We start from the raw sequence: 57,671 nt of genomic DNA on the forward strand, positions 1-57,671 counted from the left end.
GCTTCTTTCACCGATAAATACGGCACCCGCAAGCGCACCAATCAGTGCATGGGATGAAGAAGACGGGAGCCCGAACCACCAGGTGATCAGGTTCCAGGCAATCGCTGCAATAAGCGTCGCAATCACGATATTGATCCCGTTATCCAGCTTCGTGGGGTCAGCGACACTGCCCCCGATCGTTTTCGCAACCCCTGTAAACATCAGTGCACCCAGAAAATTCATGCTGGCTGCAAGAATAATAGCCCGGCGCGGTGTCAGGGCTCTCGTCGATACCGATGTTGCAATGGCATTCGCCGTATCGTGGAACCCGTTAATGAAATCGAAGGCCAGCGCCAGGAAGATGACAATCCCTAATACCCATATAGTAGTTTCCATTTCCATAATCGATGTGCTCCTTACGAGTTCCGCATGATGATCGATTCAAGACGGTTTGCAACATGCTCGCAAGCATCGGTTGTCGTCTCAAGACGCTCGTAGGTTTCTTTGCGTTTAATCAGCTCAATGGGATCCGTTACTGTGTCGAACAGGTTCTTGATGCAAATACGAAGAAGCTCGTCCCCTTGATTCTCTAGATCGTTCAAACGAATCGTGTACTCGCGGATGGCAAGCAGCTTTTTCTGGGAGAGCAAATGTACAGCTTTTTGAATTTCATAGGCAGACTCGCGGATAATTTCAGCAAACTGTACAATATATTCATCCGGATCTGTCAGATTGTACATGTAGAAACGGGATGCGGTTGCTTCAATACCGTCCAGTACATCATCAAGCGTCGTAGCGAGCGCCATGATATCGTCACGTTCGATAGGTGTAATAAACGTCTTGTTCAGCTCTTTGATAATTGTATGTGTGTAGTTATCGCACTCGGTCTCATACTTCTTCATTTGATTCGTAAATTCGACCATGTTGTTCAGGCTTCCGGCATGCTGGGCAAAATAATCCGCAGCTTGTACAACCGTGTCCGCCATGCTTTCCAGTGACTCAAAAAATATATCCTTCTTCTTCTTCAAAGCCATTCTTATATCCCCTTCACAGAAAAATTGCGTGAAATGTAATGTAATGAAATGAAATGACAACATTTGATATCTTATCATACTTTACACCGCGTTTACACAAAAAACGAACACTTTTCATCATTATCAATTTCCATCTTTATGTAGAGTGACCTGGTAGAGCCTCTATTATCCAGATCACTCACAGAACTTCCATGCTTATCCTCGATATTCCTAGATATAACCATTACATCTGTAAAGAGAAACATAGCCAGATGATCATCGATATGCTCTAACTCTGCCATATGCACAAAAAAAAGCCTTTGCTTAAATTCGGCGGTGACTACGCCATGAACTCAAGCCAAAGGCTGCATATATGCCAAAATTAATTTTACTTGTAATGAAGCTGCGTCATGAATTCGCGTCTTGAATTCGCATCTTCAAGCTGCGTCTTGAAACCGAAGCTTTCTTGCGAATCAATCTCGCCGAATTCATCACTACAAATAACGACGCAACATTATGGATCGCTGCTCCCATAACCGGATCGATCCACCCCGAGGCTGCCAGGAGAATACCAATGACATTAAATGCCACAGCAAAGATCCAGATGTTCTGCCTTACGATGAACATCGTTGAACGGCTAATTTGCATGACCTCCGGCAGCTTCTCAAGCCGGTCACCCATCAAGGCCACCTGTGAGGACTGGATCGCCAGATCTGTCCCTGCCGCTCCCATGGCAATGCCTACATCGGCTGCCGCAAGGGCAGGTGCATCATTAATGCCTTCACCGACCATGGCTACAACAAAACCCTCGCGCTGATAGCGGCGAATGACAGCCAGCTTGTCGTGAGGAAGCAGTCTGGCGTGAACATCGTCCAGCTTCAGCTCCCGCTGAAGTGATGCGGCTGCTCCTTCACTATCACCGGTTAGAAGCACGATCCGCGAAATACCGAGCTGTCGAATTCGGGCAAGTGCCTGATCCGCCTCATCCCGGACTTTATCCCCGATAATGAGACCTCCCGCCAGTTCTTCTTCTACTATAATGAGCAGGACGGTTTCGTGCGGATGCTGTGCCAGAAACTGCACAGCCGCCTCTGCGTCGGCACCATTGGCCCACTGCTCCATGAGACGCTCATTCCCCACTCGAACCCGCTTCCCGGACACGATTGCGCTGACACCCATGCCGACTTCCTGCTTGAAGTCCCTCGGCTCCTCTGCAAGCGTTAATCCGCTCTCAGCAGCGTATTCCCTTATCGCGAGCCCAATCGGATGCTCGGAATATCGTTCTGCCCCTTCCGCATAACATAGCAGCTCTGCTTCCGTGATCTTTCCAAATGATAAAATTTGCTTCAGCACCGGCTTGCCTTGGGTTAGCGTGCCGGTCTTGTCGAAGCAGACCAGATCAACCCGGGACAATGCCTCCATGGCGCGTCCGCCCTTTACGAGCACACCACGCTTGGCAACGTTGCCTACACTGGCAACGACGGCGGTAGGCGTAGCGAGCACAAGCGCACAGGGACAGGCGATAACCAGCACGGTCATCGTACGTACCAGATCGTCCGTGAACAGCCAGGTTATTGCGGCCGTTCCTAGAATAATCGGTGTAAAATAGCCGGCAATCCGGTCTGCGAGCCTTTGCATGGGGCCCTTCGTTTCCTGTGCATCCAGCACTGAGGCAATAATTCGGCCCATCGTTGTTTCTTCTCCGGTTTTTGCCACCTTGATCTCAATCGAGCCAAACTCGGCAACCGTGCCTTGGTATACCTGGCTGCCAGCGGCTTTGTCCTGCGGCATCGGCTCTCCCGTCAGTGCGGCTTCACTGATGGAAGCAGAGCCTCTCGTAACGGTTCCATCGGCAGGTATGCGTTCTCCCGGCCTCACTAACACCCGGTCATCAGGGACAAGCTCCGAGGTAGACACCCGGATCCATGCTCCGCCTCGCCACACAGAGGCTTCCTCTGGCACAAGAGCTAGCAGCTCCTCAAACGACTGCCGGGTCCGGTGCAGCGTAATTTCCTCAAGCAGCTCGCCAATGAGCATCATCAGCGCCACAAGCGCGGCAGCTTTGTAAAATCCGAGGTAGGCACAGCCGGCCATCGTAATCACGACCAGGGTGCCTGCGGTCAGCCTGTGGGTATCCAGCACAGCCAGAAGTGCGCGGTAAGCAATAACGCCGCCTCCAAGCAGCATTGCATAGAATGCGGGCGGAAAGCCCGCGACATCGTCCAGCATCGGGATATACGAGACGAGCAAAGCGAGCCCAACAGACAGCGGCAGAAACCATATGTACGCATTTCTCAGCTGCACTGTGTTCATAGCTGACTGAACTCCCAAATGACATAGGCCGTTAAACCGGCGATAACCACGAATGCCGAAATGAGCTTATGACGCGTATTTGCACGTTCTTTTCTCTGCTGCCGCTGCTCCGAGTCCCGGGAATCATAGCTGTCGTCCTCATCCGGGTCTGGGCCTCCTAACGGTATGTATCTCCCGCCGTTTTGTTTCCGGTTATGATGGTGGCGGGTCAGTATCCCGTGATAGCCTTCATGCATAACGACTTCCATCGTATAGACACGCTCCTCTATTAATCACTTGGAAGGCCTCAAGCGGAATGTCAGCCTCCATAGGCTAAGCCATAAAGTTCTGCTGGTCCTTCCCTTCTACTGTTTCTGCAATTTCAGCCTGTGCGGCGTTTCCCTGAATTGCTTCGGATTCATCCGGCTTCACCGTTTGACCCGGACGCGGCTTGATGTCTTCACAGGATGTATGTCCGGCCAGAAGGGTGTAAGCTGCGGCAATTGCTGCTGCTCTCATCCATTTCTTCATCTCAGCTCACCGCCGATTCTTATTTTTGATAGGTTGTAAAATCGATCACCCTTGTACAGATTCGATTCAAGAGATGATGGTCATGGCTGACAATCACAAGCCCCATCTCCCGCTTCTCTGCCAAGTCAAGCACCGCCTTCCATATTCGGGCCTGTGTAATGGCATCGAGCATCGTTGTCATCTCATCTGCTATGAAAAACCTGGTCTCTGGCGCCAAAGCGCGGGCAATGCAGATTCGTTGCAGCTCTCCGCCCGAGAGCTCAGCCGGCCACCTCTCCAGCCAATCTGGATGAATATCGAGGGCTGCAAGCAGCTCCTCGTCCGGCTCCCAGCCCTCGTTCAATATCTGGCGCACCTTCCATCGTGGATTTACAGCCCGTTCAGGATGCTGGAATATCAGCTGGATCGGTCTGTAACCAATGCTGGGCAGCGGTTGACCGTCCAACAGCACCTTGCCCTCAAATTCCTTGTCATAGCCTGACATAATCCGGCATAAGGTGGATTTCCCACAGCCGCTCGGTCCTAACAATCCTACGGCCTCCCCTTGTTTTACCTGCATATTTGCTTCACGGAACAGCCACTGCTCCCTGCCATACCGCTTGCTTACGTTGTGAGCTTCAAGCTCCATAAGGGCTTCTCACCTTCCCTTGGGTAATGTTCGCCCTCATCTGACTTGCCTCGGCAGTTGTCATATCGGCTTCTCTTCTTCTCTTGCCGCGGCTGCCATGGCATGATCAACCACATCAGGCACCGCAAAATCATTCTGAGGCAGTGCCTGCCATAATGCCTGTGAATACGGATGACGGAGACGCTCGCCCTTCCCTGTAAAATCAGCAGCCTCTGCCATTTCCAGTATCGTCCCGGAATAGAAGACAGCTACCCGGTCTGCGATGGACATAGCCGCTTCCAAATCATGCGTGATAAAAATAACAGCCGTTCCCGTATCCGCGAACTGCCTGAACATATTCAGCGTCTCCTGTACGACCGCCTCATCCAGCCCCGGCGTGGGCTCATCGGCAATGAGCAGTCTGGCGCCGCTGACCGATGCAATGGATACAAGCACACGCCGGGCCATCCCACCAGACAGCTGAAATGGGTACCGCTTCGCAGCCTTCGGACCGAGCCTCATTTTTTGAAAGGCTTTAATCTGCTCTTCGACAGGGTCTCCGACCCGTACGGCTTGCCTGACCTGCATGCCAACTCTCATTAACGGATCAAGAAAGTCAACGGATTGTGGGACAAGTGCGATTTCTCTGCCTCTCAGCTTCTTCATCAATTTCGGAGTTAGGGGCTGACCATCGAAGATCAGATTCCCACTCCATTTTGCATTGCTCGGCAGAATGCCAAGTATGGCGTGAGCCAGCAGGCTTTTGCCTGAACCGCTTGCTCCAACGACGGCAACAATCTCGCCGGGATGTACGGTCAAGGATAAGCTGCGGATTACCGATCTATCCATCTGCCTCAGACCCTTGTCATACCGGGTAAATGAAATATTCAAATCATCGATTTCCAATAAAGATGTTGTCATGGGTTCTCCCTTCTACTCCTGCGAACGATGCGGACTGATCAGCGCATGCAGGTTCTCAGCCAGCACATCAAAAGCACGCACGACAATGAGCAGGCATAGTCCCGGGAAAAACGCCAGCCACCACATGCCTGTGGACAAGTACCTCATCGATTCCGACAAAATGATACCGATTGCCGGCTGATGTGGTGAGAGGCCCATGCCGAGGAAAGTAATAGATGCCTCATGCAGAATGGCGTGCGGGAATAGCAGCAGCGTCCCAACAATAAACTGGGGCAGTAGATGCGGCAGCAGATGCCTTGTCGCAATCCACCATTTGGATCTGCCCATCTGCTCGGATACAAGCACGAACTCGCTTGTTTGCAAATACATCATTTCCGCACGAATTAGACGGGCAAGGCTCGGCCAATGAGTCAGGCCCACGGCAATAATGACTCCCTTGACGCCGCCGCCCATGACAAACGCGAGCAGTATAAGCAGAACCAGATGAGGTACACTCAGGAACAGGTCAATCAGCCACGTAATGATCCGGTCGACGGTTCTGCCAAGGGAAGCGGCCATTAGTCCAAGCACAGCGGCAATCATTCCGCTTGCCAGTGCCGCCGTTAAGCCGACGCCAAGACTTAGGACAAGCCCTTTCATCGTTCTAGCGAGCATATCGCGCCCGAGCCAGTCTGTTCCGAACGGATGTGCAAGAGATGGAGCCTGATTCCGCTCGGTCAAATGAGTCTCCAGCAGCGAGCTGCTCTGCAAGAGAGCAAGCAGTATCGGAATAACCAGCAGAACAAACGCAATGGCCGAATAGATCAGCGTTCTCGTTCTGCGATTCAGTATGGTCATCATATCGATTGTCCCTCCCTGATCCGCGGGTCAATCCAGCGGTAAACGAGCTCGGATATGAGATTGCCTGTGAAGACGAACAGCGTGCTGAATAGCACAATGCCCATCAATAACGGAACATCGCCGCGCGTGCTCGCTTCCACCGTCGCTTGTCCCAGTCCGGGGTAGGAAAATACCTGCTCGACCAATACCGCGCCGCCAAACAGCTCGCTGAAGGAGGCGAACTGCAGCGTTACCGCGGGCAGGAGAATGTTGCGAAGGCCATGCCGGCGGAACAAGACGAAGCCTTCCTCTCCTCTTGCCTTCGCAAACAGTACATATTCACTTTCCAGCACCTCGACCAGCTTCTCTCGGGTATGCAGAGCAATATTCGATATCCCGACAATGCTGAGTGTGATTGCGGGCAGGATCATATGGCGCACCCGGTCCAGCCAGGTAACCTCTGCCGCTTCAACACCTGCAGGAACACCAAGACCAACTGGAAAGACTGGAATCCATACCGTAAACAAAATGAGCAGCAGCAGACCCGCCCAGAACGTCGGTGTAGAGGAGAGGCCATAGCAATACCACTTGATGATGCGGTCAATCCAGGTTCCCTGCTTCATCGCTGCCAGAGCCCCCGCTGCAAACCCGATAATTCCGGACAGCACCCAAGCTGCAAGCATAAGCGCCAGAGAGCTCTTAAACCGGTCAGCGATGACATCCATTACGGGTTCACGGTGAATCATTGAAGTCCCCAAGTCGCCTTGTACAAGCGCATGGCCCCATGCTAGAAACCGCTCTACAGGAGGGTCATTCAGCCCCCAGTATTCAGCAATCGCTGCACGCTGCTCGCTACTAACACGGAGCATATCTGCTCCAATATAAGCCTGCGTCGGATCAATGGGGGAATGGCTGATTAATATGAAAGTAATGACGCTTACGGCTGCAAGCAAGAGGATAAGCTTAAAGAACTGCCGTACCACAAATTTAACGGTCACCGTCGCCATCTGCTATTCCTTCCATTCCCATTCTTCAATATTGGCCGTAATCGGCCAGCCATGACCATGCGGGTGAATTTGCTGCTCCCCAATATCCAGCTTGTCGTTCACAAGGTACAAGTGATTCAGGTTCACGAGCCAGGCCCACGGCGCGTCACCTGATATACTTAGGCCTGTTGTGCCATCCCACTGTGCTTTCTTCCACAGCTCCATTGCTTCATCTTCGTCCACAGCTGCAAGCGCTGCTTCCATATAGTCATCGACTTGCGGGTTATTGTAATAACCCGGGTTGTAATATTCCATTCCTGCAAATTTGCTGCTGTACACATTGTACATTTCCAGCGGATCATTGCTTCCGAACCCGAGTAGAACAGCGTTTGAGAACATCAGCTTGTCAATCTCGTCCCAGCTTTTTCCTTCTACTATAATGCCAATCCCTAATGGCTTGGCCATGTCAACGGCCGCGATGGCAAGAGACTGTCTCGTAGAATCCCCGGAGGAGTAGATCAGCGTAAATTCCGCTTCAAGGCCATTCTTGTCCACTGTCCCATCTCCATTGGAATCTGTCCATCCGCCTTCGGCCAAAATGTCCTTCGCCTGCTCTATGCTGCCATCTTCGAATACAGTATCTGAATTCCACCACGGCAGGTTATCGCTGATCGAATAGGCCGGTGTTCCTTCTCCTTCCAAAATGCCTTCTACAAGTGCATCACGGTCAATGCCGACATTTATCGCCTTTCGAATAGAAATATCCGCAGTGACATCGTTGCCGATCGGGTAGCCTTCTTCGGTTGTGCGGCCTTCTTCAGGCACATACGGGAACATAATGCCCCGGTTGTCCACGGACTGCAAAGATTCCAGCCTCATCCCTGCCACTTGCTGCGTGCTGAATGCGGGTGTTACAAATGCAACATCAACCGTACCTGCTTTCGCTGCGGCGAAGGCAGCATCCTCCTCCAGGAAGAGGAAGGTCAGCTTAGAGAAACTGGACTTCTCTCCATAATAAAGATCGTTCCGCTCGACGATCAGCTGCTGCCCTTTATCCCACTGGACAAACTTGAACGGACCCGAGCCAACGGGGTTCTGTGCGTAATTATCCCCGTATGCATGTTTAGGGACGATGCCGAGTGTCGCCAGGACATAGACAAATGTCGATTGCGGCTGCTTGAGTGTGAGCTCCACCGTATAGTCATCCAGGGCTGTTATAGAAGCCAGATTAGTCAGATCAACAACCGAGCTGCTGTCCTTCGCCGTTTCATATGTAAACACAACATCATCCGCTGTAAGCACTTCTCCGTCGCTGAACTGGGCATCCTCTCTCAGCTTGACGGTCCAAATCAGCCCGTCCGCGCTTGTCTCATAGCTTGCAGCCAAATCGCTTACGATCTCCATCTCACTGTTACGTTTGAGCAGTGTGCTCTGGAACAAGGGTGAACCATACCGTCCCCAGCCTGTTACCGGGTCAAATCCTGTATCCGGCTCACCACCGACGGCCAGTATTAGCTCTTCCTTCGCTGCTGTCTTGACCCCTGTCGATGCAGAGGCCTGAAGCTCACTTCCTGTCTCCTTGACCGGCTGTGCAGAACAGCCTGCTGAAGCTATTACAGCAAAAGCCAAGGCCGCCACTTGAATTGAACGGCCTTTCATCCTCATACTTCTCGCTTCCTCTCTGTCATCACATGAAATGAACTTCGACAATTTTACCATTGCTGTGCGATCTGTCTGTTACCTCACGGTAAAGAAAATGTAAAATTCTTCATTTTTCAATAAAATCATTCAATTTTCTTCTCTCTTTGACATTGTCATCATTAATATGGAGTATATATCTGGACTCGATATTTCCGTGGATTCACAAAAAATAGCCAGATGATCATGGCTTGTAAAAGCGATGTTCATCTGGCTATGTGTTTAATGAAATGTAATATGCTCTTCAAGTGCTGGAGATTCCGGCACGATGCTGAAGAAGTTTTTTCCCGGAACAAGCGGCAGCTCCTTCTCATCTTTATAGAACCGAATGATGTCTCCTGAGGATTTCCTCCACTCTGCGCGGATAAGCTGACCTTGCTGGAACAGCATCGCCTCACCGCCCGATGACAGATCAAGTGCGAGTCTGCCCACATCGTCAAGCACCTGATGCGAGGTCGACAGCACAATAATATTGGAAGCGGCTAGACGCGTTCCATCATTCGCATCCAGATCCGGAGTAGCATTCACACTTCTTAAATACTGCTGCACTGTACTGTCATACTCGTAGCTTACCGTATAGCTGTCGCTCAGATAATAAATATCAAATGAGCTGGCCTCTTCTCCGCTCACCTCAGCTCCTTGCTCCATATATGAATATTCAGGTGCACTGTTCTCCGCTGAATATCCTCGGTTCTCGGCACCCTCTCTAAGCTGATCTACAGAGGAATACAGATTGTGCGGTGCTTTACGGTCACTGCTGCGGAAATAATAAGGTCCGCCATTAGAGATTTCGTCAAGATACGGCTTCCCTTCATTTTGCAGTATCGAGTAGGCAGCAGGGCTCCCTCCCGCATGCGCCAATATACCTCCATAGCTCTCGCCAAGCTCGATGAGGTAAGGGCGAATACTGCGGATCGGACCTAAGGTTTCTGCAGCTCCTTCGCTTTGGAAGATCGCAATCAGCCGGGTAATTCCTCCCTCAGCCAGCACTTCATATATATGATCTGCTTGACTAAGCCCGGATTGGGGTCTTGCTGCCGGGGCATTATTGATCATTACGGCAAGAGGTCTTTGATCAACCGGTACAGCAGATCGGATACCCGTTAAAGGCGCGACATAGGCAAGCTCAGACTCAGACTCGACCCCAGGCTCTTCTGTCATTTCCTCATAGGGGCTCGGTATCTCAACTACCGGCTCTGACGGCCCGGCTTCTGGTGTGGAATTGGCTGAGCAAGCGGTCGTAAGCAGGACGAGTATGAATAGAATGTATAACAAGGGCTTCCATTTTTCTGCTATTTTCACGTAAGTGTGTACCTCCTTCATCGTCAGGGAATTGTAGCATCTTGAGTTCTTTTCTATCATTTAATCATAAATATAGGCCGAATGTCTTTGATTTCCTGCCAGAAATGTATAGTTGATATGCATAAATCCCAAAAGAACAATCAATCGGCTATATCCAGATTGGAACGGTTCAATTCAGCTGGATATATACCTCTTAACTAAAGAAAGCCGAATTATGCAAAATCCTAAGATAGAATGAGCAAAAGAGGTGTACAAAGATAAAGGCTTCAACTTCTCTCGCTCAATCTATCTTGATAATTCACTAATTATCTTCAGGCAAGGGGAATCATACAGATTCCTCACAAAAAATCAGGATGGAGTGGTTTATATGTTTACAACATGGCTGAGAGAGAACAAGGTTGCAATGTGGCTGCTGACCGTGCTCCGGGTGTATCTCGGATATGACTGGATGACTCACGGCTGGCAGAAGCTGACTGGCGGGGGTTTTGACGCTACAGGATTCCTGACAGGAGCAATCGAAAAATCGACAGGTGAAAATGCCGTAGTCCAAGGCTGGTGGGGTGCTTTTTTTCTATATCCATTCATCCCGAAGTGCTTCCATGGTATACTCTCATCACAGCCCACTTCTAGGGGCATTTAATCCAAGAGGATGGAGGTGTGACAACCCCTTGGCTACGACTCGCCGTTTAACAACCAACCTTGACTTTGAAGAAGCCATGACTCGAAAGAGACGCATTCGCGTTTTTAGAGATAACCAGCAAATCGACTCCGGCGGCGTTATTATTCGCTATGATGATATGACGATTGTCATTCAATCCAGCGTCAGCGATATTGCCTATCATCAAAGGCAGGACTGTGAGTTCTTCGAACTTAAATCTTAAGATCTGCGAGAAGCTCGTATACAATAAAAGGCATCCCCTGTAGAAGATCCACTCTTCCGATAGGGATGCCTTTAACTTCGTTATAAGTTAACCGAACTGCCAGCAATTCAGACTAAGACTGCCGTACTGATAGGCTTGAAACAACTTCTGTGCACTGCGTTCCTTGTCTGCTGCTCCCATTGCATAGAATAAGGGTGCAAAATGCTCTGAAGCATACGATGGCACCGCATCTTGGGCATTCGGGGCTTTTTTCTCGTAATCATAGAGATCTCTAAGATTCCACTCCTGCAGCTTCGAAGTGAGCCATTCATCGAACTCGGCAGCCCAGGCTGCGGGTTCTGAACCCGGACTAAGCTTTCTCAAATTATGTACCAGCCCGCCGCTGCCAATCACTAATATATCCTCGTGCCTTAAAGGCTCCAGCATACAGCCGATGCGATACTGCTCCTGCTCCGATCGCATGGAATCGACAGACAAGCTGACTACCGGAATATTCGCTTCCGGATACATATGCCGCAGAATGACCCAGGCGCCGTGATCAAGCCCTCTTCCTGTAACGAGCTTGTACGAAAGATTGTGCTCTGACATCAATTGGCCAATCCGCATGGACAGCTCGGGATCTCCCGGGGCAGGATACTCGATCTTGTACATCTCTTCAGGAAATCCATAAAAATCATGCATCGTCGTATGAAATTCATCCGCAGACAGTGACTGCACCGGCTCATCATAATGAGCGGAAAATAAGGCAATACCTTTCGGAACCGGTAAGCTGGCACCAAGCTCTCTCAAGAACGCTGTATAATTGTTGTCCTCTATTACGAGGGTAGGTGAACCGTGCGCAATAAACAATGCAGGTAAAGTCATCGCTGCCAAGCCTCCAGACACAGGTAGAATGGGTGTATGTGTTTATTTTACATCTAGAGGTGAATGAAATAAAGTTACTGAAACATTTATTTCTCCCATCAGATCATCCAGTGCTGCCAGTCCTGATTAGCAGTACGCTGCTCTGTTAACCACGCACGGGTACGTTTGATTAGCTGCTCACGTTCCGGTCCTGATGAAAAGGTATGGTCACCTTGAAAAATAATATCCTTATCGCAGCGTCCCTCGCTGCGCATCCAGAATACCTTCTGATATAAAAAGGCGTAGTCCACCGGGATTGTATCATCGCTCGTTCCGTGGATGACCAGCACATCGCCTGAGAACTTGAGCGCCTCCTGAAACGGCTGAAAATCTGCGAGCGATTCGAAGTATGTTGGAGTAAAGCGATAGCCTAAATAATCTGCAGCACCCTCTTTGACAGAGGTATCGTATTTGTCACGACCTGTAATTTTTATTATGTCATTAAAGGGATACCCTACAGCAGACCACAGGACAAGCTTGGTTACTCGTTTGTCTCTTACCGCAGTATGCAGTGCCGTAGCTCCTCCCAGGCTGTGACCGAGCAGCGTCACCTGCTGAGGATCAACATCACAGCAGTCAATAGCATAGTCGAGCACACTCTTCGTCTGATTAATCATCGACTGCAGTCCCTCGGCGCCATATTCACCTGTACTCTCTCCGCAGCCGATATAGTCAAACCGGAGTACCAGATTCCCATCCTCCGCTAATTCTCTCGCCGTTTTGACAAACAAACGGTCAACACCAATGCGATTACCTACAAACCCATGGCAAATAATGATCAGCGGTACTCGAGCTGGCTTCTTGCCTTCTGATATCTCGCTTACAACCGGATAGTGGATCGTTGCTGCTATTTCCTCTTTCCCATGCTTGATCGCAATTTGTCGTTCCATATGACTGCCTCCCAGTAAAAAATAACACCTGAATGGATATTCAAATTATATTTCAATTAATTCCGATAAGTTTAATATGAATTAGATGAAATTAGTGTAGCACCATTCTTTACTGAAAGTCAATCGAATCTATTCCCTATTCATAACTGCGTCGAAACATCGCATGGGTTTCTGATTTGCCCTTCCATTCCACAGGCTCCGCATCTGCCTCACCACGAGGTATCGCTCCCTCATCTTCCGTTCCAAATTCTGTATCAGCTATTGTCCGATAGACGGGCGCCACATTCGCAATCTCGGCACTGATCTGTGCTGCTCCCTTCACCCGCTGGTTCTCTGCAGAACGGCTCACCTCATGAGCCCACGCAAATTCCTCATTGTAACTGGTTGTTTCTTCAATATGTTCTGCCTTCACAACCTCATCCTTGACTCCCCTTGACTGGCTGTTTAACAGATACTGTCTTGTTGCATCATTCTGCGTCATAATCGAAATCCTCCCTTATATGCGTACTGCTCTTAGTTTAAGCACACGACATAGTGTGCGACAGGAGATAACCGGCTATACACTCCCTCTCGGACCTACGGATTTGCATCACAAACTTCATGGAATGGATTAATCCAGGCAATAATAAAGAATAATAACAAGCAGCAATTGAAGAATATAGGAAAGGAAGATATCACATGAATCTCATGTTTCACTGGCTTCAGCATCACCTGGGAAGTGTATTCCTATGCCTTGCCGTTCTCGCAGCCATTATATATGTAGCCGTTCATCATACTCAGCTGTTTTATAAAGAATAAGCTTACGGCTAACTTTGCTAATTCCACCTTACTCCCGTATACTTTATTCATATTATGCACGGACATAGGGCAGAGGAGTGGACAATACAGTAATGAATCGCAGCAAACAAATCATGCTGATCAAGAATCGGCAAACCACGGTCATTGGCCAGATGAAATCCCCTTCCAGGGAGTTCTACGCATTGATTGAGAATCAGGCCAGGAATTCACGCATTCCTGAGTTTGAGCTGGAGGAGCTGCTGCTTCGCATGGGACAGGAAATCCTAGAAGCACAGCGTAAGGGTACAGATCTGAATCAATTATTCGGCGGGAAACCGAATTCCTATATTAAAGAAGCAGAGAAGAAATATGCGTTAACATCGACTAAGAATTCGAAAAATTCTTCCAATGTCTCAACTAATGATTCGAATCAGAATAAAAATGCAAATACAGATAACACCAAAGGAATCAAATTCAATCTCATGATTGCGTGGGCTGCTGTATCCATGGTATTTCTGCTAATGGGCCTCATCGGGCAGGTTACGTCGTGGGCGGGCCAAGATCCATCACCGTATACGAGCATCAGCCTGTTTACATTAGCCCTCATCGCCGGTGGAGCGATTGTGTTGATTCAAATTCTCCTATCCTTCAATAATGCACCTGAGGATGAAGAGACCCCTCGGTCTCCGAAACGCGCTGGATTTAATCTCAAGTCCGTCGTTAATTACCTCATCGTCGTTGTGATCATCTTGCTGCTCGGCTACGTATTCGGCAATATGCTTCCCGCCATCCAGCTGTCTGCGATCGCCCTCATCATCATCGGCGCCGTCGGACTTGTGCTGGTTAAACCGATCTTTGGAAGAAAAAAACAATCCTAATCCATACAATATAGACCCTGGAGTATCCTCAGCCATTTCGGACACTTCAGGGTCTACTATTCTCATGCAAAAAAGAAGCTCGGGATCGCTGTATTAGCAACCCAAGCTTCTTGTTCTTTCTATATTCGTTCATACCTTAAGACGATTTTAGTGGACATTAGTTGTCCTCAGCATGCGGTTCTTCTCATTGATTTCCTGAAGGGCTCTGCGTTTGCGGTGCAGAGGCAGCAGGCAATTCCTCCATTACAATCGTGTCACTTGCCCTCGACAGGCTGTTCACCGTGGCTGACTCTCCATCCGCTACAGATAATACAAATATCCGGTAGGCAACCCCGGCTTTTAAAGTACTGCCATCCGCATCAAGGGCATAGGTATCCAGCAACGCGCTCAGGCTGTTTCCTGTTTTGGATACCGTAGTATATTGATTCCTAGGCAAGGCACTTGCCTGTTCCAAGGTAAACTGTTCTGCATTAGCTGCCTTCACCGCAATGACTGCATAGAAGGACAATCCAGCCTCATTGCCAGCTCGGTTGAAATCCACTTGTATGGCTGGATTCTCGGCCTGCTTGATCTCCACCTTGGTTATGACGGCAGCATCTACTGCGACAGGCGCCTTGTTGATCACAAATGAGTTAGAGGCCTGTGACAATGCATTTACAGAGCGGACCTTACCATCTGCGAGCGACAATACAAACACCTTATAATTTGTTCCTGGAACAATCCGGTCTCCTCTGACGTCCTTGGTGTTCTCGTTCAGCACCTGAGACAGATCCGATCCTTTCTTCGCCACTGCTGTATAATTTCCTGAATCCACCCGATTCGCCCATGACAGATCAAACCTGCTCGCTTCATCAGCCCGCACAACCATGACAAGATAACGGGACAGCCCTGTTTCATCCGCAGCCTTCTTGAATTTCACGGTGACATCGCGTCCATCTCCGTGATTCCCGTTCACTACCGCCTCTACCGTGGAAGCTGGCTGAGCACTGCTGGCCGACAGCTGAATAACAGATGAAGCACCAGATAGAGAGTTCAGCCTGCTGTCGCCTCTGTTGCTTACCGTAAGAACAAATACGCGGTAGCTTACACCGCTCCGAATTGCAGATCCATCGGTATCTCTAATATCGGCAGACAGTGTGACGGACAAATTCCCTCCTGATTTGTTCACACGCGTGTATCTTGAGCTGTTCATGCTGTTCGCTTTTGATACATCAAAGCCCCCTGCATTCCCCGATTTCACGACAAATACGCGATAATGATCCACATTTGCTTCATTCGATGATGGATTGAACGTCACTCTGAGGTCACGGCCATCCCCATAGTCCTGAATATCACTCACTACAAGTCCGCTGATCGGCTTTGTTACGGAGGTGTTCACAAGAGTAAATTGGGCCGAGGCACTAGAGAGAAGATTGGAGTATCCTCCCTGCTGATTGCCCATGGATGCGACAAAGACACGATAAGCCTCTCCTTCACGGATTGTGTTGCCGCTGGTATCCTTCAGTTTTTCAGGCAAGGTGGTGGTGATATTTTTACCTGTTTTGGAGATATCGTAGTAACGGTCTGAGCCCAGCTTATTCGCTTCAGTCATATTAAAAGAGGATGCCTGGGCATTTCTGACGACGTATATTCTGTAAAAACCGACCTTGGCTTCATTGCCTGCTTTATTGAAGGAGACTTGAACATCCCGGCCATTTCCATAATCATTAACATCCTGAACAGCCGTAATGGATGGAGCTGTCAGTGTAGCACTGTCGAGTGTAATCGCAGAAGATGCACTAGACAGCTTGTGCTGCTTATTGTTGGTATTGGAGCTGGTCGAATAGATGAAAACGACATACGGTATTCCGTTCTTGATAACTTCACCTGAAGAATCACGCGAGCCTGACGACAACATCGTCGTTATCGTTGAGGAGCTCGACTTATTCACGGGTGTAGAGTAGCTGTTCGCTGCTCTGCTGGCTGCGGTCACATCAAAGGATGAAGCATCCTTTTGCTTAACGACAAAGATACGGTAATTTGTAATATCGGATGTCGTACCCGGCTGCTTGAAGCTGACTTCCATATCTCTTCCGTCCCCATTATTCGCAATATCTCGAATCTTAACTTCAGAGGCTGCAGCCACTGCCGGCTTGGCATTCATCGTAATCGGATCTTTCGCCGAGGACAACACATAAGCAAAATCCGACGCATCGTTCCCCACAGTCAGTACATATACCTTGTAAGCTGTACCGGACTGTATTTTCTGACCCGCTGCATCCAGTGCGTTCTCTTTCAGTGTCGTGCTGAGCTTGCCATTCGTTCTGGATACCGGAGTATAGCTCGTGTAAGATACATTTTTGGCTGCATTCAGATTAAAGCTTCCTGCATTTGAGGCTTTGACCAGCATGACCCGATATTCATGCACGCCTCCTTCATTCTGCGAAGGGGTAAACTCCACCCTGATATCTCTAGCATCTCCATACTGAGTACCTACCTTGGTTGTTACAGTGGAAGAAGTCAGATCATTGCTGCTCGTTATAATATCTACACGTTTGGCACTGGAGCTCCACAGCACTTCCTCACCAAGCGCCTCCGTCACGAACCGGATCGGCACCATCGTGCTGCCTTTGATGATTGACGCTGGAACATCGAGCGTGACCCTGCTTCCACTTATCGTGGCATAGCTTGATCCGATCGTCATGGAGACTGTCTGGTCACCTTTTGTAGCTGTAACCGTCTTCGTTTTATTGTTCCATAATACATTCGCATCGAGCCCTTCAAAGATCGAGCGCAGCGGAACAAGAACCCGATTGCCCTTCATCACAGGAGCTTGGGGAGAAGGGAGTCTTTCATTATCAATATAAATTTGGATGGTGGTCGCTGCGTTTAACATACCAGGAGCATGACCAGCGCCCGCGAATACCAGGGCAGCAATCACAACCGAGGATACCCATTTTTTCATCAATATTTCCTCCAGCATCAAATTGAATTACCTAAAACTTCAGATCCATTTGCAACTTAAGCAGCTCATTTCACGTCAGCAATCTTATAACGCAGAAGGGTGGGATAATGTTCCATATTTACAAGACAAAAGAAAATTATTTTTTTTAGAAAACAGGATGCCGGCTTGCTCACTGCACCGAATGAACCGAATTGGCAGATCCACATCGAATTAACTAGGGTAGATAGGATACAGATAATTAGGGTAAATAGTTTAGATAAGTCTTGCTGAGAAAAATTATTCATGAATCTTAGGAGGGTATATGATGAAGAACACGATACTTCGGCTTAAGAACAACCGGAAATCCACCGTAAGATGGATGGCTGTGTTAAGCAGTGCTGCACTGCTGCTTCCTGCGGGATGGAGCCCCGCCTTCGCCCAGAATTCAGCCCAAGCGAATACATCAGCTCCTGCCGCCGCTGCGGCGGTTTCATCGGAATCATCCATTATCCTGAACAAGTTTAGAGCTTTGCTTAAACAGCCGAACGGCTTGCCGGACGCTGCTGCTTATCTGAATGAAAATATATCGAGTACAGCTCCTCATCATGCGACACTCATGGTGCTCTATCTTGAGAATGCACGAGTCAAAGCTATGCCGGCCATTGATGAGAAATTGTATCCACAGGATGTTCAAGAGGAGCTGCAGACTATATTCAAAGAAAATTACACGATGAACCAGCTGATCCAAAAGGCCAAAACTCAAAAAGTAAAAAAACTGCTTACTCAAGCCAAAAATTACGGATACAAGGTCATTACCGCTGAAGGCATGTATTTCCTGACGATGGATTATTCTGCTTTTGAACGCTACAAGGAGGATGTCAAAGAGGATATTTCTGCCTACATCAGCATCCAGTCAGAGCTGTCCCGCAAACAGCTGGGTAAGGATGCCGCACTTGCGATCGGGTATCAGGAGCTTGTAAATCGCGCATTACTGCTCGAAGGATTTGTTAACAGCTATCCGAACTCTAATCGCACACAGCAGATTGAAGGTCAATTCGATTTGTACAAACACGTTATTTTTTACGGGATGAATAATACCCCTCTCTTTCAGGACAATGGAATGATCAGGCCCAATGCCAAAAAAGCGTATACGTTTATTGCCGGACTTCCGAATGATAACAACAGTCAGCTGCACGAGCTGCTGCAGCAGTTCGTTGACGTACTGGAGGATCATCAGTTCAAGCAAACCTCCGAGGTGAATGATTGGCTGGATCAGCATGTCGGAACGAACGAATAAAATGCTAATGTACAGCAAGAAGCCCCGCTTATGTTCATAAGCGAGGCTCTTTTTATATCGTATAAATTCATATCAGATCAAGAGATTAAATAGATTGAGATCCTTGTTCAGCTCGGTGTATTGAATATTCTTTCGATTCATGCGCTCGATCAGCGGCTCGTAATCCTCGGTGTACATCAGCTCGATGCCGACCAGGGCCGGGCCGTTCTCTTTATCATTCTTCTTCGTATATTCAAACCGGGCAATATCATCGTTTGGACCCAGCACATCCTCCAAAAATTCACGGAGTGCACCAGCACGCTGCGGGAAGTTAATCATGAAATAATGCTTCAGCCCTTCATACATGAGTGAGCGTTCCTTAATCTCCTGCATCCGGTCAATATCATTATTGCCCCCACTGATGATGCAGACGACTTTCTTGCCTTGAATTTGATCCTTATACTGTGCCAGCGCAGCAACGGACAAGGAACCTGCCGGTTCAACAACAATGGCGTTTTCGTTATACAATTCAAGAATCGTCGTACATGCCTTGCCCTCTGGCACCTTGATAATATCATCCAGTGCATTCTTGCAAATATCGTAGGTGAGATCACCTACACGTTTGACCGCTGCACCATCCACAAATTTATCAATCTGCTGTAGTGTAACGACCTGCTTCTGTTCCATGGCCTCTGTCATGGAAGCTGCGCCTAATGGCTCTACGCCGATAACCTTCGTTTCCGGATGAACCGTTTTGATATACGCGCCTACGCCCGCCGCGAGTCCACCGCCGCCAATCGTAACAAACACATAATCTGCTGGAGCGTCCAGGTCCTCCATGATCTCCATACCAATCGTTCCATTGCCTGCAATAATCTTTGGCTGATCAAAAGGATGAATAAATGTAAGCTCCTGCTCCTTGCATACACGCATCGCCGCTTCATAGGAATCATCGTACGTGTCGCCTGTCAGCACGACCTCCACGTTGCTTCCACCAAAACGTCTTACCTGCTTGACCTTCTGGTTTGGTGTCGTGCTTGGCATAAAAATTTTGCCCCGAATCCCCAAGGCATTACACGAAAAAGCAACACCTTGCGCATGGTTCCCAGCACTCGCACATACAATTCCTCGTTCTCTTTCCTCTTGGGACAAGCTCCGGATCATATTGTAAGCACCCCGGATTTTAAATGAACGAACGACTTGCAAATCTTCTCTCTTTAAGTAAACTTCGCAATTGTATTTCGCAGATAACACAGCGTCACGCTGGAGTGGCGTACGTATGATAACCTCCCTCAGCACATGGTGTGCTCTGACGATATCCTCCATTCCCACAACAGGGACATTTCCACTTCTTGATGTCTCTACTGGTTCCATTCTCTCCACACTCCGCTTGAATTTGGTACGCGCAAGGGCATGTACTTGAATCAACTTCATAACTCATTAAGCTGATGAATTCGAAACCATAGCAACTCAGGATATTATGAAATTGATTCACTTACGCAGCATTTCTCTGTATGACATGGCTTCAGTTCATTTCTATGTATTGTACCACTTTCCTGCGCTGCATGCCCTCCTTATCTGTACTTATTTTTGTGTTTGTATCTCTTATTTTCAGGATGCAGAGAATCATGATAGCCTAGCAATATAGATGCTGTCCATGACTGGGTAGGCTTAGAGCGAATCGTATATGCTAGTTCTTCAACACAGCTGTCCATGTGGCTGAGTGATATTGAACAAGAAAGAAGGGTTAATTACTCTTGGTATGGGTACTGGGCAAATAACTTGGGGATTTATTGAGTTTATGTGGAAATGAATAACGTTGTCCGCTCTATTCCCTAAATTAATATGATAGATATCGATCATCTTACGACAAATCAGACAAGACAAACAGATCCCGCCTTAACCGTCTTGTCTGATTTGCCATTGCTACTTATGCTGCTAATCCTCTGCACACCTCTGCACATTGGAAACATGCTTCCGCACACTTCCTGCAGTGTTCCATGTCATGCTGTTGGCACTCTGTACCACATGCTTCACATATGGCTGCACAAGCCTTCGCCAGCTCGGATACAACGGGCGTACCTCTTAAGAGAGCTTGTTCAAGATATCCGCATATATCGGCACATTCCCTGTCCAAGCGGATACACTCGACCATCATACCTACATGATCTTCCTGCAAGCATGCATCATAGCAATGGTTGCAGGCAGCCATACATTCGTGCAGCGCATTCACCGCTGCCTGATACTTTTCTTGTAACATATTACACACCTCCAGATCATTTTTCTCTCTTATGAAGTACCCTTCTCATTCAATCTCAAACAACCAATCGACGGATGTATGATGTGATTAGAATGAAATGATAAGCAGCTTCTTTTGCATGTCTAAGGGTCATTATGGTTAAATAAGAGCATTGACCTGCAAAGGAGGAACGATCATGACACTAAACTATGAACAAGACTTGCTGCCGATCGGTTCTGTGGTACGCATTAAGGAATGGAAGCAGAAGCTGATGATCTATGGACGACTCCAAAATGATACTGAATCTCATAGCACATGGGACTATGTGGCTTGTTATTATCCCCACGGTAATTTAACGGAGGACTCCAATGTCTTCTTTAACCACGAGGATATTAAGGATGTCATATTCAAAGGGTTTGAGGATCACGAGGAAGTCGCTTTTCGTAAAATATTGGCTGAAGCGATCAAGGAATCCAAGTAAGGGGCTTTCGCGGCGTTCGGTTTTTGGCTGAATCACTCCGGTTGACTTCGTCAAAAGTCGTTCTTCATCCAAAAATCTCACTAAGCAAGGTGTACAGAAGTAGCCCAGCTGTAATTCAGCTGGGCTTTCTTAAATTAATTCATATAGAATATCAAGAACGTGGATGCCTTTTTCCGGACAGACTTCAGACTTCAAAAATCCTTCTCGAATTTCTCCTCGAATAAGGAGTTTACTGATTCCATAAATTTCGGATCGCTCACATAATAAATCCTATCCATCTGTTGAGGCGTGAATTTCAGCTTCATATCTTCGCCTTCATAAAGCTCCATTCTGTAAATGTTTCCTACCGCTCCCTCTTGAGGCTCTTCAGGTACCCATTCAACATCCTTAATCTGATTAATCCATTCTTGAACCTCTACAGAATCGTTTATCCAAATTCGATGCCCGCTGCTCCCATCAATTAACCTTATACGGTCTGCATTTGATATAATACCCGGATATAACTCGGACAAGGTCGTACGAAGTGGGGGCTGTACAGGTTCAGCTTGACAGGCTGTTAACAGAAGGAGACATAGAATCATGAACCCTTTTTGTATCCTCATCCTTTCCCTCCTAAATAGCACTTAGAGCATACTGATGAGCTACCAAAAATTCCACATAATCAACCTTTATTCTGAATTAATCCAATTCCATTGCCAACGGGATCTACCAAATATGCTAGATAAAAATCTTCAAATTCCATCCTGTCTCTTACAATTTGAGCTCCGAGTTCTACTGCCGCATTGATCGCAGTCTCGATATCTTCCACTTCAATCTGTATTCGGGTTCCATGCGGGAAATCGTGCGGACCTTTAGAAATTCCCCCTCCTATTCCTGGATCGTCCTTAGTTCCTGTTGTAACAGGATAATAACCCCATTTAGGCTCTGCAATTCTCCAACCAAACACTTTGGAATAAAACTCCCTTGCGAGTTCAGGACTCTGACTGTTGAGTTCAAAACCTACGACTTTACCCATCAAGATAACCTCCAATAATGGAATTTATGACCAACATAACATTATAATAACGAATGTACGTTCGTATGTAAACATCCTGAAATTGCATCACCTGCGAATACGAAGAAAGACCTCGGCGTTTACCTGCCGAGGTCTTCATGTTAACAATATTTCTCTGTTGCTGGCTCCAGAGTCAGTATGCAGTATCCGCCTACAGCGCCTTGGCTGTATAGATCAGCTCTGTCTCACGCACGTTTGTTTTGCCTGCGGATTGGATCGCTCCGTATTGATGCATGTTGGTTACAATGACAGGGGTAATCGTTTCGTAGCCTGCTTTGTCGATCTCCTCCCGGTCGAACTCCATCAGAAGATCACCCACGGATACCCTCGCTCCAGCTTGAACCTTCGGACTAAAGAACTGACCTTTGAGCTTCACTGTATCGATACCGATATGAATCAGTATCTCTGCACCGCTGTCGCTTACAAGACCAATCGCATGACCGCTCTTGGACAGAGAGAAGACCGTTCCGTTAATCGGGGATACAACACGTCCTTCGGACGGCTGAATGGCAAATCCTTGACCCATAATTTCTTCCGAGAACGCAGGATCATTCACCGCACTCAGAGGTTTAACTTCACCCGTAATCGGGCTGTATACTTCCTGGTCCTCTGCACTCACTTCTTCCCCAACTATTTTTACAGATGCAGCAGAACCTGTTTCATTTGTTGCAGCAGCCTGCAAGTTCACTGCTTTACCTTCCGCAGTATCCACTTGTTTAGCTTCCGGAGCTTCCACGGCAGTCTCTTCTTTAAATCCAAGAATATAAGTGAGGACTACAGCCGCTACCGTACCAATCAGAAGACCGATGACGGCATAAACGAATGTTCCACCCAGGATCATTGGAATACCGGACAAGCCAGCAAGACCGCCAATCACATAAGCTTTGGTATGGAACAAGCTCATAAATGCACCGCCGATACCTGCCCCGATCAGGGCTGCAATAAACGGTTTTTTGTACTTCATGTTGACCCCGTACATCGCTGGCTCCGTAATCCCCATGAAGGCCGTAACACTCGTAGACATCGCGAGTGATCTCGTTTGTTTATTTTTGGATTTAAGCGATACACCGAGTGCACTGCCCGCTTGGGCAAAATTGGCTACCATCATCATCGGAATCAGGTAATCGTAACCCAATGTAGCAATGGAACCGATCATAATCGGCACAAGCGCATAGTGCATACCTGTAATAATAAGCAGAGAGAAAGTTCCGCCAATAATAAGTCCTGCAAATAGACCCGTGTTATTAAACAGCCAGGAGAATCCATCCGTCAAGCCGTTACCAATAATAACACCCAGTGGACCAACGGCAATAAGTGTCACTGGTACAATGACGAGCAGCGTAACTGTAGGAACAACAATTAGCTTGAGCGATGCATGTGTAACCTTGTCTACGGCTTTCTCCACATAGGAGGCGAGCCATACCGCGATCAGGATCGGGATAACCGATGATGAATAGGTAGCGGCCACAACAGGCAGCCCGGCAAACGTAACATCCTCGCCCGTTCCAAGCAGGGCGGTGATGGTCGGATGGAGCACTGATGCTCCGATGGCTGCACCAATGTACATATTGCTTCCCAGTTTACGTGCAGTACTGATCCCCAAGATAATTGGCAGGAAGTAGAACGCCCCGTCTCCTATCGCCGACAGAATTTGATACGTTGAACTTGTCTCCGACATCCAGCCCAGTGTGACCAGCAGTGCAACAATCCCCTTGATCATCCCTGCTCCGGTAATCGCCGGAAGAATTGGGGTGAATACGCCGGAAATGAAATCGAACAAAGCACTCAGCGGATTTTTCTTCTGCTTCGTTTCGGTGGATACATTCGTATCCCCATCCGGTGATTTGCTCATATTGCCGACCAGTGCATTGTACACTTTGGGCACCTCGTTACCGATAATGATCTGGAACTGTCCCCCGTTAATCATGACCCCCATGACACCTGGTGTATTTTGAAGCGTCTTCTTATCGGCCTTACTATTGTCATTCAGGTTAAAGCGAAGCCGGGTCATACAATGCGTGACTTGGTCGATATTTTCTTCGCCGCCAACCAGCTTCAATATATCTTTGGACAATTGCTGTTTATCCATGATGAATTGCTCCTTTTAGGAAATGTAATAAATGATAAGATAAGCTCGTGTTGCACTTAGAATTAGGAAATAAAAAAACCTAAACACTGAAACCAAGACAAGAGTAGATCTTATCTATGATTCAACGTTTAGGTTTTGCCTGTACTTACAGTAACAATCCTGTATTATTCGGTTGGTTGTTCGTTTCTGACAATCCGCTCAATATGAATGGTCAGATATAATATTTCTTCCTTCGATAATACCCGACTATAAATCTTACGAGTGTAATCGTTAATCTTCATTGCACAAGCGTAAGCATCAGGGTATTGCTTGCTGACCAGGTCATGAAGCGGGTTATCCTCTTCCTTCCCTTCGATCGCGGTCCCTGCTATTACCCGCTGTGCAAAGTATTTCAGATGCGTTAAGAACCTATAGTAGCTGAGCGAATCTTCATCCAGCTCAATCATAAAGCTTCGTCTGACAATGTTTAGAATATCCTTGACGATATTCGTAATACTGATCGTTTCCCTCATCTCACCGTTCATCTGGGCATTTACGAGATGCATCGCGATGAATGCGCATTCGTCTTCCGGCAGGAGCACGCCAAGCGTTTCTTCAATCATGTTCAGTGCCTTCTGACCGATGGCAAACTCCTTGCGGTACATGCGTTTAATCTCCCACAGCAGTGCGTTTCGCAGCTGCATACCCTGACGATGGCGATCTATTGCAAAATGGATGTGATCCGTCAGCGAAATATAAATACTCTCATGCAGCTTTCCGCCAAGCACCGTTTCCGCATAACGGATAATTTCATCCGAGCATTCCACATACACCGCAGGAATATCCGACAGAAGCGTTTTCAGTTTCTGAGATACTTCCTTGCTTTCGAGTGAGAATACCTTCTCAATAAGAGATTCGTCAATCGAGTCTCCTGTATGTTTCTTAAAGGCGATCCCCCGCCCCATGACGACTTGCTCGTTACCACTTGAATCGATGACCGTCACAACATTGTTGTTCAGCACCTTCGCTATTTTCATCTGTTCACATCACCTTGTACTGGCAAAAAATTAAAGGCAAAACCAAAGCAGAGCATTGTTGCAGCCCAGCCTCTGGTTTTGCCTGATTTAACAGTAACAATCCAGTAATATATTTGCTATAGGCCTATCTTACCATATCAGCAGCCAAATGACAACGGTTTTATGAAAGCGTTTAACAGTCCCGAAGGTGCCAATATTCGTTAATTACTCTCCGGCAGCTGGGTCAGTAAGGCTTGCTCCGTTTGTACCAATAACTTCTTTATACCAATGAAATGATTTCTTCTTATAACGTTCAAGACTGCCTGTGCCGTCATTGTTGCGGTCTACATAAATGAAGCCGTAGCGCTTCTTCATCTCTGCTGTAGAAGCACTGACCAGATCAATACATCCCCAAGAGGTGAAGCCCATGACCTCAACTCCGTCCTCGATCGCTTTGCCGACTTCGACAAGATGATCGTTCAGATACTGTATTCGGTAATCGTCGTTTACCGTTTTGTTCCCATGCTCGTCCGTGACAAGCTCATCAATGGCACCGAGTCCATTCTCAACAATGAACAGCGGCTTTTGATAACGGTCATAATATTTATTTAGTGTAACGCGTAGGCCTTGAGGATCAATCTGCCATCCCCATTCACTGGCCTTCAGATAAGGATTTTGTACACCTGCGAACAGATTCCCTTTGCCTTCATTCCGTTTGTCCGGATCGGCTGTTTCACAAATGCTCACATAATAACTGAAGGATATGAAATCCACGGTGTGCTTCAGAATATCAGCATCGCCATCTTCAAATTGAATACTAATGTTGTTCTCTTTGAAATAACGATTGATATATTTGGGATAATAGCCGCGGGCATGCACATCGGCAAACAGGTCGTTCCGCTGCTCTGCATGCATGGCCTTAACGACATCATCCGGGTTCGGTGTGAGCGGGTAAGTTGGCATGCTGAGCACCATACAGCCGATTTTGGCCTCTGGCATCATCTCATGTCCGATCTTTACGGCTAGAGCGCTAGCTACCAGCTCATGATGGATCGCCTGATACAAATCCTGCTTGGAGAGTTGATCCTTCGGCGTGAAGATCCCTCCGCTCATAAACGGCTCCTCCAAAATGGAGTTAATCTCGTTAAAGGTCAGCCAGTATTTCACTTTTCCTTTATAGCGGGCAAACAGTGTTCTAACATATCGCTCGTAGAATCCAATCATCTTGCGGTTAACCCAGCCGTTATATGTCTTGGACAGATGCAGCGGCGTCTCATAATGAGAGATCGTTACCAGCGGCTCAATGCCATACTTCAGACACTCGTCGAACAAATCATCGTAGAACTGCAGTCCTTTTTCATTCGGCTCAAGCTCATCCCCTTGCGGGAAAATACGCGACCAGGCAATCGACGTGCGGAATACCTTGAAGCCCATTTCAGCAAACAGCTTGACGTCCTCTTTGTATCGGTTATAAAAATCAATCCCTACCAGCTTCAGGTTATCTGGCGTCGGTTCATCTGTTCTCGGTGCCGCAATTCCTTTCGGCAGTACGTCCTGTACAGACAGTCCCTTACCATCTTGATTGTAGGCTCCTTCCAGCTGATTGGCAGCTACAGCACCGCCCCATAGAAAGTCTTTCGGAAATGAAGTCGTCATATCTGTCATCCTCTCTCGATTGTTATATCCTGCACAGTATATTGGTCATTCATTCTCTCATTACAGTGTTTCTCCGTTAGAAGCGATTACGTTCTTGAACCATTCAAATGAATCCTTTTTCGAGCGCTTAAGTGTACCGTTGCCTGCATCATCCAGATCGACATAAATAAAACCATAGCGCTTGGACATTTCAGATGTAGACATGCTAACGAGATCAATCGGTCCCCAGCTCGTAAAGCCCATCAGGTCTACACCGTCCTTGATTGCTTCATTCATCTGCTCAATATGCTTTCTAAGGTAATCCATCCGGTACGTATCATGAATGGAGCCGTCCTCTTCGACCTTGTCATATGCGCCAAGTCCATTCTCTACGATAAACAGCGGTTTATTGTAACGATCCCATAGATTGTTCAGTGTAACCCGAAGCCCGATCGGATCGATCTCCCAGCCCCAGTCAGATGCTTCAAGATAAGGATTCTTCACGCCGCCAGCCAGATTGCCTGCTGTCTCTTCCTGATCTGCAGAAGCTGATTTGGTCACACTCATGTAATAGCTGAAGGAAATGAAATCTACCGTATTGTTGAGCAAGATTTCATCATCACCCGGCTCGCGTTGGATGACCACGTTATTCTCTTCAAAGTAACGAGCCATGTAGTTCGGATACTTCCCACGTGCATGAACATCGGTAAAGAACAGGTTGATTTGATTCTCCTGCTGTGCCAGTCTTACATCCTCTGGATTGCAGGTTTTCGGATAGGTCTCCATACGGGCAAGCATGCAGCCTACCTGGGAACCTGGAATAATCTCATGTGCAAGCTTCGTTACCAAGCTGCTTGCGACGAACTGGTGATGCAGCGCTTGGAAGGCCGTTTGGAGCTTGTTATCAACCGCATCCACCAGGATGCCTCCCCCAGTGTATGGGCTGATCAGCATGACATTAATCTCGTTAAACGTCAGCCAGTATTTCACCTTGTCTTTATACCGCTTGAATACCGTCTCCGCATATCTCACATAATGGTCGATGACCTCACGTCCGGCCCATCCGTTGTATTTTTGCGTAAGACCCAGCGGTGTTTCATAATGGGACAGCGTTACGAGCGGCTCAATGCCGTATTTAAGCAGCTCATCAAATACCTCATCATAAAATCTTAAGCCTTCTTCGTTCGGTACTTCATCATAGCCGTTCGGGAAAATACGGGACCAGTGAATGGACATCCGGAATACCTTGAAGCCCATTTCAGCGAATAGAGCGATATCCTCTTTGAAACGGTGGTAGAAGTCGATCCCATGACGCTTTGGAAAGCGCTCTTCAATCTCACCTGCTAGAATCTGTTCGATGCGATCAGAAGTAATATCCATAGCATGACCGCCTTTACGCAGCTCCTTCGGAACATGGGCAATCATGTCTGCAGTAGAGAGACCTTTTCCACCCAGGTTATAGCCTCCTTCAAGCTGGTTTGCGGCTGTTGCTCCACCCCATAAGAAGTTTTCCGGAAATCCTTTTTTGGCTATTGTCATCATTAAACAACCTCTTTTCCATGATATAAATATAGAAATTGCGAAATATAGATAAAGGAATCAATTTAGGACATCAATAATACACAGGCTTGATCGTTTTCGTATACAGACTCCGAATACGCCGGCTGTCATCCGAGGTCAGAAAACAAAAAAAACCTAAACTCAAGGTAAAAGCACACTCCGCCAAGGAGCCTGTCATTTCACCATCAGTTTAGGTTTTGCCTGTCTTAAGCAGTAACAATCCATTAAACGATGCTTACAAGATATGTGGTTGTTTTGTACTGAAAGCGTAACATAGTGCCAAAACAAAATCAACCCGATGATGGAGTTACCCTCTTTTTATGCTGTGCCTATGGCTATGAAATGAGAGCAGAGAAGTATTCGTTTCAAGCCATAGGCATAGCTTGGGCTTCCAAGTATTAATTAGCCCCTCCAGCAGGAGAGAATCAATAGCAAGAATCCATCAATCCTCATCAGGTACTTGCTCACCCATCATCTCTTTCAGACTTCTTGGCTTGGCTTGCCAGGGTCATAGCTTAAATCCTCTTTCAGCACACAGTAATAATGCCAAACATTGTCCTCCGGCCCGTTCATTATTCTGCGATACACTTTAGATGGAGGATATATCTCATGAGGATACTCTTCTCCATTAATCGACTTGCTCACGACAAGAGCAATTGTATCCTCCGATACACTGCTCAGCTGCCATTCCCCTCCCAAGTGCTTAATCAAGGTCTCTCCCAAATAACCTCCCCAAGCCTTGGACATCTGGATCTTCTCTTGTTCTGAAGGCCCCCTTCTAAACATCTTTCTCACACCTCGGGGCAATTCTTCGTGATATCTTTGCAATATCCCTTCCAGGCTCTTGATGCTATCCTCACTGTAATCAAGCATCACGCCCAGCTTCTCAGCTGACTCAACAGCGTCTTCAGCATAGGCCTTCATCATGACTGCTACGGTCGGCTTCATCTCGTCTCTTCATCCTCTGCCTTAAATTATGTTACAGCCTATTCAAAGCCTGACCACAGCTTGAAAAATCGGCTATACCATTAGACGTTAGGATGAATTAGAAGTTCTGTTAACTCCATCATTTCTAAGTAGAATAATTCCGAGGTGTCCAGAAGGTAGGTCCGTCTCGATCATGCTGCTGACACCACTCCTTGAGCAGCTCTAGACCCGTTAGGATTTGGTGTGCTGCTCTCACATTGTTCTTTGCTTCTTCAAGGATACTCATTTGCCTATCTCCCTCCCTATTCTCAAAAATGGAGTATAGTCATACCACCTCACTAGCTCCTTGATGCTCCGACAGCGATTGATCCGTTCCTTCGTCCTTATATGTAATTCCTCGATCCGCTCTAGCTACCTCTTTAAGTCCATCTTTATAAGAAGGCAATGGCATCAGCTGATCAGCAATGTCGATATCGATCCAGGCAATTTCCCCTATTTCCTCAGGTAAAGTTATTTGCAGTTCTCCTTCAAGCACTTTACAGCGAAAAGTAAAAAAACAGCACATGCTCGTTTCTCTTCTCAATCATACACTCACTTACCGCGACAAGCTCTCCTACCTGTACGGAGAGACCGGTTTCTTCTCTTGCCTCTCTAACCGCAGCTTGCTCCAATGTTTCATGCGCCTCTACTCCGCCGCCAGGCAGTGACCATCGTCCATCATCCATGTTTTGAACCATAAGAACCTTAGAGCAGGTCTCATCCGTAATCAAGGAGTAAACTACATTCGTTCTTTGCACCGCTGATTCCTCTTCTCATAAGTAAAATTAAAAGTATACTCCTATTGTAAATCTAAACTATATTAGGAACAAGTGTTCTTATTTTCAGAAAATAGTTCATGGTCACCTACTCCAGTATGTCCCAAGTTATTCGCATAAAAGAATAAGACACCCTTCCAACTATGCAGAAGAGTGCCTCTGAATTAGATAATACATATACAATGATTAAGTTGATATTCAGTTCAGGTATTTTACAATTACAGTGTGCCGAGCTCAGACCAAGACATGCTAAACGAGTGATTAGCCTGACCTTTGAAGATCATGGAATTACTGTTTGGATCTGCCGTAATGTCTACGATGTATCTCGCCCCGTTCTTATCAAAGCGCTTCACCAGACGACCGTTTGGATCGAATGCCACGACGGCCATTCCTACCCGATTATCTATATAGCTCAGCGGCCAATAAGTATAACCGTCTGATTTAATGATCGGGTATATCGCATTCGGCTGAAGGGTATCCGGAGAAGCCAGGCACGTCGGCTTCAGATCCGATGGAATATGGGGCAGTGTGCTTTCGGGAGCCTTGGCAAGCAGGAAGACCTTGTGCGGTTCAGGAGATTCCGAAGGAGTTTCGTCTTCTGCTGTCCATGATCCACGCTGCTGATCAAGCTGCTTCAGCTCGGCAATGACGCTCTGCAGTGTCACAGCATCGGCCTGTGCTAGAGCCGGCTCTACTGTTTTTTGTAAAATATTCCGCACGATAGCATCACTAATCTCGATATTGCTTTGCTGAAGGGAGTCCAGAGCCTGCTTGATGCTCTTCATGGACTCAACCATGATAACGGCTTTATCGAGAGAGAGCTTCAAAGAAGCGCGCATTTGATCCATTTGATGTATGCCATGCCGCAGCTTGCTTCTTAGGATAGCCCCTTCTATGGCATCGATCGCAAGCCCAATGCCTACAACGACAACCCCTGCAATAACGCCGGCGATCAGTCCGCCTGCAAGTGTTCCCACCGCAATTTCGACGCCGAGGACAGAGCCAAGCACGGTTGCAGCTGTCTCCGCTGCCATGATGCCGGAATCCACCAACACGGCTGTTACTCCCGGAGCAAGATATTGAACGGTGATAAGAAAGCTCGCTACATCCACTAAAATATTGGTGATCCCTACAGCCGTATCGCCTGTTGAGACGTCTTGTGCCGCTCCGCTTGCCTGCAGAATATCAAAGCTCGTAATATCAGGAACAGCCAAACCATGCTGTGTATATAATTCCGCGATTTTAGCATTAATCTCCTGGCTCAATTCCGTAAATTGAGCATAGTTATTTTTTATCTGATTCAAGAAGTTCTGTGTATCCGAGGACAGCTCAATCAGTCTCGCCTGCCGTTTATCATTGTCTGGAAAAAAGATCGACATTAATTCGTATCCTCATTTGTCCAGGATTTACGGTCAGCGTCCAGCCCACTTAGTTCAGCATTGACCGTATCAAGCGTAATGGCCTGTGCTCTTTGCACACTTGGCTGCACGTCTTTCGTAATCAGATTGGTTATGATCTGCTCATTCAGTTCAATGCCTGCACCTGTAATTGCATCCAGCGTCGTCTTCACGGATTGAATGGAGTTTTTCAGCTCTTTGGTCTGATCAAGTGACATCTTTGCCGTTTGTCTCATCGGGTAAATCTGATGGAGTCCTGTTCTTAATTTGTCCTTAGCAATGGAGCCTTCAATAGCATCGATCCCGAGGTCAATTCCAGCAACTGCAACGCCTCCGGCGATCCCCCCAAGAATACTTCCTGCCAGGTCTCCCGCTGTAATCTCCACTTCTCTGTCGATAAGCGGTACAGTGAATTTGGTCAAGACCTTGGCCGCAGTCTCCTCTGTCATAAGTCCTGCGCGAACCAGCATCTTGGTAGCTGCTGGGGCTAAATATTTAACAGAACCAATAAATCCGGCTACATCGACAATCACTTCAGCAATCGCAACAACCGTTTCCTCCGTGTTAATATCCGTAGAAGGATCTGCCTGCTTGATGACATTAATTTGACTAATATCCGGTTTCTGCAGCCCCGCTTCCTGATATACACTTACGATTTGAGCATTGACTTGACTGCACAGCGCTCTAAACTCGTTGTAATTCGCTGTTGCATCATATAAGAAATTTTCAGTATCCGTAGCGAGCTCAATCAATCTTCTCTTTCTATTGTCGTTATCTGGATAAAAAATCGGCATAATATTATCCCACCTTCTCAATTTTTGGTTTTGAATCATTAGGGTACTGAGCAATACATGTTAAGTACGTATCCATCTTGTGATACTCGGCCAATCCGCGTCCGCTCCCCGGTATGTTCAAGGAGTTGACCTGGATGCCGACTTCTGGCTGAACGAATCCAAGCTCACTGGCAGGCAGCTTAGGAACAATATCCGGCGCATTATATATACGCCATGTATTGGACACGGCCTGCTCGTAGGCTGATGTAAAGGCCTTATCGCCAACCATTGGGGAACCAAAGGTATATACCTCTGTCTCTATCCCGTAAAAGGCTGCCGTGTAGGCCGTCAGCACAGTCAATGCTCCCCCAAGGCTATGCCCCGCAACAGTCAGGCTACCTGCTTGTAAGTTCTCAATATACTCTGTCATGAGCATGGATTTATCTTCTTCGCACAAGTGGACCTTGAGAGAGCGGTACATTCTGGAGAAGCCCTCTTCCACCTTGCCTACTCCTCCAGGTTCGGTGTAGGACAGCAGGAAGAATTCAAAATCATCAATCCACTCCAGTTCTGTCTCCGTCCCCCGATACACAATCCCCTTGTAAGAGGGGTCGGTCAGGGATTCAATAACGCACCCAATCCATTCTTCTGAATGCCATTTGAACAGGGAAGGCTCGATCGAGATCCTTGCGATGACCTTCCAGTTCGCAGGCAGTTCAATCTCGAGCATCGCTTTCGCATCACTGGCTGTTCGATCTGCTCTATAGACTGATTTAATGATGCTTCCCCATCTCATCGCCTCTTCGCGGTTAAACGCCGTGCTACACATAACCGGGATCTCCAATATGAGCTTCAATAAGCTGAACAACAATTACAGGAATGGAACAAATGAGCATCCGTATGATCTACATCCTTTCTGATCTCAGATAACTTCTTGACATCTCTCATCTTACAGATCGGCTCTAAATTTACGTTCAAGCCAATCTAAAGAATTGTTAAAGAAACGCTAAAGATAAATAAAAAAAGGCGACTCTAGGTGAAACATCTCCGACACTTCCTAATGAATGTGATCTAAATGATATGGTCCGTTTTGTTATTTTTATGTAAAACCTCACTCCATTCTATTGCTTGAAAAAAAATACCATGATATGATTTAACCGACAGGCAGTCGGTCATTAAATATGAAGGAGGATCCATTGATGAGGATTGTCAAAACAGCCGAAGAACGGAGAAAGGAAATCATTGATGCGGCAGAAGAATTATTCAGCCAGCGAGGATTTAACGGAACGAGCACAAACGATATTCTCGAAAAGGTCGGCATTGCCCGGGGAACGCTGTATCATCACTTCAAGTCAAAAGAAGACATCATGAATGCGCTGGTCGAACGGTACAGCTGCCTTCTTCTAAGCGCTGCACAACAAGTCGCTGCAGACAGGAGCATTCCGGTCGTCGAACGCATCATCCGTACCGTAATGGCGCTCAATTTGAGCGGAGGCAGTACTGAAGAAATGATGGAGCATATCCACAAACCGGAGAATGCACTAATGCATCAGAAGATTCACAAAGTCATCATTAATGGCGTGACACCGATCATGACGGAAATGATCCGCGAGGGCATCCAGCAGGGATTGTTCAGCACCCCATTCCCGTATGAATGTATGGAGATGATCGTGATTTATGCGAACACCGTTTTTGATGAGGACATGGTTGAAATGACTAGCGAGGAGCGGGCTGCACGTATACATGCGTTTATATTCAACGCAGAAAGGATGCTCGGTGCCGAGAGCGGCAGTCTAATGAGCGTGATGCGAATGTTTGGCGGCGAAGATGAAACAAAACAATGAATAACCTAAACCATTTGTAAAATAGCTGGATTGATCCAATATTTAATTTGCCCGAATCGTTATTTAACTTGCAGAACAGAGGTGGCTTATGTATTTGAGAATCATCCGAAATGACATTTCAAAGAGCAAGGCGATTACGCTCACAACCACACTATTTGTCGCCGCGGCAGCTGCGCTTGTTTCACTTGCCGCCATACTTATTGTCAATCTATCAGGTTCGCTGGGTACGCTGATGTCGCAAGCCGAAACTCCGCATTTTATGCAGATGCATTCTGGTGATATAGATATGAAGAGACTTACAGCCTTTGCGGAGCAGGACGAGCACGTCGATGAGTTTCAAGTCATTGATTTTCTTAACATGGACGGCGCGCAGATCCAGTTAGGCGATGAATCACTGGCGAATAGCGTCCAGGACAACGGCTTCAGCACCCAGAGCGAAGCATTCGATTATCTTCTCGATCTTCACGGGGATATCATTACCGTTACGGACGGAGAGCTCTACGTACCGATCAGCTATATGAGAGACAGCGGCGTGAAGGTTGGCGATCAGGCTGTAATCAGCGGGAAGGAGCTTACCATTGCAGGCTTTCTCCGCGATTCGCAGATGAATTCCTCACTCTCCGGTTCCAAACGGTTTCTTGTGAGCGAACATGATTTCGCGGAGATAAAAAAATATGGCAGCACGGAGTATCTTATCGAGTTCAGATTAAAGGATTTGTCTGCGCTCTCTTCGTTTGAAGCCGCTTATGCCGCGGCAGGACTGGAAGCGAACGGGCCAACGGTTACCTATTCCCTATTCAAAATGATGAATGCTCTCTCAGACGGGATGATGATTGGAATTATTCTTCTGATCAGCATTCTTGTCGTCGCTATTGCGTGGATGTGCATTCGCTTTACGCTCCTCGCCAAGATCGAAGACGATTACCGTGAAATCGGCGTCATGAAAGCGATAGGAATGCGCATCTCCGATATCAAAAGGATCTACCTTGCAAAATACACACTCATTGCTGCAGCAGGCAGCCTTCTCGGCTTTGTCCTTTCGCTGCTATCTAAGGGCATGCTGCTTGAAAATATACGGCTGTATATGGGAGAAAGCGATAATTCGGCAGATGCGTTCCTTTTTGGAATCATCGGCATATTGCTTGTATTCCTTGTCATTGTGACTTATGTCAGCATGGTGCTGAACCGTTTCCGAAAAATATCAGCTGCAGATGCAATTCGATTCGGCGTCTCACAGGACACCAAGACCGGTGCCAAGCGCTTTACTCTGAACCAAAGCCGGCTATGGAACACCAATATATTTCTCGGCTTAAAAGATGTGCTTGCTAGAAAAAAACTGTACATCACCATGCTTGCGGTACTGGTTATCTCTTCGTTTATCCTGATTGTGCCGCAGAATCTCTACAACACGATCTCTGCCAGAAGCTTCACCAGCTACATGGGCATCGGAAACTACGATATGCGCATTGACATACAGCAAGCCGCCGATATGTCCGATTTGTCTGACAAAATTGCAAGTACGATGCACAGCGACAGTGCGATCTCCAAATATGCCGTGCTGACAACAAAGACTTTTCAGACAAGAACAAAAGAAGGAACAGAAGAGAATATCAAAGTTGAACTCGGTGACCATTCAATATTCCCTGTTACTTATACCGAGGGCAGAGCACCAGCTGTAGAAAATGAAATTGCACTATCGACCTTAAACGCCGAGGAAATGGGCAAAAAGCTCGGAGATCCGCTAACCCTGGTCATCAATGGTGAAAAAGCAGATTTGACCGTGACAGGGATCTATTCCGACATCACCAACGGCGGCAAGACCGCAAAGGCCGTATTCACCGACAGTTCGGTGCCCATCATGTGGAGCATGATCTGTGCCGAGCTCATAGACAAGAGCGTTACGGACCATAAGGTATCGGAGTATGCTGCCAAATTTAAACAGGCCAAAGTTACAGACATTGATGAATACGTTACACAAACATTCGGTTCAACCATAAGCTCTGTCGAAAAAGCCTCCTATGCCGCAGCATTTGCAGCCCTGATCGTCATCGTACTGATCACTCTTATATTTATGAAGCTGCTTGTTGCCAAGGACCGGTATTCCATAGCTGTTATGAAAGCATTGGGTTTTACAAACTCGGATATAAAAGCGCAATATGTCGTACGATCGGCATTTGTTCTTATTGTCGGCATTACTCTCGGCACGCTTCTTGCGAACACACTCGGAGAGCTGCTTGCAGGTGCGGCGATCTCTTCCTTCGGAGCATCGACGTTTCATTTTACCGTCGATCCGATTTCGGCTTATCTGCTTAGTCCGCTGATGATGATGATTACGGTCCTGATTGCGACCATTATCGGCACATCGGGTGCTGATCGAATCCAAATTTATGAGAATATAAAGGGGTAGGCATATGAAGAAGATAATCATTGGTGAGCAAATCGTCAAATCATTTGGTGAAGACGGTGATAAACGCCATGTTCTCGATAGCGTGTCCGTTAATATCGGCGAGGATGAATTTGTTGCAATTATGGGACCTTCTGGCTCGGGGAAATCGACACTATTATTTGCGCTGAGTGGAACGGATGCTGTGAATGGCGGCAAGGTTATCTTTGACGGCATGGATTTATCTGCAGCCTCTGAGGATGAGCTTGCAGATCTTCGCCGAACCCGAATGGGATTTATATTTCAGCAGCCGACCATGCTGAGAAATCTGAATATACTCGACAACATCATTTTGCCGTCTATGCGCGGTAACCGAAAAAACGCCGCTGCCATTTCGGTAAAGGCGAAGGCGCTGATGGCAAGAGCAGGCATTGCAGAGCTTGAGAACAGGGACATCACACAGCTGTCAGGAGGCCAGCTCCAGCGGGCGGGCATCTGCCGTGCCTTGATGTCGAGTCCGAAAATCATCTTTGGTGACGAGCCTACAGGGGCGCTAAATTCCAAAACTGCCCAGGAGATTATGGATATCTTTTCTGAAATAAACAGAGAAGGAACAGCGGTTATGCTGGTCACTCATGATGCGAAGGTTGCGGCGAGAGCGGAACGAATCTTGTTCATGCGGGACGGCAAAATATTAAGCGAGCTGAAGCTTCCGAAGTATAACAGAACAGATCTGGACAGCAGGGCCTTGAATGTAATGAAAAACATGCAGGAAATCGGTATTTAAGTGAACAAGATTGGTGTTTCCACTTAAATGCGTAAAGGCAAATAGAAGCAACCCGCCATGCTAATTTAATTTAGCCGAAGCGGGTTGCTTTTTCTCTCATATGACTTTAAATTAGGTCAGATCTAATGAATCGGTAATCCCCGATACTACATCATTGTTTATTCGATTAACACTTTACGCCTTGAATTGGGTCTTGAACCAGGCAGCTGCAGCAATGACCTCGCTGCGGCTCAGCTGATGGCCGTTATTCTCCCAGTGCACAGTCACATCAGCACCTGCGCCGGATAGGAGCTCTTCAAGCTCTTCCGATTCCTGCGGGGCACACATCGGGTCGTTTTTTCCTGCTGCAATAAATACCGGAGAACCTGCCAAATCCGGAAGTACAACGTCCCGAAGAGGTACCATTGGATGATGCAATATCGCTCCACGCAGCGAGTCCGCGTAATGGAACAGCAGGCTGCCTGCGATATTGGCACCGTTAGAGTAGCCGATGGCAACGATATTGCGGCGGTCAAAGCCGTACTGCTCAGCCGCTTCATCCAGGAACTCATGCAGCTCCCGTGTACGGAAGATCAGATCCTCTATATCAAATACTCCTTCAGCCAGACGGCGGAAAAATCGGGGCATACCGTGTTCACTTACGTTCCCTCTCACTCCAAGTACATTGGACTCCGGAGATACCAGTTCAGCAAGCGGAAGTAGATCGGTTTCTGTCCCCCCTGTGCCGTGGAGCAATAGGATGGTTGGAGCTGACGGGTTGCTGCCTTCACGATATACATGCTTCATACGTAAGTTTATTTTCATACAGTTGTTCCTCCTTTAATTTCACGAACAGTGACGTCTGGTAAATTCTCTTCAATGGCTTCACGGTGAGGCTCATACCAGGATGGAAGCATAATCTTCTCACCCAGTTTATCAGGTGATTCGTCATTTGCGAACCCAGGAGGGTCTGTAGCGATCTCAAACAATATGCCGCCTGGTTCTCTAAGATATACAGCATTGAAATATTGGCGGTCAATAATGCCTGTCGGATGAAGTCCGGCCTCTACGGCCATGTTCCGCCAAGCTTCATGCTCTTCAAAATCTTTGGCACGCCAGGCAATATGATGGACTGTTCCGGAGCCGGCGCGTCCAGGAGCCATTTTTAATTTATTGATATCAATAATATTACCCAGATTTCCTGTTCCCTCAAAACGGACCCATCCATCTTCTTCGGCTACTTTAGTCAGACCAAGGAAATTCTCAAGCACCCGAATCGTTTGCTCTGGAGCAAGACTATACAGTACGGAACCGCCAAAGCCTTTGATCGCCTTATCTGACGGAATTCCGTTGAAGGACCAGGTATTCAAATCCCCCGACTCACGCTCCACAAGCTCAAGGACAAGTCCCGCGTTATCCAGAAACCGAATGTAGGTCTCGCCAAATCGATGCTTCTCTTCAAATCGGATACTATAAGAGGTGAGTCTTTCCTTCCAGAAATCCATGCTGCCCGGTGGAATCGCATATACGGTTACTCCGGTCTGCCCGCCTCCGACAACGCCCTTCCGTGCGCCAGCCTGTGGGAAGAAGGTAATGATCGTACCTGGACTTCCTTTCTCATCACCGAAGTAGAAATGATATACTTCCGGTGCATCGAAGTTAATGGTTTTCTTCACCAAGCGTAGACCGAGCACACCTGCATAAAAATCGACATTCCGCTGAGCATCGCTCACAAAAGCGGTAATATGGTGAATACCTGCGGTTTGTAGCATGGTACTTTCCTCCACTCCATTTTTAAATTTGGGGTTATACATTTCCAATCTATATCTGAGCTTCTGATCTTTGTAAAAAACATCTTAATTCATAATATCTTAAATTAAATATATTTCTATGTCCTTATAATAAACCCTCGACAGCGATTTCGCAAGAGGTGATTTCTATTGTTTTCCAATACAAAAAACGGCCTCTTTTATATTATGGACATTGTTCATTCCAGCATACAAAAAAGCCGTTTTTGTTTTAAGAATTATAGTACATGCATGTCGTAATGCTAGACTAGTGCTTTTGCCGCAATATCCGTCCGCTGATGCTTTCCTTCAAAATGAATGCGTTCTGCTGCCGCATATGCTTCAGCCCTTGCTTCTTCAATGGTCGCACCACGTCCTACTATGCCCAGCACACGGCCGCCATTCGTCACCCATTCTCCTGTCTCATTCTTAGCCGTTCCCGCATGGAACACAAGCGCACTCTCATCCTTAGATACCTCGGTTAGCCCAGAAATAACAATGCCTTTGGGATAGGACGCCGGGTAACCGCCCGAGGCCTGGATAACACATACTGCCGCTTCATCGCTCCACTCAATATCCAGTTCAGCCAGCGTACCGTTAACAGCTGCCAGGAAGATCTCCAGCAAATCTGTCTTCAGCCTAGGAAGTACAACCTGCGTTTCCGGATCTCCAAAACGTGCATTAAACTCTACTGTCTTTGGCGTACCATCTGGAGATATCATCAGCCCTGCGAACAGCACACCGCGGAATGGACGGCCTTCTTCTACCATCGCCTTTGCCGTAGGAACGACAATGGTTTCAATTGCCTTGTCAATAATGGCTTGGTCAATATGAGGAAGTGGAGAATAGGTTCCCATTCCGCCTGTATTTGGACCTTTATCTTCATCATACACTGGCTTGTGGTCCTGTGCTGCCGGCATGCAGCGTACCGTTTCTCCATCTACAAATGCAAGAATGGACATTTCCTGTCCTTCCAGAAACTCTTCAATAACGACTTGAGTACCCGCATCGCCAAATACCTTGTCCAGCATCATGCTGCGTAGAGCTGCTTCCGCTTCTTCCATCGTATAAGCAACAGTCACTCCTTTGCCTGCCGCAAGTCCATCAGCCTTAATGACGATCGGTGCTGTGCGTGAGCGCAGATAAACAAGCGCCTGTTCATAGTCATCGAATTTCTCGTAGGCTGCAGTAGGAATGCTGTATTTCCGCAGCAAATCCTTCATGAACGTTTTGCTGCCTTCGATTTCTGCTGCATTTTTACGCGGTCCGAATACAGGAATGTCCTTCGCTTCGAATGCATCGACAATTCCGTCTGCCAAAGGATCATCCGGTCCAACGACGACCAGCCCGATTTCTTTTTCCAGTGCAAAAGCTGTCAATTGTTCAAACTCGCTGACTGCAATCGGCACACACTCCGCGATTTGACCGATGCCTGCATTTCCCGGTGCACAGTAGATCTTGTCAGCCTTTTCCGATTTCGACAAAGCCCATACGATCGCATGCTCGCGGCCGCCGCCGCCAATGACGAGAATATCCATAATTTCCTCCTTAGGATCAGATCACGCTTCACCTGAATCTCCGTTCAATTCCCCTTTTTGAATCTGTGCGAATAACGCTCTGCTCCTTAACACGATATTTATTTATCTTTTTATTAGTGTTTAAAATGACGTACGCCGGTGAATACCATCGCAATGCCATGCTCATTCGCTGCCTTGATGGATTCCTCGTCTTTAATTGATCCGCCAGGCTGAATAATGGCTGTAATGCCGTGCTTCGCAGCGAGTTCCACCGTATCGCCCATTGGGAAGAAAGCATCCGATGCAAGCGCCGCCCCTTTGGCTTTGTCTCCCGCTTGCTCAAGCGCAATCTTGGCTGCACCGACACGATTCATCTGACCCGCGCCTACGCCCACGGTCATATCATCCGCTGCAAGCACGATGGCATTGGATTTCACATGTTTAACCACTTTCCAGCCAAAGAGCAGCTGCTTCATTTCTTCAGCAGAAGGCGCACGATCCGTTACGACCTGAAGATCACCTTCATCAATGGAGTGAACATCGCTTTGCTGAACGACCATCCCGCCGTCGATGGAAGTGACCACAAACTGGCTGGTGCGCTCCTTCGCAGAGCCGAGCTCGCCCATTTTCAGCAAACGGATATTTTTCTTTTTCGTCAAAATCGCAAGTGCCTCTGGAGTAAAATCTGGAGCAAGAACAATCTCTAGGAAGATCTCGCTGAGCCTTACTGCCGTATCACTGTCGATCGTCCGGTTAGCCGCAACAATGCCGCCAAAGATGGAGGTCGGATCTGCATTGTAGGCTTTCATGTAAGCTTCGTAGATGTTCTCACCTGTACCTACTCCGCAAGGATTCATATGCTTAACTGCCACGACAGCCGGCGCATCAAATTCCTTCACGATCTGCAGTGCCGCATTGGCATCATTGATGTTGTTATAGGACAGCTCTTTGCCGTGCAGCTGCTCCGCTGTCGTCAGCGTACCGTTCGGTGCGAGCGGTTTGCGGTAGAAGGCTGCCTGCTGATGTGGGTTTTCCCCATAGCGGAGGTCCTGGATCTTCTCATAAGTCACCGTGTAGCGCTCTGGAAGTGGATCTCCGTTGACATTGGACAAATAATCAGAAATGAGGGCATCGTAAGCCGCCGTGTGACGGAAAACTTTTGCCGCAAGCTGTTTACGAGTTGCAAGTGTCGTATCGCCGCCTTCACGAACTTCAGCAAGCACCTGCTCATAGTCGGCTGCATCGACAACAACACTGACAAAAGCATGGTTTTTCGCTGCAGAACGAAGCATGGTCGGACCGCCGATATCAATATTTTCGATCGCATCCTCGTAAGAAACACCCGGTTTGGCAACCGTCTCCTGGAATGGATACAGGTTTACGACAACGAGATCGATATAATCCAAGCCCAGATCTTTCATCTGCTGCTGATGCTCCGCGTTGTCTCTAACCGCCAGCAGTCCGCTGTGCACAGCAGGATGCAATGTCTTGACACGTCCGTCCATAATTTCCGGGAAACCGGTTACGTCTGAAATCCCGATGACAGGAACGCCTTCGTTCGACAGCAGGCTGCTAGTTCCTCCTGTCGAGATAATTTCCACACCCAAATTAGACAGCTCACGGCAAAAATCCACGATACCCGTTTTATCCGAAACGCTAACCAGCGCTCTTTTAATACCCACGATTAAGCTCCTCCTCTTGTTCATCCCATTTTGGTGCTATAAATTGTTGTTTTATTTCCCGAGAAATATCATATCTTGCAGCGAACAAATGAGTTATATCGCAAAATGTTACTTTTACAAGTCTCGCCTATTACTTTCTGACATCATTCTCAGCAATCGTAACTTGGCGTCCATCCAGCGTGACAAGTCCTTTGGTGAACCAGGATACGACCTCCGGATACAGTTCGCGCTCGAGTTCATGAATCGAAGCAGCAAGTGTCTCTGTTGTATCTTCCGGCGAAACCATAATGGCTCTCTGGGCTATAATAGCTCCCGTGTCCATTCCTCCGTCCACAAAGTGCACCGTTATTCCCGTCATCTTTACACCGTAATCCAGAGCTTGTCCGATGGCATCCTTGCCTGGAAACGCAGGCAGCAATGAAGGATGAATGTTAATCAGCCTGCCTGCATAACGGTCAACGACAACAGAAGTTAAGAGTCTCATATAACCGGCAAGAACAACAAGATCAATATTCCGTTCTTCAAGCTTGGCTACAATCTCCTGCTCGTAGGCTTCCCTTGAAGCATATTCTTTGGGATTAAACACATGGCATTCAATACCAGCGGCTGTTGCCTTCTCCACCACAGGAGCCTGCGGTCGATCACTGACTAACAGCTCAATCGTTGCATCCAGCTTACCGCTCGCTGCAGCATCCACCAAAGCCTGAAAATTGCTGCCCTGTCCTGAAGCAAACACGGCAATACGATAGCCAGACATTAGACTTCCACTCCTGTAAATGTCACAATTCCGCTGCCTTCTGTTACGCGGCCGATGGTATAAGCCTCCTCGCTATTCGCACGAAGGGTTTCAAGCGTTTTTGCTGCATCTGCATCACTCACAACAAGGACAAGACCTATGCCCATATTAAACGTCGTAAACATATCGCGATTGGAGATGCTGCCTTTGTCCTGCATAAGCTCGAAGATCGGCAGAACAGGCCAGGAGCCATGATCGATTTCCACATTCACGCCTTCAGGAAGCATCCGCGGGATGTTCTCGATGAATCCACCGCCTGTGATATGCGCCATGCCTTTCACTTTTACTTCATCAAGAAGTGCAAGGACTGGCTTCACATAAATCTTGGTCGGCGTAAGCAGTGTACCGCCCAGTGTTCCGCCAAGCTCTGCAATCTCATCCTGCAAGCTGTATCCAGACTGCTCCAGCAGCAATTTGCGGACCAGAGAGAAGCCGTTGCTGTGTACCCCGCTTGAAGCAAGTCCAATGACTGTGTCTCCAGGCGAAATGTTGCTGCCGTTAATGATCTTGGCTTTATCTACAACACCTACCGTGAAACCGGCAATATCGTATTCCCCTTCACTGTACATGCCCGGCATTTCCGCTGTTTCACCACCGATCAGCGCAGCACCTGCCTGATGACAACCCTCTGCAATACCGGCTACAATGGCTTCGATCTTGTCAGGTACGACTTTGTCGCATGCCAGATAGTCGAGGAAGAACAATGGTTCTGCACCTTGTACAACGATGTCATTCACACACATTGCTACTGCATCAATGCCGATCGTATCATGCTGATCCATGGCAAATGCGATCTTCAGCTTCGTTCCGACCCCATCTGTGCCAGACACTAATACCGGCTCATCGTATTTATCCTTGTTCAATCCGAACAAGGCTCCGAATCCGCCAAGATCGGTCATGACTTCAGGGCGAAATGTCCGTTTTACGTGTTTCTTCATTTTCTCAACCGCTTCGTTGCCTGCCGCGATATCTACGCCTGCATTTTTATAAGCCTCTGACAACTTGGTCACCGTCCCTCAAATATAAATTCACCCTCCTAAATCCTCCCTGACAGGGAGGACCCCAAAGAGGCCGCGGCCCCTCTGGACACCCGCAAAATTGGATTCGCGGACCGGAGTTTGGTTAGATCCTGCTATGGTTACTGTCGTGCTGGGATTCGCTTTCGTCTTTCAGACACGCTCTACTGCTTGGCGCTGCGCGCGATGCTTCACCAGAGCTTACCCACTGTTTGCCTGCGGCAAATGCGTGGGGCTCACGGTGAAGCTCTCCTCCACGCGGCGCGTGGCTGCTCCGCTGGACTTCCCGCTGTTTGCCTTCGGCAAATGTGCTGGGGTCCACTGCGGAGCCTTTAGCGCTGCGCGCTGGCTTTGCCGGAGCTCTCGCTGTCTGCCTTTGGCAGAATGCGCTAAGGCTCCAGGGCGAAGCAACTCCACGCGGCGCGCGGCTGCTCCATCAGAGCTATCCCCTGTTTGCTTCACAAATGTGGGGCGGCTCTTTATGGAGCATTGAATTCTGCGGCGAATTAACAGCCGCAGCCCGCCTTCGCATCCTTGAAGTCCAGCGTCGTTGGGTAGTCATTATCGAAACAGGCGAGGCATAAGCCGCCTTTATATGCATCCTGATGATTGCCTTCTATAGAAGAGATCAGACCTTCCGGACTGAGGAATGACAGAGAGTCTGCATTGATCTCTCTGCATATCTCCTCAATCGATTTGGAAGAAGCAATCAGTTCATCCCGGTTCGGGGTATCAATCCCGTAGAAGCACGGATTCTTGAACGGCGGTGAAGTAATGCGTACGTGCACCTCGGTAGCTCCTGCATCACGGAGCATATTCACGATCCGGCGCGATGTCGTACCGCGCACGATGGAATCGTCAATCATGACAACGCGTTTGCCTTCCACTACCCGGCGCACCGCACTCAGCTTCATCTTCACTCCCTGCTCACGCAGCTCCTGACTTGGCTGAATAAAGGTACGGCCTGTGTATTTGTTCTTAATCATCCCCAGCTCATACGGAATGCCCGTCTGCTCCGCATAGCCTATTGCCGCGGAAATACTTGAATCCGGAACACCCGTTACCACATCGGCATCGACAAACGATTCAATCGCAAGCCGGCTTCCCATCCGCTTCCGCGCACTATGCTGATTCGCTCCGTTCATATCACTATCCGGACGAGCGAAATAGATATATTCCATAGCACACAGCGCTTTGCGGTGTTTTTTCTCCTCAAAACGGTCCTCATGCAGACCTTCACTATCGAGCACCAGCATTTCTCCCGGCTCAATGTCCCGAATCAGCTCGGCACCGATCGTCTCCAATGCACAAGTTTCTGATGCAAAAATATAAGCATCGCCTAATTTGCCCATCGTCAGCGGACGCAGTCCATGTGCGTCTGACGCAACGATTAGCCGATCGTTCGTCATGATCAGGAAGGCGTATCCCCCGACGATCCGGCGAAATGCGTCTTTTGCCGCCTCTACCAGATCCTTTGGAGAACGGGCGATTAAATGCGCAATAACCTCGGTATCACTCGTCGTTTGAAAGATCGATCCGCTTTGCTCCAGCTCCTTGCGGATCTCTGGTGCATTCACGATATTTCCGTTTGTCGCAACAGCGAGATCCCCGTCACGGTACTTAAACACGAGCGGCTGTGCATTCGTCAGCTTGCTGTCGCCGCTGGTTGAATAGCGCACGTGACCAATGGAGATATCTCCGGACAGGGAGGCCATAAGATCCTTCGTAAATACCTCTTTGACGAGTCCCATCCCGCGGTGATAATGGAATTCGCTGCCGTCACTGACACACATTCCGGCACTTTCCTCGCCGCGATGCTGCAGCGCATGCAGTCCATAATAGGACAAGGAGGCAGCGTCGGGGTGTCTATACACCCCGAACACCCCGCACTCCTCTTTCAATTTATCGAACAGTCCCTCTTTGCCCGAACCCTCGTTGTAGTAATCGCCGGTCCAAAACTGCGGGGTTTTTACTTCATCAGACATGGAATAACATCCTCCCAGACCTGTTTCAGAACCGCTACCGGTTCGTCCACAGCTGATGTGCCGTTCAACTCCAATTTAAGATTGCTGCCTGTTACTTGTCCGATCACTTGAACAGGAACGCCGCTACTTCTAACGAACGCTTCCAGTTCTTCTGCTTGTGCTTGGTCTGCTGTCAGCAGAATACGGGATTGGCTCTCGCTGAATAGAGCAATATCACCGCGAAGGTCAGTCGCAAAGTTCACGCTGGCACCAATCCCGCCGCTGATACAGCTCTCCGCTAACGCCACGCCAAGACCACCTTCAGACAAGTCATGCGCAGACTGTACAAGACCTTTCTGAATGGCGCCAAGCACCGCTCCCTGCAGCTTCTTCTCCACTTCAAGGTCGAGCTGTGGAGGACGTCCTTCCGTCAAGCCATGAACCGCATATTGGAACTCGCTGCCGCCAAGCTCTGCTTTGGTATCCCCAAGAAGCAGGATAACATCTCCTTCTTTCTTGAAGCCTTGTGTCGTGATGTGGTCCGTATCATGGACAAGTCCGACCATACCGACAACAGGTGTTGGATAAATGGCGCCTTTGGCATTCTCGTTGTACAAGCTCACGTTACCGCCGATAACCGGTGTACCCAGCACAGTACAAGCTTCAGCCATTCCGTCCACCGCTTTTTCCATCTGCCAGAAGATATCCGGCTTCTCCGGCGAACCAAAGTTCAGGTTGTCCGTAATCGCCAGCGGCTCGGCTCCAGAACATACAATGTTTCGCGCAGCTTCGCTGACCGCAATTTTGCCGCCAACTTCTGGATCAAGATACACATAACGACCATTACAGTCCGTTGTCATCGCAAGACCTTTGCGTGTGCCGTGAACCGTCACAACAGCTGCATCCGATCCTGGACGAACGGCAGTGCTGGTCCGCACCATGTAGTCATATTGGTCATACACCCAAGCCTTGCTGGAGACGGTCGGGGAAGACAGCACCTTTTTCAAGGCTCCTGTCAGATCCGACACTTCCTCGTAACGCAGGGTGTCGATTTTCTCGTTTTCAATATAATAAGCAGGAACCGAGGACGGCTTGTTATACACCGGACATTCGTCAACCAATGCCGTTACCGGCATGTCGCCAACGACTTCACCGTGATGGTACAGCTTCAGTCGTCCGTCGTCCGTAACCTTCCCGACTTTTGCACAGATAACGCCCCAACGCTCAAAAATTTCACGTGCTTGTGCTTCGTCTTTAGGCTCAACGACAAACAGCATGCGTTCTTGAGATTCGGACAGCATCATCTCGTATGGAGACATGCCTTGTTCCCGCTGAGGCACTTGGTCCAAATAAAGCTCAAGTCCGTTGCCTGCCTTACTTGCCATCTCCGCACTGGAGCATGTAAGACCCGCAGCACCCATATCTTGAATGCCAAGCACGATGCCTGTATCAATCAGCTCAAGACAAGCTTCCATGACCAGCTTCTCCATGAACGGATCACCAACCTGTACCGCTGTACGCTTGGATTCGGATTCTTCCGTCAGCTCAACTGAAGCAAACGTCGCTCCATGAATACCGTCACGTCCTGTTGGAGGTCCCACGTAAAATACCGGGTTACCTACCCCTTTGGCCACACCGCGCTGAATTTTGTCGTGATCTATCAGACCTACACACATGGCGTTTACCAAAGGATTACCGTCATAGCTCTCATCAAACATAACTTCTCCGCCTACGGTCGGGATTCCGATACAGTTACCATAGCCTGCAATACCGGATACGACGTGCTCGAACAAATACTTCACACGATCGCTTTCAAGCTTACCGAAGCGCAAGGAGTTGAGGGATGCTATCGGTCTTGCACCCATGGAGAAAATGTCGCGGATAATTCCACCGACCCCTGTTGCTGCACCTTGGAAGGGCTCAACCGCGGAAGGATGGTTATGGCTTTCGATCTTGAATACAACCGCTTGGTTATCTCCGATGTCGACGATTCCGGCTCCCTCTCCCGGTCCCATCAGGACACGTTCGCCTGTGGTCGGGAAACGACGCAGCAGCGGCTTGGAGTTCTTGTATGCGCAGTGCTCTGACCACATAACGCTGAATACGCCGATCTCCGTATAGTTCGGCTGACGTCCCATGAACGACACGATCAGGTCATATTCACTGTCAGACACGCCCATTTGCTGATAAAGTTTATGCTCCGCAATCTGTGCTGCGGTTGGTTCTTTAGCGGATACTTGCTGCGTCATGCTGATCCCTCCAGGAGTTCAAAATCGAAGTAAACATGCGTTTACCATCTGTCGTACCAAGCACTTCGTTCACTGCGCGTTCCGGGTGAGGCATCATGCCCACCACGTTGCCGCGCTCATTGCTTACGCCGGCGATGTTATTCAAGGAGCCATTCGGATTGTTCTTATAAGTAAAGACGATTTGATTATTTGCCTTAAGCTTCTCAAGGGTCTCTTCATCACAATAATAGTTTCCTTCCCCATGCGCGACCGGGATAATGATCTCTTCCCCAAGTGCATACTCGCTTGTAAACGGCGTGTTGTTGTTCTCTACTTGAAGTACTGAATCGTGGCATACAAACTTCATACCCGTATTTCTCAGCAATGCGCCAGGGAGAAGCCCGGCTTCCGTTAGGATTTGGAATCCGTTGCAGATCCCGATAATGTATTTTCCTTGCTCCGCAGCCTTGGCTACTTCGTTCATCACAGGAGCAAATCTTGAGATCGCTCCACATCTTAAATAGTCACCGTAAGAGAAGCCGCCGGGAACGATGATGCAGTCATAGGCAGACAGATCTGTTGCCGTATGCCATACATAATCTACAGGCTGTTCAATCGTTTCTTCTACTGCCTTGAAGCAGTCAATATCACAGTTGGATCCAGGAAACACGAGAACTGCAAATTTCATGAATTAAACCTCCAATTCAAAGCGGTAGTCTTCGACAACCGTATTTGCGAGCAGCTTTTCACACATGACCTTAACGCGTTCTTCTGCTTCATTACGATCACTTGTATCCAGTGTCAGCTCCAGATATTTGCCGATGCGTACCCCTTCCACTTCACTGAAGCCCATGGAATGGAGCGCGCCTTGTACGGCAACGCCTTGAGGGTCAAGTACGCTTTGCTTAATCGTAACGTATACAGTAGCTTTTATCATGATCGGAAGTTCCTCCTAAGGAATGTTTTTAAGGTTTGGACTATGATTAATGATGATAATGATTGCTAATATAAAGCTTTCATCTGCTAAGTTTCCATAACACGGATATGGTACTGAGCCATATAGAACTTCTAGATTAACGAGTCAGCCTGTCCTTAATCTCTTTATAGCGTCTGCTCGTTTCCTCCACTACATGCCCTGGAAGCGGCTCCGGCTGGCTGTTCTTATCCCAATCGGTGGATGCCAGATATGCTCTTACCGGCTCTTTATCCATACTGTCTATCTCAATGTCCAGCGCGTATTTCTCCTTGGCCCAGAAACGGGAGGCATCCGGTGTAAAGATCTCATCAATCAAAATGACCTCTCCGTCCACCATCCCGAACTCAAACTTGCAATCCGCCAAAATAATGCCTCTTTGTTCGCAATAGTCTCTCGCAAACTCATACAACTGAAGGCTCTTCACTTCAAGCTCGAGTGCAAGCTTCTCTCCAACCGCTGCTTTCATCTGCTCCATGGAAATATCCTCGTCATGTCCGACGTCGTTCTTGGCAGCCGGCGTAAAGATCGGCTTGTCCAGCTTCGCATTTTTGCGAAGTCCTTCCGGAAGCTTAATCCCGTTAACCGTGCCGCTGGACTGATACTGCCTCCAGCCGCCGCCGGTAATGTATCCGCGAACCACGCACTCGATATCGATGCGCTCAGCTTTTTTCGTGACCATAATCCGATTCCTCAGCGCCTCTTTATCCAGAACAATATCTCCCAGTTCATCTACATTGGTATGAACGACGTGATTCGGCATCCATCCCTTGGTTTGGTCAAACCAGAAAGCACTAACTGTGTTGAGTACATTGCCCTTCTCTGGGACAGCCGGCTCCAGCACATAATCGAATGCTGAAATCCGGTCCGTTACGACGATCAGAAAATGCTCACCAAGATCGTACAACTCCCTAACCTTGCCTTTGTATAACAGTGGTGCGTTAATTAGCTCTGCTGCGGTGGATAAAGCCATAACGTTAATCACTCCACGTTTTATTATTTGTTAAGCCGTAACAGCCTTCTAAGATTCTGTTCGACTAGTTCAATCCCAGTTTGTCAAAAATCGTATCCACATGCTTTAGATGCCATGCCGGATTAAAGGCGTCCTCGATCTCTTCTGTGCTGAGCACTTCGGTGATCGCAGGCGTAGCTTCCACGATGTCGCGGAATTGGCGCTGCGTCTCCCAAGCTTCCATCGCACGAGGCTGAACCGTATCATAAGCTTCTTCACGGCTGAAGCCTTTATCAATCAGCTTCGTCATAATGCGTCCGGAGAACGGAACACCGAAGGTACGGGACATGTTGCGCTTCATGTTCTCAGGGAACACCGTCAAATTCTTGATGATGTTGCCAAAACGGTTCAGCATATAGTTCAGCAGCATCGTTGCATCCGGTAGGATTACACGTTCTGCTGAGGAATGCGAAATATCACGCTCATGCCACAGCGTTACGTTCTCATAAGCTGTCAGCATATGTCCGCGAATAACACGGGACAAGCCGGAGATGTTCTCACTGCCGATTGGATTGCGCTTGTGCGGCATAGCAGAGGAGCCTTTTTGACCCTTAGCAAAAGCCTCTTCCACTTCACGGAATTCACTCTTCTGGAGCGCGCGTACTTCAGTTGCAAATTTGTCCAGGGAGGTAGCAATCAGAGCAAGGGTTGCCATATATTCTGCATGGCGGTCACGCTGTAATGTCTGAGTCGAGATCGGTGCCGGCTTCGTGCCCAGCTTCTTGCACACGAACTCCTCAACGAATGGATCAATGTTCGCATAAGTACCTACAGCACCGGAAATTTTGCCGTATTGGACATTGTCAGCAGCATGACGGAAACGTTCCAGGTTACGCTTCATCTCTTCATGCCACAGTGCCATTTTCAGACCAAAGGTTGTTGGCTCTGCATGTACACCATGGGTACGTCCCATCATCGGGGTATGCTTGTATTCGACCGCTTTGTCTCTCAGGATCTGAATGAAGTTCAGGATGTCTTTCTCTAGAATTTCATTTGCTTGACGAAGCAGGTAGCCGTTCGCTGTATCTACAACATCTGTAGAAGTCAGTCCATAATGCACCCATTTGCGTTCCTCTCCAAGACTTTCGGATACAGTGCGTGTAAAGGCGATTACATCATGGCGCGTCTCCTGCTCGATCTCGTAAATCCGGTCAATGTCAAAGCTTGCTTTCTCCCGAAGGACAGCTGCGTCCTCTTTTGGAATAACGCCCAGTTCAGCCCAAGCCTCGCATGCACAAATTTCCACTTCCAGCCAAGCTTTAAATTTATTTTCTTCCGTCCAAATCGCCCGCATTTCGGGTCTGCTATAACGTTCAATCATTTGTATTCGTTCCTCCATATATTGGTTTTGCCAATCCAATCCAGTGCATGCTGCACATCATGGCATAACAGATTAATATGTCCCATTTTACGGCCCGTCTTGGCATCTGCTTTGCCGTACAGGTGAAGCTTAGGCACGACGCCCAGTTCATCAGCGTCTGCATCCTTTTTGGCAAATCGATCAATTACTGCTTCGATATGCTCTCCCAGGACATTTACCATCACAACCGGGCTAAGCAGGCACGTATCTGCAAGAGGCAGACCACAGATCGCTCTCACATGCTGCTCGAACTGCGATGTGCTGCACGCCTCCATTGTATAATGACCTGAGTTGTGAGGCCGAGGTGCCAATTCGTTAACGTACAGCTGTCCATCTCTTGTCACAAACATCTCGACAGCCAGCAGCCCAACAGCTCCCATAGATTCGGCGATCTTAGCTGCGAGCTGCTGCGCTTCGAGCTGGAGCTCTGAAGACACTCTCGCCGGTACAACTGAGGTATGCAGTATGTTATTCACGTGTACATTCTCAGCCGGGGGGAATGTTCGAATCTCTCCTTGGGGATTGCGTGCAGCGATGACCGATATTTCGCACTCAAAGGATACAAATTGCTCCAACACAAGCTCCGTACCAAGTCCAGCCAGCTCTTCGTAAGCCGTAAGCGCCGTCTCTGTATCGCGAATGACCCGCTGTCCTTTGCCATCATAGCCTCCAGTTACGGTCTTGAGCACACAAGGAACACCTAATGCCTCTATCGCTGCGCTCATGTCCTCCGCACTCGTAATTTCCCGATATGGAGCAACCGGCACACCCGCCGCTTCAATTGCACGCTTCTCCCGTAGACGATGCTGTGTCGTATACAGAAGCTTGCTTCCTTGCGGAACATATGCTTCATTCTCCAGCAGTGCTGCCACATCCGCATCTACATTCTCAAACTCATAAGTGATCACATCGCACTCTTCTGCAAGCTGGCGTGCTGCCTTCTGATCATCGTAGCCCGCTACAATTTGCCGTGCTACTTGTCCACAAGGAGAATTGTCTGTCGGATCCAGCGTAATAAACCGATATCCCATGGCTGTACCTGATAATGTCATCATCCGGCCAAGCTGTCCGCCTCCAAGAATCCCAATTGTTGCTCCAGAAGGGAAGACCTTCGTGCTCTCGCTGGTTGGCTTGTTTATCATAACGTATCACTGCTTTCTAATACTTCTTTGCGGATTCGATCTCTGCGTTCCTGCGTTCTTCCTGCAACCTCTGGATCGAAAGCACCGATGATCTGTGCAGCGAGCAGTCCTGCATTGGTTGCTCCTGCTTTACCGATTGCCACCGTAGCTACGGGAATACCACCAGGCATTTGCACAATAGACAGCAGAGAATCGAGACCATTCAGTGCCTTGGACTGAACAGGTACACCGATAACGGGAACCAGGGTTTTGGATGCGACCATTCCAGGCAAATGAGCGGCTCCTCCCGCCCCAGCAATAATCACTTTGATTCCGCGGTCATACGCACCTTCCGCAAATTCAAACATGAGATCCGGTGTACGGTGAGCTGAGACCACCTTTTTCTCATAAGCAATATCCAGCTCGTCCAGCACTTCACAGGCATGTCTCATTGTTTCCCAATCCGATGTACTCCCCATAATTACGGCAACTTGCACTGACATGATATCCACTCCCTTTATTTAGATCAACATGCACCTTCAATTGACGAAAAAAAACCGAAATCCTCGAGGTATGATGACACTATACGGATTCCGGACGATATGAAGATATCAGATGCAGCCATACGGGAGAAATAATAAAACATCTATTGATGTACTTCCACAATAGCCAAGCCCAATAGCTAGGCGCTGCTCAAGTACGCTGCAGAGAGAGACTCTCTATTTCAAGAAGATCCGCTTCATAGCATCTTGAAAAAGCGTCTATCTTGCCTGCACCTGACCCGCTGCTCTAAATTCTAATATCCTCGTAGTCCGGAAATTAACGGTTTCCGGGTAGAAACTTCCGGGCCATATCCCCGGTACTATACGAGTTAATTCTATATTTTTACCGATTCAATTTCATAACTACTTATCATATGGTTTGAAAATAGATTTCTTGGATTTTCGAGTTTATTCTTTTTACCTTTATCAGTTTAACAATCCCCTACACCTGATGTCAACTTAAAGACGAACATTTTAATCTTTACCATATTTATTGTTCGGATATTAATTAATACTAAACATAAATAAAACCAGCAGCTTCCATGAAGTACAGGAAAGATACTGGTTTTTTTGAATAAATGATCTCTGTTTCATCTTGTTTATTTCACGACGAGTACAGGAACGTCTGCTTCCTGAACGACCCGATGACTTACACTGCCCAGCACGAATTCGCGTATACCGCTGAGTCCTCTGCTCCCTATTACAATGAGATCCGTCTCATTCTGTTTCACATACTCTAATATGACATCCACCGGAGAGCCTTGAATGAGCTCAACCTTGGCACCAATTTGCTCGTTTACAAGGCGTCTCTTAATCTCGTCTACGGTCTCTTCAGCGACCTCATATACATCGCTGTTCACCGACGGAGGGATTGGCGCCAGACCTTCGCCGATAAATACCCGCGGAAAATCGTATACGTGAACAATATGCAGTTGTGTATTATCAGACAATTTGGCTAACTCCACTGCGCGCTCAAACGCTTTGTTCGCTAACTCTGATCCGTCATATGCAAGTAGAATATTGGAAAAAGTCATGAGGAACGCCACCTTTCTGTATGTACTTTATATTTAACCGATTACGGATTTGTTTGAATCACCAAGATCAATTGAGCCTAAAGGTGGCTTCAGCTCAAAAAATAGCCGTATAGTATAGCATTAACGAAGAGCAGAACAGGAACTCCAATGGTAAAGCTGGCATGCCTTGTTTTGTGTCGCTTCCGGTACATTGCAATCAGAATGCCAAGTGAACCACCGATGGCGGCAAGTAAAAACAACGTTTTTTCTGGAACCCGGTCTCGTCTTCTCTGTGCTCTTCTCTTATCCTCTGACATCACAAGATATGCTACCACATTTATAAAAACAAACCATACAATAATGCCTGTCCGCATTGGCAATTCCCCTTTCTTTAGGGATCTCATTCCCCACTCCATTATAGCTTCAGTAGAAACAGAGTGACAATGAGTTCGGACGGGCTCAGCTGTAATAGCTAAATGTATTGTATCTAAATCAACTTCATTCTATGCGTTAGCTATGCTGGCATCATATATCGACTGGAAACATACAAAAGAACCAGATTCAATACTGAATCTGGTTCTCATGCTGCCAGCTCATCGCTGCTAAATAGCAGCTTACAGCTTAGGATTCCTGCTTAGGAATGCCGTTTAAGCTTGGCGGAGTGTGGGCTGCCTTGGCCGGACGAAGTGATTTACTTTCCTCTAGCACACTAGACTTATTTTGCTGGTTTTTAATTTTCAGCGGTTTATGATAAGGCATGTGTCGCTCACCCCCCTACGACATAGATTGTCATCTTCCAAGGAGCATTATACGGATACTTCGTAGTGCACCGCATTACATCGACACGCTGCTTATTTGTCTTCTCTCTTTTCCATGGCTGCCTTTAGCAGATCACCAAGATTTGAGCCAATCGGCTCCTTCTTCTCAAACTGCTTAACGAGCTTCTGCTGCTCCCGTTTATTAACCCGCTGCTTGTCCTTATCCACCGTCTCCGTAATGCCACATGGCAGACACTGCACATACATTCCTGCCTTGCCTTCTCTAAGCTCCATCTTCTTATGACACTGCGGGCAACGTCGGTTGGACAAACGCTTCTCTGCCGACCGCTTATAACTGCAGTCCTCAGAAGGACAGACGAGGAACTTGCCTCGCTTGGATTTCTTCTCGAGCAGTCTTGTACCACAATCCGGACAATGGCTGTTAGATACATTATGCGGCTTGTATTCCGTGGTACTATTCTTAACACTGCGAACAAGTTCATCGGCCATCTTCCGAATTCCATTTAAAAATGGTTCCGGAGAGCCCTGTCCTTTGGCGATGCGTTCCAGCTCTGATTCCCACTTGGCGGTAAGCTCTGGTGTGCGGAGCTGTGGTGCTGCCAGCTCAATCAGCTGCTTCCCTTTTCCCGTTGGGTGCATCACATTGCCTTGACGTTCAATTGTATCACTGCTGACAAGCTTCTCGATAATATCGGCTCTCGTTGCAGGCGTACCCAGACCATGCTTCTCCATCTGAGCAAGCAAAGCCGCTTCATTGTAACGTTTTGGCGGCATGGTACGGGCAGCTTTAATAATACAACGCTGTATCTTAAACATTTCCCCTTCGCGAAGCTCAGGCAGCTCCTGTCCACTTCCTCTTGAATCCGAGGCATCATCAGAAGCGTCTTCATCCTCATCGCTATAACCTTCCGCACCATATACTTCACGCCATCCGTGATTTTTGACCGTCGTTCCTTTCACAATGAAGGCTTCATTCTCTGCCTCAATCTTGACCTGCACTGCATCATATCTAGCCGCTGGGTAGAACAGACTTATGAATCGTCTTACGATCAGATCGTAGAGCTTGCGCTCCTCCGTAGACAATTGATTGAGCAGAACCGTTTGCTCTGTAGGGATAATGGCATGGTGATCACTCACTTTACTGTCATCCACCACACGCTTTGTGATATGAAGCTTGGCACGAAGCAGCGGTCTTGCTAGTGGACCGTAAGGGCCTACCGCTACACTTTCAAGACGTTCCTTGAATGTCTCTGCCATATCCGAAGGCAAGTATCTGCTGTCTGTCCGTGGATAAGTGACGAGCTTATGCTGTTCATACAATTTCTGCAGGAGATTAGAGGTTTGTTTGGCTGAGAAACCATATCGCTTGTTGGCATCTCTCTGCAGCTCGGTCAAGTCATATGCCAGCGGATGGGATTCAACCTTCTCGCTTTTTTTCACTTGAAGGACTTTGCCGGATCGTCCTTCAAGCTTACGTTTAAGTTCCTCTGTCCGTGCTTTATCAAAAATACGAGATTCTCCCTGAGGCGCTCGCCACATCGCTTGGAAGCTGCCAAAATCAGCAGACAACGTTTCGTATTCTTCTGAACGGAAATTCATAATTTCTATTTCCCGGTTCATAATCATGCCGAGCGTCGGGGTTTGAACACGTCCTGCAGACAACTGAGCGTTATATTTAACCGTAAGTGCACGGGTGACATTTAGACCGATCATCCAGTCCGCTTCAGCGCGGCAGCGTGCGGATTCATACAAACGATCGAACTGCTGACCGGGCTTTAAATTTGCAAATCCTTCTTTGATCGCTTTATCCGTCTGAGACGAAATCCATAGGCGTTTAAAAGGCTTCTTGAAATGCGCCATCTGCATAATCCAGCGGGCAAGCAGCTCACCCTCACGGGCAGCATCTGTTGCAATAACGAGCTCCTTAATGTCTTGTCTCTTCATTAGCTGCTGTACTGCTTTATATTGATGTTGGGTTTCTCGGAGGACCTTCAGCTTCGTCTGCTTTGGCAGAATCGGCAGATCCGCAAGGTTCCAGGTTGCATATTTATGATCATAATCCTCAGGCTCAGCCAACCCGACCAGATGGCCCAAGGCCCAAGTCACTACATATTTAGGTCCTTCAAAATAGCTCTTATGCTTCTCTCTACTTCCCATCACACGTGCAATCTCACGTGCCACTGAAGGTTTCTCTGCTAGAACAAGTACTTTCATGTGACTCTCCTTTCTATAACATCCTCCATTATA

The 57,671-nt window shown here is 47.9% G+C and carries 56 protein-coding genes, 1 pseudogene and 1 riboswitch (1 of these 58 only partly in view); of the genes and pseudogenes, 8 read left to right on the top strand and 49 right to left on the bottom strand.

The genetic code is table 11. The annotated features are described in order from the left end of the window. From ACFQ3J_RS15915 to ACFQ3J_RS15965, 11 genes are all read right to left on the bottom strand, one after another. On the bottom strand, positions 1-375 hold the start of the coding sequence (locus tag ACFQ3J_RS15915) for an inorganic phosphate transporter (RefSeq protein ID WP_251582787.1). It extends 612 nt beyond the left edge of the window; 375 of the gene's 987 nt are visible here — the first part of the coding sequence; it begins with the start codon at positions 373-375; the stop codon falls past the left edge of the window. Between the two features lie 20 nt (positions 376-395). Beyond that, positions 396-1,013 (bottom strand): DUF47 domain-containing protein, encoded by a 618-nt coding sequence (locus ACFQ3J_RS15920; RefSeq protein WP_091160519.1) that lies wholly within the window; start codon positions 1,011-1,013, stop codon positions 396-398. Positions 1,014-1,400: 387 nt separating this feature from the next. Then, positions 1,401-3,305: a heavy metal translocating P-type ATPase gene (locus ACFQ3J_RS15925; protein ID WP_091160521.1), complete on the bottom strand. Its 1,905-nt coding sequence runs from the start codon at positions 3,303-3,305 to the stop codon at positions 1,401-1,403. Continuing rightward, complete coding sequence (locus ACFQ3J_RS15930) at positions 3,302-3,553, bottom strand: hypothetical protein (protein WP_251582666.1); 252 nt, start codon at positions 3,551-3,553, stop codon at positions 3,302-3,304. The genes ACFQ3J_RS15925 and ACFQ3J_RS15930 overlap by 4 nt, the downstream gene beginning before the upstream one ends. Positions 3,554-3,617: 64 nt before the next feature. Next, a complete protein-coding gene (locus tag ACFQ3J_RS15935) occupies positions 3,618-3,815 on the bottom strand; it encodes a hypothetical protein (protein WP_091160524.1) in 198 nt (65 codons plus the stop codon). A 19-nt stretch (positions 3,816-3,834) separates the two neighbouring features. After that, positions 3,835-4,443, bottom strand: a complete 609-nt coding sequence (locus tag ACFQ3J_RS15940; RefSeq protein ID WP_091160526.1) for an ABC transporter ATP-binding protein — start codon at positions 4,441-4,443, stop codon at positions 3,835-3,837. Between the two features lie 60 nt (positions 4,444-4,503). After that, positions 4,504-5,343, bottom strand: a complete 840-nt coding sequence (locus ACFQ3J_RS15945; protein ID WP_091160528.1) for an ATP-binding cassette domain-containing protein — start codon at positions 5,341-5,343, stop codon at positions 4,504-4,506. A 12-nt stretch (positions 5,344-5,355) separates the two neighbouring features. Further along, positions 5,356-6,183, bottom strand: coding sequence for an ABC transporter permease (locus ACFQ3J_RS15950; RefSeq protein ID WP_251582667.1), 828 nt, complete (start codon positions 6,181-6,183; stop codon positions 5,356-5,358). After that, positions 6,180-7,169 (bottom strand): ABC transporter permease, encoded by a 990-nt coding sequence (locus ACFQ3J_RS15955; RefSeq protein WP_091160531.1) that lies wholly within the window; start codon positions 7,167-7,169, stop codon positions 6,180-6,182. Before ACFQ3J_RS15955 ends, ACFQ3J_RS15950 begins: the two co-directional genes overlap by 4 nt. Before the next feature lie 3 nt (positions 7,170-7,172). Next, the gene (locus ACFQ3J_RS15960; protein WP_251582668.1) at positions 7,173-8,813 is read right to left on the bottom strand and encodes an ABC transporter substrate-binding protein; all 1,641 of its coding nucleotides are present in this window, start codon (positions 8,811-8,813) and stop codon (positions 7,173-7,175) included. A gap of 255 nt (positions 8,814-9,068) precedes the next feature. After that, on the bottom strand, positions 9,069-10,148 hold the full coding sequence (locus ACFQ3J_RS15965) for a DUF3048 domain-containing protein (protein WP_244533581.1): 1,080 nt from the start codon (positions 10,146-10,148) through the stop codon (positions 9,069-9,071). A gap of 367 nt (positions 10,149-10,515) precedes the next feature. Between ACFQ3J_RS15965 and ACFQ3J_RS15970 the strand changes: the two are divergent. Then, positions 10,516-10,716 (top strand): annotated as a pseudogene (locus ACFQ3J_RS15970) (Crp/Fnr family transcriptional regulator); the annotation flags it as partial. A 100-nt stretch (positions 10,717-10,816) separates the two neighbouring features. Then, positions 10,817-11,029, top strand: coding sequence for a hypothetical protein (locus tag ACFQ3J_RS15975; protein WP_091160534.1), 213 nt, complete (start codon positions 10,817-10,819; stop codon positions 11,027-11,029). 87 nt (positions 11,030-11,116) lie between these two features. On the opposite strand, the gene ACFQ3J_RS15980 is transcribed toward ACFQ3J_RS15975, so the two are convergent. The 3 genes from ACFQ3J_RS15980 to ACFQ3J_RS15990 form a co-directional block, all read right to left on the bottom strand. Then, positions 11,117-11,893 (bottom strand): DODA-type extradiol aromatic ring-opening family dioxygenase, encoded by a 777-nt coding sequence (locus tag ACFQ3J_RS15980; RefSeq protein ID WP_091160536.1) that lies wholly within the window; start codon positions 11,891-11,893, stop codon positions 11,117-11,119. Between the two features lie 98 nt (positions 11,894-11,991). Further along, positions 11,992-12,822, bottom strand: coding sequence for an alpha/beta hydrolase (locus ACFQ3J_RS15985; protein WP_251582669.1), 831 nt, complete (start codon positions 12,820-12,822; stop codon positions 11,992-11,994). 136 nt (positions 12,823-12,958) lie between these two features. Then, entirely contained in the window at positions 12,959-13,303 is a 345-nt protein-coding gene (locus ACFQ3J_RS15990) for a hypothetical protein (RefSeq protein WP_251582670.1), read from the bottom strand. A gap of 409 nt (positions 13,304-13,712) precedes the next feature. On the opposite strand from ACFQ3J_RS15990, the gene ACFQ3J_RS15995 reads away from it, so the two are divergent. Continuing rightward, positions 13,713-14,477, top strand: a complete 765-nt coding sequence (locus tag ACFQ3J_RS15995) for a DUF1129 family protein (protein WP_251582671.1) — start codon at positions 13,713-13,715, stop codon at positions 14,475-14,477. Between the two features lie 184 nt (positions 14,478-14,661). Here ACFQ3J_RS15995 and ACFQ3J_RS16000 read toward each other — a convergent pair whose 3' ends face one another. Next, complete coding sequence (locus ACFQ3J_RS16000; RefSeq protein WP_251582672.1) at positions 14,662-17,421, bottom strand: copper amine oxidase N-terminal domain-containing protein; 2,760 nt, start codon at positions 17,419-17,421, stop codon at positions 14,662-14,664. 301 nt (positions 17,422-17,722) lie between these two features. Between ACFQ3J_RS16000 and ACFQ3J_RS16005 the strand changes: the two genes are divergently transcribed. After that, positions 17,723-18,697, top strand: a complete 975-nt coding sequence (locus ACFQ3J_RS16005; RefSeq protein WP_251582674.1) for a hypothetical protein — start codon at positions 17,723-17,725, stop codon at positions 18,695-18,697. Between the two features lie 72 nt (positions 18,698-18,769). On the opposite strand, the gene ilvA is transcribed toward ACFQ3J_RS16005, so the two are convergent. Further along, entirely contained in the window at positions 18,770-20,050 is a 1,281-nt protein-coding gene (gene ilvA, locus ACFQ3J_RS16010) for a threonine ammonia-lyase IlvA (RefSeq protein ID WP_091160546.1), read from the bottom strand. A gap of 556 nt (positions 20,051-20,606) precedes the next feature. After that, on the bottom strand, positions 20,607-20,936 hold the full coding sequence (locus ACFQ3J_RS16015; RefSeq protein WP_091160548.1) for a four-helix bundle copper-binding protein: 330 nt from the start codon (positions 20,934-20,936) through the stop codon (positions 20,607-20,609). Positions 20,937-21,111: 175 nt separating this feature from the next. Between ACFQ3J_RS16015 and ACFQ3J_RS16020 the strand changes: the two genes are divergently transcribed. Beyond that, positions 21,112-21,396: a DUF4176 domain-containing protein gene (locus tag ACFQ3J_RS16020; RefSeq protein ID WP_091160550.1), complete on the top strand. Its 285-nt coding sequence runs from the start codon at positions 21,112-21,114 to the stop codon at positions 21,394-21,396. 191 nt (positions 21,397-21,587) lie between these two features. On the opposite strand, the gene ACFQ3J_RS16025 is transcribed toward ACFQ3J_RS16020, so the two are convergent. From ACFQ3J_RS16025 to ACFQ3J_RS16085, 13 genes are all read right to left on the bottom strand, one after another. Continuing rightward, positions 21,588-21,998 (bottom strand): hypothetical protein, encoded by a 411-nt coding sequence (locus ACFQ3J_RS16025; protein ID WP_091160551.1) that lies wholly within the window; start codon positions 21,996-21,998, stop codon positions 21,588-21,590. 59 nt (positions 21,999-22,057) lie between these two features. Beyond that, entirely contained in the window at positions 22,058-22,411 is a 354-nt protein-coding gene (locus tag ACFQ3J_RS16030; protein WP_251582676.1) for a VOC family protein, read from the bottom strand. A gap of 190 nt (positions 22,412-22,601) precedes the next feature. Continuing rightward, positions 22,602-24,539, bottom strand: coding sequence for a beta-glucoside-specific PTS transporter subunit IIABC (locus tag ACFQ3J_RS16035; RefSeq protein ID WP_251582678.1), 1,938 nt, complete (start codon positions 24,537-24,539; stop codon positions 22,602-22,604). A 164-nt stretch (positions 24,540-24,703) separates the two neighbouring features. Continuing rightward, positions 24,704-25,555 (bottom strand): BglG family transcription antiterminator LicT, encoded by an 852-nt coding sequence (gene licT / locus ACFQ3J_RS16040; RefSeq protein ID WP_251582680.1) that lies wholly within the window; start codon positions 25,553-25,555, stop codon positions 24,704-24,706. Between the two features lie 204 nt (positions 25,556-25,759). After that, a complete protein-coding gene (locus ACFQ3J_RS16045; protein WP_285850067.1) occupies positions 25,760-27,190 on the bottom strand; it encodes a glycoside hydrolase family 1 protein in 1,431 nt (476 codons plus the stop codon). Positions 27,191-27,250: 60 nt separating this feature from the next. Beyond that, positions 27,251-28,708 (bottom strand): glycoside hydrolase family 1 protein, encoded by a 1,458-nt coding sequence (locus tag ACFQ3J_RS16050; RefSeq protein WP_251582788.1) that lies wholly within the window; start codon positions 28,706-28,708, stop codon positions 27,251-27,253. 501 nt (positions 28,709-29,209) lie between these two features. After that, positions 29,210-29,677, bottom strand: a complete 468-nt coding sequence (locus tag ACFQ3J_RS16055; RefSeq protein WP_251582683.1) for a hypothetical protein — start codon at positions 29,675-29,677, stop codon at positions 29,210-29,212. Positions 29,678-29,801: 124 nt separating this feature from the next. Continuing rightward, positions 29,802-29,942: a hypothetical protein gene (locus ACFQ3J_RS16060; RefSeq protein WP_251582684.1), complete on the bottom strand. Its 141-nt coding sequence runs from the start codon at positions 29,940-29,942 to the stop codon at positions 29,802-29,804. Between the two features lie 39 nt (positions 29,943-29,981). Then, entirely contained in the window at positions 29,982-30,221 is a 240-nt protein-coding gene (locus tag ACFQ3J_RS16065) for a hypothetical protein (protein ID WP_251582685.1), read from the bottom strand. Next, positions 30,193-30,453, bottom strand: a complete 261-nt coding sequence (locus tag ACFQ3J_RS16070) for an NUDIX hydrolase (protein ID WP_251582686.1) — start codon at positions 30,451-30,453, stop codon at positions 30,193-30,195. Before ACFQ3J_RS16070 ends, ACFQ3J_RS16065 begins: the two co-directional genes overlap by 29 nt. A gap of 236 nt (positions 30,454-30,689) precedes the next feature. After that, positions 30,690-31,850 (bottom strand): hypothetical protein, encoded by a 1,161-nt coding sequence (locus ACFQ3J_RS16075; protein ID WP_251582687.1) that lies wholly within the window; start codon positions 31,848-31,850, stop codon positions 30,690-30,692. Then, complete coding sequence (locus tag ACFQ3J_RS16080; protein ID WP_091160565.1) at positions 31,850-32,662, bottom strand: hypothetical protein; 813 nt, start codon at positions 32,660-32,662, stop codon at positions 31,850-31,852. The genes ACFQ3J_RS16075 and ACFQ3J_RS16080 overlap by 1 nt, the downstream gene beginning before the upstream one ends. 4 nt (positions 32,663-32,666) lie before the next feature. After that, entirely contained in the window at positions 32,667-33,470 is an 804-nt protein-coding gene (locus ACFQ3J_RS16085; protein ID WP_251582689.1) for a lipase family protein, read from the bottom strand. Between the two features lie 370 nt (positions 33,471-33,840). Here ACFQ3J_RS16085 and ACFQ3J_RS16090 point away from each other — a divergent pair, with 370 nt between their 5' ends. The 3 genes from ACFQ3J_RS16090 to ACFQ3J_RS16100 all read left to right on the top strand — a co-directional run bounded on the left by ACFQ3J_RS16090 (position 33,841) and on the right by ACFQ3J_RS16100 (position 37,655). Further along, positions 33,841-34,485 carry a TetR/AcrR family transcriptional regulator gene (locus tag ACFQ3J_RS16090; RefSeq protein ID WP_091160568.1) on the top strand — a complete coding sequence of 215 codons (645 nt, stop codon included), beginning with the start codon at positions 33,841-33,843 and terminating at the stop codon, positions 34,483-34,485. Positions 34,486-34,573: 88 nt separating this feature from the next. After that, positions 34,574-36,892 (top strand): ABC transporter permease, encoded by a 2,319-nt coding sequence (locus tag ACFQ3J_RS16095; RefSeq protein WP_251582691.1) that lies wholly within the window; start codon positions 34,574-34,576, stop codon positions 36,890-36,892. Positions 36,893-36,896: 4 nt separating this feature from the next. Continuing rightward, positions 36,897-37,655 (top strand): ABC transporter ATP-binding protein, encoded by a 759-nt coding sequence (locus tag ACFQ3J_RS16100; protein WP_251582693.1) that lies wholly within the window; start codon positions 36,897-36,899, stop codon positions 37,653-37,655. A 174-nt stretch (positions 37,656-37,829) separates the two neighbouring features. On the opposite strand, the gene ACFQ3J_RS16105 is transcribed toward ACFQ3J_RS16100, so the two are convergent. The 19 genes from ACFQ3J_RS16105 to ACFQ3J_RS16195 all read right to left on the bottom strand — a co-directional run bounded on the left by ACFQ3J_RS16105 (position 37,830) and on the right by ACFQ3J_RS16195 (position 57,638). Beyond that, the gene (locus ACFQ3J_RS16105; RefSeq protein ID WP_251582789.1) at positions 37,830-38,441 is read right to left on the bottom strand and encodes an alpha/beta hydrolase; all 612 of its coding nucleotides are present in this window, start codon (positions 38,439-38,441) and stop codon (positions 37,830-37,832) included. Positions 38,442-38,455: 14 nt separating this feature from the next. Continuing rightward, complete coding sequence (locus tag ACFQ3J_RS16110; protein WP_251582695.1) at positions 38,456-39,406, bottom strand: ring-cleaving dioxygenase; 951 nt, start codon at positions 39,404-39,406, stop codon at positions 38,456-38,458. 278 nt (positions 39,407-39,684) lie between these two features. After that, positions 39,685-40,959: a phosphoribosylamine--glycine ligase gene (gene purD / locus ACFQ3J_RS16115; RefSeq protein WP_251582697.1), complete on the bottom strand. Its 1,275-nt coding sequence runs from the start codon at positions 40,957-40,959 to the stop codon at positions 39,685-39,687. Positions 40,960-41,072: 113 nt separating this feature from the next. After that, positions 41,073-42,620 carry a bifunctional phosphoribosylaminoimidazolecarboxamide formyltransferase/IMP cyclohydrolase gene (gene purH / locus ACFQ3J_RS16120; RefSeq protein ID WP_251582699.1) on the bottom strand — a complete coding sequence of 516 codons (1,548 nt, stop codon included), beginning with the start codon at positions 42,618-42,620 and terminating at the stop codon, positions 41,073-41,075. A 130-nt stretch (positions 42,621-42,750) separates the two neighbouring features. Continuing rightward, on the bottom strand, positions 42,751-43,377 hold the full coding sequence (purN, locus tag ACFQ3J_RS16125) for a phosphoribosylglycinamide formyltransferase (protein ID WP_251582702.1): 627 nt from the start codon (positions 43,375-43,377) through the stop codon (positions 42,751-42,753). Further along, positions 43,377-44,417, bottom strand: a complete 1,041-nt coding sequence (purM, locus tag ACFQ3J_RS16130; RefSeq protein WP_251582790.1) for a phosphoribosylformylglycinamidine cyclo-ligase — start codon at positions 44,415-44,417, stop codon at positions 43,377-43,379. The genes purN and purM overlap by 1 nt, the downstream gene beginning before the upstream one ends. Positions 44,418-44,538: 121 nt before the next feature. Continuing rightward, entirely contained in the window at positions 44,539-44,754 is a 216-nt protein-coding gene (locus tag ACFQ3J_RS16135; RefSeq protein ID WP_251582704.1) for a hypothetical protein, read from the bottom strand. A gap of 184 nt (positions 44,755-44,938) precedes the next feature. Then, positions 44,939-46,417: an amidophosphoribosyltransferase gene (purF, locus tag ACFQ3J_RS16140; RefSeq protein ID WP_091160580.1), complete on the bottom strand. Its 1,479-nt coding sequence runs from the start codon at positions 46,415-46,417 to the stop codon at positions 44,939-44,941. Continuing rightward, positions 46,402-48,645: a phosphoribosylformylglycinamidine synthase subunit PurL gene (purL, locus tag ACFQ3J_RS16145; protein WP_251582706.1), complete on the bottom strand. Its 2,244-nt coding sequence runs from the start codon at positions 48,643-48,645 to the stop codon at positions 46,402-46,404. Before purL ends, purF begins: the two co-directional genes overlap by 16 nt. After that, a complete protein-coding gene (purQ, locus tag ACFQ3J_RS16150) occupies positions 48,623-49,312 on the bottom strand; it encodes a phosphoribosylformylglycinamidine synthase subunit PurQ (protein ID WP_251582708.1) in 690 nt (229 codons plus the stop codon). The genes purL and purQ overlap by 23 nt, the downstream gene beginning before the upstream one ends. A 3-nt stretch (positions 49,313-49,315) precedes the next feature. Further along, entirely contained in the window at positions 49,316-49,561 is a 246-nt protein-coding gene (gene purS / locus ACFQ3J_RS16155; protein WP_047912782.1) for a phosphoribosylformylglycinamidine synthase subunit PurS, read from the bottom strand. Positions 49,562-49,697: 136 nt separating this feature from the next. Continuing rightward, the gene (locus tag ACFQ3J_RS16160) at positions 49,698-50,579 is read right to left on the bottom strand and encodes a phosphoribosylaminoimidazolesuccinocarboxamide synthase (protein WP_251582791.1); all 882 of its coding nucleotides are present in this window, start codon (positions 50,577-50,579) and stop codon (positions 49,698-49,700) included. 55 nt (positions 50,580-50,634) lie between these two features. After that, positions 50,635-51,930: an adenylosuccinate lyase gene (gene purB / locus ACFQ3J_RS16165; protein ID WP_091160585.1), complete on the bottom strand. Its 1,296-nt coding sequence runs from the start codon at positions 51,928-51,930 to the stop codon at positions 50,635-50,637. Further along, entirely contained in the window at positions 51,927-53,111 is a 1,185-nt protein-coding gene (gene purK, locus ACFQ3J_RS16170; protein ID WP_251582710.1) for a 5-(carboxyamino)imidazole ribonucleotide synthase, read from the bottom strand. Before purK ends, purB begins: the two co-directional genes overlap by 4 nt. Beyond that, positions 53,108-53,593, bottom strand: coding sequence for a 5-(carboxyamino)imidazole ribonucleotide mutase (gene purE, locus ACFQ3J_RS16175; protein ID WP_091160589.1), 486 nt, complete (start codon positions 53,591-53,593; stop codon positions 53,108-53,110). The genes purK and purE overlap by 4 nt, the downstream gene beginning before the upstream one ends. Positions 53,594-53,878: 285 nt before the next feature. Further along, positions 53,879-53,980, bottom strand: a riboswitch (purine riboswitch). Positions 53,981-54,231: 251 nt separating this feature from the next. Next, positions 54,232-54,666 carry a universal stress protein gene (locus ACFQ3J_RS16180; RefSeq protein ID WP_251582712.1) on the bottom strand — a complete coding sequence of 145 codons (435 nt, stop codon included), beginning with the start codon at positions 54,664-54,666 and terminating at the stop codon, positions 54,232-54,234. An 89-nt stretch (positions 54,667-54,755) separates the two neighbouring features. Further along, positions 54,756-55,019 (bottom strand): DUF1294 domain-containing protein, encoded by a 264-nt coding sequence (locus tag ACFQ3J_RS16185; protein ID WP_091160592.1) that lies wholly within the window; start codon positions 55,017-55,019, stop codon positions 54,756-54,758. Between the two features lie 247 nt (positions 55,020-55,266). After that, positions 55,267-55,404 (bottom strand): hypothetical protein, encoded by a 138-nt coding sequence (locus ACFQ3J_RS16190; RefSeq protein ID WP_170862554.1) that lies wholly within the window; start codon positions 55,402-55,404, stop codon positions 55,267-55,269. A 92-nt stretch (positions 55,405-55,496) separates the two neighbouring features. Then, positions 55,497-57,638: a DNA topoisomerase III gene (locus tag ACFQ3J_RS16195; RefSeq protein WP_251582714.1), complete on the bottom strand. Its 2,142-nt coding sequence runs from the start codon at positions 57,636-57,638 to the stop codon at positions 55,497-55,499. Between the last annotated feature and the right edge of the window lie 33 nt (positions 57,639-57,671).

Origin of the sequence: Paenibacillus provencensis (genome assembly GCF_042678545.1) — a bacterium.
Taxonomy (GTDB): domain Bacteria; phylum Bacillota; class Bacilli; order Paenibacillales; family Paenibacillaceae; genus Paenibacillus; species Paenibacillus provencensis.

What these genes read in the sequence shown, in the direction of transcription:
- ACFQ3J_RS16195 (WP_251582714.1), bottom strand. Translation starts at nt 57,638, where the DNA reads ATGAAAGTACTTGTTCTAGCAGAGAAACCTTCAGTGGCACGTGAGATT.
- ACFQ3J_RS15930 (WP_251582666.1), bottom strand. Translation starts at nt 3,553, where the DNA reads ATGGAAGTCGTTATGCATGAAGGCTATCACGGGATACTGACCCGCCAC.
- purE (WP_091160589.1), bottom strand. Translation starts at nt 53,593, where the DNA reads ATGTCAGTGCAAGTTGCCGTAATTATGGGGAGTACATCGGATTGGGAA.
- ACFQ3J_RS15960 (WP_251582668.1), bottom strand. Translation starts at nt 8,813, where the DNA reads ATGAGGATGAAAGGCCGTTCAATTCAAGTGGCGGCCTTGGCTTTTGCT.
- ACFQ3J_RS15940 (WP_091160526.1), bottom strand. Translation starts at nt 4,443, where the DNA reads ATGGAGCTTGAAGCTCACAACGTAAGCAAGCGGTATGGCAGGGAGCAG.
- ACFQ3J_RS16100 (WP_251582693.1), top strand. Translation starts at nt 36,897, where the DNA reads ATGAAGAAGATAATCATTGGTGAGCAAATCGTCAAATCATTTGGTGAA.
- ACFQ3J_RS16035 (WP_251582678.1), bottom strand. Translation starts at nt 24,539, where the DNA reads ATGGATAAACAGCAATTGTCCAAAGATATATTGAAGCTGGTTGGCGGC.
- ACFQ3J_RS16060 (WP_251582684.1), bottom strand. Translation starts at nt 29,942, where the DNA reads ATGAGTATCCTTGAAGAAGCAAAGAACAATGTGAGAGCAGCACACCAA.
- ACFQ3J_RS16045 (WP_285850067.1), bottom strand. Translation starts at nt 27,190, where the DNA reads ATGACGACTTCATTTCCGAAAGACTTTCTATGGGGCGGTGCTGTAGCT.
- ACFQ3J_RS16020 (WP_091160550.1), top strand. Translation starts at nt 21,112, where the DNA reads ATGACACTAAACTATGAACAAGACTTGCTGCCGATCGGTTCTGTGGTA.
- purN (WP_251582702.1), bottom strand. Translation starts at nt 43,377, where the DNA reads ATGTCTGGCTATCGTATTGCCGTGTTTGCTTCAGGACAGGGCAGCAAT.
- ACFQ3J_RS16005 (WP_251582674.1), top strand. Translation starts at nt 17,723, where the DNA reads ATGATGAAGAACACGATACTTCGGCTTAAGAACAACCGGAAATCCACC.
- ACFQ3J_RS16185 (WP_091160592.1), bottom strand. Translation starts at nt 55,019, where the DNA reads ATGCGGACAGGCATTATTGTATGGTTTGTTTTTATAAATGTGGTAGCA.
- ACFQ3J_RS15980 (WP_091160536.1), bottom strand. Translation starts at nt 11,893, where the DNA reads ATGACTTTACCTGCATTGTTTATTGCGCACGGTTCACCTACCCTCGTA.
- ACFQ3J_RS16025 (WP_091160551.1), bottom strand. Translation starts at nt 21,998, where the DNA reads ATGAGGATACAAAAAGGGTTCATGATTCTATGTCTCCTTCTGTTAACA.
- ACFQ3J_RS16085 (WP_251582689.1), bottom strand. Translation starts at nt 33,470, where the DNA reads ATGTGTAGCACGGCGTTTAACCGCGAAGAGGCGATGAGATGGGGAAGC.
- ACFQ3J_RS15920 (WP_091160519.1), bottom strand. Translation starts at nt 1,013, where the DNA reads ATGGCTTTGAAGAAGAAGAAGGATATATTTTTTGAGTCACTGGAAAGC.
- purK (WP_251582710.1), bottom strand. Translation starts at nt 53,111, where the DNA reads ATGATAAACAAGCCAACCAGCGAGAGCACGAAGGTCTTCCCTTCTGGA.
- purD (WP_251582697.1), bottom strand. Translation starts at nt 40,959, where the DNA reads ATGGATATTCTCGTCATTGGCGGCGGCGGCCGCGAGCATGCGATCGTA.
- ACFQ3J_RS16095 (WP_251582691.1), top strand. Translation starts at nt 34,574, where the DNA reads ATGTATTTGAGAATCATCCGAAATGACATTTCAAAGAGCAAGGCGATT.
- purQ (WP_251582708.1), bottom strand. Translation starts at nt 49,312, where the DNA reads ATGAAATTTGCAGTTCTCGTGTTTCCTGGATCCAACTGTGATATTGAC.
- ACFQ3J_RS16055 (WP_251582683.1), bottom strand. Translation starts at nt 29,677, where the DNA reads ATGAAGCCGACCGTAGCAGTCATGATGAAGGCCTATGCTGAAGACGCT.
- ACFQ3J_RS16075 (WP_251582687.1), bottom strand. Translation starts at nt 31,850, where the DNA reads ATGTCGATCTTTTTTCCAGACAATGATAAACGGCAGGCGAGACTGATT.
- ACFQ3J_RS15990 (WP_251582670.1), bottom strand. Translation starts at nt 13,303, where the DNA reads ATGACGCAGAATGATGCAACAAGACAGTATCTGTTAAACAGCCAGTCA.
- ACFQ3J_RS15935 (WP_091160524.1), bottom strand. Translation starts at nt 3,815, where the DNA reads ATGAAGAAATGGATGAGAGCAGCAGCAATTGCCGCAGCTTACACCCTT.
- ACFQ3J_RS16065 (WP_251582685.1), bottom strand. Translation starts at nt 30,221, where the DNA reads ATGTGCTGTTTTTTTACTTTTCGCTGTAAAGTGCTTGAAGGAGAACTG.
- ACFQ3J_RS15925 (WP_091160521.1), bottom strand. Translation starts at nt 3,305, where the DNA reads ATGAACACAGTGCAGCTGAGAAATGCGTACATATGGTTTCTGCCGCTG.
- ACFQ3J_RS15995 (WP_251582671.1), top strand. Translation starts at nt 13,713, where the DNA reads ATGAATCGCAGCAAACAAATCATGCTGATCAAGAATCGGCAAACCACG.
- ACFQ3J_RS16015 (WP_091160548.1), bottom strand. Translation starts at nt 20,936, where the DNA reads ATGTTACAAGAAAAGTATCAGGCAGCGGTGAATGCGCTGCACGAATGT.
- purF (WP_091160580.1), bottom strand. Translation starts at nt 46,417, where the DNA reads ATGTCTGATGAAGTAAAAACCCCGCAGTTTTGGACCGGCGATTACTAC.
- ACFQ3J_RS16180 (WP_251582712.1), bottom strand. Translation starts at nt 54,666, where the DNA reads ATGACTTTTTCCAATATTCTACTTGCATATGACGGATCAGAGTTAGCG.
- ACFQ3J_RS16110 (WP_251582695.1), bottom strand. Translation starts at nt 39,406, where the DNA reads ATGCTACAAACCGCAGGTATTCACCATATTACCGCTTTTGTGAGCGAT.
- ACFQ3J_RS16050 (WP_251582788.1), bottom strand. Translation starts at nt 28,708, where the DNA reads ATGACAATAGCCAAAAAAGGATTTCCGGAAAACTTCTTATGGGGTGGA.
- purL (WP_251582706.1), bottom strand. Translation starts at nt 48,645, where the DNA reads ATGACGCAGCAAGTATCCGCTAAAGAACCAACCGCAGCACAGATTGCG.
- ACFQ3J_RS15955 (WP_091160531.1), bottom strand. Translation starts at nt 7,169, where the DNA reads ATGGCGACGGTGACCGTTAAATTTGTGGTACGGCAGTTCTTTAAGCTT.
- licT (WP_251582680.1), bottom strand. Translation starts at nt 25,555, where the DNA reads ATGAAAATAGCGAAGGTGCTGAACAACAATGTTGTGACGGTCATCGAT.
- ACFQ3J_RS16090 (WP_091160568.1), top strand. Translation starts at nt 33,841, where the DNA reads ATGAGGATTGTCAAAACAGCCGAAGAACGGAGAAAGGAAATCATTGAT.
- ACFQ3J_RS15950 (WP_251582667.1), bottom strand. Translation starts at nt 6,183, where the DNA reads ATGATGACCATACTGAATCGCAGAACGAGAACGCTGATCTATTCGGCC.
- ilvA (WP_091160546.1), bottom strand. Translation starts at nt 20,050, where the DNA reads ATGGAACCAGTAGAGACATCAAGAAGTGGAAATGTCCCTGTTGTGGGA.
- ACFQ3J_RS15985 (WP_251582669.1), bottom strand. Translation starts at nt 12,822, where the DNA reads ATGGAACGACAAATTGCGATCAAGCATGGGAAAGAGGAAATAGCAGCA.
- ACFQ3J_RS16190 (WP_170862554.1), bottom strand. Translation starts at nt 55,404, where the DNA reads ATGCCTTATCATAAACCGCTGAAAATTAAAAACCAGCAAAATAAGTCT.
- ACFQ3J_RS16030 (WP_251582676.1), bottom strand. Translation starts at nt 22,411, where the DNA reads ATGGGTAAAGTCGTAGGTTTTGAACTCAACAGTCAGAGTCCTGAACTC.
- ACFQ3J_RS16080 (WP_091160565.1), bottom strand. Translation starts at nt 32,662, where the DNA reads ATGCCGATTTTTTATCCAGATAACGACAATAGAAAGAGAAGATTGATT.
- ACFQ3J_RS15945 (WP_091160528.1), bottom strand. Translation starts at nt 5,343, where the DNA reads ATGACAACATCTTTATTGGAAATCGATGATTTGAATATTTCATTTACC.
- ACFQ3J_RS16105 (WP_251582789.1), bottom strand. Translation starts at nt 38,441, where the DNA reads ATGAAGCATGTATATCGTGAAGGCAGCAACCCGTCAGCTCCAACCATC.
- purB (WP_091160585.1), bottom strand. Translation starts at nt 51,930, where the DNA reads ATGATTGAACGTTATAGCAGACCCGAAATGCGGGCGATTTGGACGGAA.
- purS (WP_047912782.1), bottom strand. Translation starts at nt 49,561, where the DNA reads ATGATAAAAGCTACTGTATACGTTACGATTAAGCAAAGCGTACTTGAC.
- ACFQ3J_RS16000 (WP_251582672.1), bottom strand. Translation starts at nt 17,421, where the DNA reads ATGAAAAAATGGGTATCCTCGGTTGTGATTGCTGCCCTGGTATTCGCG.